Here is a 57,671-nt window from a genome sequence, read left to right as displayed (position 1 = left end):
CGTGCCATTCCATGGGTCTTTGCCTGGACCCAGATTCGCCTGATGTTGCCAGCATGGTTAGGTACCGGTGCCGCCTTGCAAAGTGCGCTTAATCATCAGCAAAAAGATACATTGATGCAGATGCTAGAGGAATGGCCTTATTTCCAAACCCTGATTGATATGTTGGAAATGGTGTTATCCAAAGCCGACCGTGGTATTGCACAATACTATGAAAGCCATTTAACCCAGGACCCTGCCCTGATTGAACTGGGAGAAAACCTGCGACAACGACTCAATAACGCCATCGAAACCCTGTTGCAGCTAAAAACTCAATCGGAATTACTGAGTGAAAATGAAGTGCTGGATCAATCCATGCGGGTACGTAAAACCTATCTACTGCCCTTACATCTGTTACAGGCAGAGCTGATGCGTCGTCGCCGTCAATACATCGAACAGGGCCAAACACAAACACCGGTAGACCATGCCCTGATGGTAACTATTGCCGGGATTGCCGCTGGTTTGCGTAATACCGGTTAAACATACATTCATCAATACCTGCTGTCGGATTAAACGCCATTTCTTGATGAAGTGGCGTTTTTCTTGCTTGGTTGTCTGACAAACACTGCCATTGCGATGCAACAATCGCTATCATAGCCACCATCAACCGAAAGAGAAAATTTTATGTCTGCATGGTTCCCAAAATGGCGACCGTATCAGGGCAATATCGACGTACGCCCCGTTGCCACCAATGAATATTTACCCGCAGGACAAAGTATTGTGCTTGGGATTCAACATGCTTTTGCCATGTTTGGTGCCACTGTGCTTGCCCCTTTACTGATGGGATTTGATCCAAATCTGGCGATTTTACTCTCAGGGATCTGTACCATTTTATTCTTTTTGATGACGGGTGGACGTGTGCCCAGTTATCTGGGTTCAAGTTTTGCCTTTATCGGGGTGGTGGCTGCGGCAACGGGTCATGTCACAGGTTCAGGTGCCAATCCGAATTTATCACTTGCCCTTGGCGGGATTGTCGCCTGTGGGGTACTGTATGCGATTATTGGCATCATTGTGATGGTCGTGGGAACACGCTGGATCGAGAAATTAATGCCACCAGTGGTCACCGGTGCAGTGGTGATGATCATCGGCTTAAACCTTGCACCTGTGACGGTAAAAAGTGTTGCCGGCAATCCGTTTGATATGTGGATGGCACTACTCACCGTGTTGTGTATGGGCAGTATTGCCGTCTTTACCAAAGGTCTGATACAACGCCTGCTATTACTGGTCGGGTTAATCCTATCTTATGTGCTGTATATCATCGTGGCCAATGGTCTGGGATTGGGTAAACCCATCGATTTTTCCGTGATTGCACAGGCCAATTGGTTTGGTTTGCCCACCTTTCATGCACCGACATTTGATTATAAAGCCATGCTGATCATCGCTCCTGTGGCATTGATTCTGGTGGCGGAAAATCTCGGTCATATTAAGGCGGTAGGTGCCATGACTGGTGAAAACCTGACCCCACAAATGGGGAAAGCCTTTTTTGCTGATGGTGTGGCAACCTCTCTATCCGGTGCAGTGGGTGGTCCGGGTATGACCACGTATGGTGAAAATATCGGAGTGATGGCAATTACCCGAGTCTACTCTACCATTATTTTTATTGTCGCTGGTGTATTTGCTATTTTTCTGGGCTTATCGCCTAAATTCGGTGCCATTATCAGTACCATTCCGAGTGCCATTTTAACCGGCGCCTCAATTATCGTATTTGGTTTAATTACCATTGCCGGTGCAAAAATCTGGATTGAAAATCGGGTTGATTTTTCCAAAAATAAAAATCTGGTGGTAGCAGCGGTGACCATTATTCTCGGTGCCGGTAATTTCGAATTACTCATCGGAAGTTTTAATCTGGGCGGTATCGGTACAGCGACTTTTGCGGCGATCTTACTGAACTGGTTGTTTAGTCTAAAAGATCCAAGCGAATCCTAAGCTCACGCCACACCAACGTCGTCTTGCACTGAGTTCAAAGCGACATGTGAAATAATGCCTTGAACCTGTTCAAGACGATTTCTTATTCAGGAAACCTTATGTCTCCATTACAGCTTTATGTGGTTTTACTGGGCGGAAAACATCCACAGGCAAATATTGAAGTGCATGACATTGTGCCTGTCATTACCGATCAACTCTGCAATGCATATACAACGCTCAAATCCAGATGGTTTGGACAACAAAAAGGCCTGCATATTGATGCATGGATGCAGATCCATGGTGTGATGTATCAAGGATTGCCTTATCAGGTGGTGAATCAGGATACCCCGCCAACACATCTGGCGCTAAAACTTTATCTGATCAATCTGGGTGGCTACATTGCCACACAATTTGGTGAAGCCCATGACTATTTTGTTGTGGCAGGCAAAAATGCCGCTGATGCAAAACAACAAGGTAAATTACAATTCAATCAACGCTGGCAAAAGCCACATACCGATGCTGTAGTCGATATTGATGATTGCCTTGAACTACGCCTGATTGATCAGCACTATATCCATTTACAACAGGCAAACTACTCGGCCAATCATTTTAAAAATGACTATCTTATTATCTCCTAAAGAGATTACATGCTATTTTAAATCGTTAATACATATAGGTGCCAAATTATAATGAATATTGAAAATATTCTAGGTTTTTCATTTGTAGCACTCATGATGGTTTTAACGCCAGGTCCTAATATGATCTATTTAATCTCCAGATCTATATGTCAGGGTAAAAAAGCCGGTTTTATTTCGTTAATTGGTGTTGGGCTTGGGTTCTTATTCTATATGTTGCTTGCAGCACTCGGTATTACTGCAATATTATTTAATACACCTCATGTTTATGACTTGATTAGAATTCTCGGTGCTATGTATTTACTTTGGTTAGCCTGGGGCGCTGTGAAACCTAGTGGTAACTCTCCATTTGAAGTCAAAAATTTACCTCATGATTCAAATTTAAAACTTTTTAGTATGGGGTTTCTAACAAATTTATTAAATCCTAAAATAGCCATAATGTACTTATCATTATTGCCACAATTTATTGATACAACAGGAAGTATTTTTTATCAATCCATTATTTTAGGCAGTCTTCAAATTCTGATCAGTGTAATGATTAATGCGCTTATTGTTTTCTTTGCTGGCACCATTTCTATATTTTTAGCGAAAAATCAATTTTTCTCTAAAATTCAACGATATTTGATGGGAACCGTCTTATTCTTATTAGCAGTTAAAATTATTCTCAACATATAAAGTCAATAAATAGCCATAAAAAAATAATGGCTAAAATCCGTAACATATCATTCTCTATCGAGCAAAGGTATTAGACCATCATTCAAAATTGATGGCCTTTACCCTAGCACTAAACCTGCTCTTTTTCGTTGACTTCAGGCTGAACCGTATTGGCGACAATATAGCGTGAACCACCATTATGCTTGGCCAAATACATGGCGGCATCGGCCAGCGCCAGTAATTCTTCCGGTGTTTCCACCCAATATTCCAGTCCGGTAGTCGCAATGCCGATGCTCATGGAAATATCATAATGCTGCTTTTTATCCCATACCAAAATCCGTTTTGCCACCTCAGTTGCTTGCTGACTATCCAGCCCCGGCAATAAAATCACAAACTCATCGCCGCCCATGCGAGCAACAGTATCATAATTGCGGCATAGCCCTGTCAATTCCTGCCCAAAATTACATAGCGCATCATCACCGACCAGATGACCTTGTGAATCATTCAGTTGTTTAAAACCATCAAGATCAATATACAAGACACTTAAATGTAAGGATTGGCGTTTGGAACGAACAATTTCACAAAACAGTTCTTCAATAAAATGCCGACGATTCCAAAGTCCGGTCAATGCATCCTTACGTGCCAGTTCCTCTAGTTTCTGGGTACGATCAGCCACAATGGTTTCCAGTTGTGCTTCATTTTTTTCCGCGCGGTCTCGAGCGACTTCAACTTCCAGCAACATACTGCGGAAATAGGCATCAAATACCAGTTGGGAATCCAGCATTAATAATTTGTCCAAAGATGCTTTAATTTTTTCGCATTGTGCAGCATCAGCAACATTCTGCTCCAATATGGCAAAAATATTTTGTTTTAACGACAGTAAAGCGGAAAGATAATATTTGGGTGATACGCCAATGCGCTTATGAATCAGTCCTATCCGTAAGCGGCTATTGGTATATTCCAGCTCATAACTACCGGAAAAAAGTTCGCGCACATAGCCCTGCATGGTATTTTTTAATCGCCCAAGCGTATCAGCATCGCCAATAATCAAGGCAACTTCATCAATTTCTATTTGTTTGTCATAAAATCTTTCGATAATGGTCGCAATGTCATCTACAATCCATATCAATGACTTTTCCAGTAACTTTTCATCATCAAAATCAAAACCCAGCAATACTTTACGTTGCCGAATTTCTACTTCATTAATATGTAATTGCTCGCCTAATGTCTTATACACAGAGTTGATTTTCATGCTGGCTGATAACGTCGCTATTGATTGAGGAGAGAGGAATTTAAAAATTGTAGTGTCTTCTTCGGGTAAATTACAACCTGAATCATTCATGATTTCTGACATCATTGTAACAGCGATACAGAATATATTTTCATTGTAGTGTTCTTGGCATAACCAATGCTGTATTTAACGCGCTTCTATCTATGTTTTTGGTGGTCATTTTTATATATAGAACAAGAACACAGCACTCAGCAGCATGAGCATTTCAATCAGTTCAACACTGGCGCCGATGGTATCCCCTGTCATGCCACCGATACGCTGGCACATTTTATGTCGCAAATAGCATAAGGCCAGTAGAAATATCAGGATCAGCAAACAGGCGAGGGTTTGTCCAGTCCAGATAAAAAGCAGTAAAGAAACAATAAAAACCGGCAAACACAATTTTTTAGGCAAATACTGCATCATCTGTGTGCCCAAACCGTGCTGACGAACATAAAGCGTGGTCAAAAACAAAAATAGCGGACTTAATCGCCCCAGCATGGGTATAAAAATCAATAGCCAATACTGTTGTTGCTGTAACAATACATACAGACTCGACCATTTCAGCATACAGAGCACAACAATACTGATCACCCCAATTGGACCGCAGGCAGGGTCTTTCATGATCGCCAGTGTTCGCTCCCGATCACCAAAGCCACCTACCCAAGCATCAGCACTATCTGCCAAGCCATCAAGATGCAAACCACCCGTTAACCAGATCCATGCGACCAGTATCAGATTACTCAATAATACCAAGGGCAAGGGCGAAAGATAAAACGCCATCGCATACAGAATCCCCCCGATCATGGTGCCAATCACAGGATAAAATAATATCGACCGCGCATTTTGCTGTGCCGATGGCATGGTCTGTAATCGCACTGGAATCGTGGTTAAAAATTGCAGTGCGATTAGAAATGGCGTAATGAGCATAGAATTTAATGACATGTCAGAACGAACTGTTGTGCTTGAAAATCTAGCCGGAAATGGTGCAATGTAGCCAATGATGCAGGAAGCGTTAAAATATCATCTAAACTGCGTTGTTGTGCAAGACAATAACACAACTTAATCACCCCGCCATGGGTAATCACACAGACCTTTTTATATTTATACTGCTGGGCAAGGCGATAAATGTCTTGTAATGCCGTCTGTATTCGCAAGGCAAAATCCTGAATTTTTTCTGCATTCGGTGGGCTAAACTGTGTTGGGGTTTGCCAAAATCGGGCTAAATCATCGGGAAAATGCTGATATAAATCCGCAGTAGATAGCCCCTCCCAATCACCAAAATTCATCTCTTTTAAATTATCTAGCAGTAACACAGGCAAATCATGTTGCTGTGCTTGCGTTTGTGCAAATCGGGCGCAGCGTTGTAATGGAGATGAAATCAAACTTTGCCATTCTATATTCAAAAAAGCCTGATCAAAAGTCTGCTGCATCTGCTGCCAGCCAGCATCAGTCAGTGCATCATCAAGCTGCCCACGTAATATCGAGGTCTGCCCTTGCGTTAGTTCGGTTTCGCCATGACGCAGCAAATCCAGTTCAATCATGATTTATTGGCAACCGCAGCTTCAGCAAACGTTGCCATATGTTGATGTAATGCACATGCCAGTTGAATAATCCCAATCGCAGCACCGGCACCACTGCCCTCACCCAAACGCAAATTCAGTTGTAACAAAGGCTTGGCCTGTAATTCCTGTAAAATACGCTGATGCCCATATTCGGCGGATTGATGACTAAACAACATCCAGTCATGTGCTTGTGGCAGAATCCGCACAGCACATAATGCCGCCACCGAAGAAATAAAACCATCAATTAACATGGGTAAGCCAAGCTGTGCACAGCGAATATATGCGCCCACCATCGCTGCAATTTCAAAGCCACCGACACAGCATAACGCATGCACGGGTTGATGCTGTACTTGCGTCTGATATAGAGCTATGGCCTCTTGAATCACCTGTTTTTTACGCTGCAAAGTCGCATCATCAATGCCTGTGCCGACACCTGTCAATTTTTCTGCATCTTCCTGTAACAATAAACAGGCCAATGCCGAGGCAGAACAGGTATTACCAATCCCCATTTCTCCTGCAATATAAAGATCTGACTGTTGGGCATGTGCCTGTTCTACGCTGTCCTTACCCAAATCCATCGCCAATTGAGACTGTTCCAATGACATAGCCGGCTGTTTGAGAAAGTTTGCTGTGCCCTGTGCAATGCCACGCTGTTCTACACCATTGACCTGATAGGCTGCACCCGCAGTACCACAATCGATCACCTGTAAATATGCCTGATACTGCCGGGCAATCACGCTGATACATGCGCCACCTGTGGCAAAATTATGCAGCATTTGTCGTGTAACCACTTGTGGATAGGCAGAAATATTTTCCTGCATAATGCCATGATCCCCGGCAAAAATCGTGATCCATGGCCGATCAATCAGCGGACACACCTTGCCTTGCATCGCAGCCAGATCAATCGCCATCTGCTCCAGCTGGCCCAAAGCCCCGGTTGGTTTGGTCAACTGTAACTGGCGTTGCTGTGCCTGATCTTTACTAGTCAGATCAAGCGTTTGTGCAGGGTTTAAATACCAAGCAGACGTCATTGTCTATCCTTTTAATGTCATGGGCAAACCTGCCACACAAAATGTCACCCGATCTGCCAGTTGTGCTAGTTTCTGATGTAATCGACCGGATTCATCAACAAATTTTCGGCTCAGTTCGCCCATCGGCACCACACCCAGACCAGTTTCATTACTTACCAGAATCAGCTGTGCCTCAAGTTTCGCCACCACATCCAGAAAACCATCGATTTGCTGCTGAAATAATGCCTCATTCTGTGTCAATACATTACTCAACCATAATGTCAAACAATCGACCAAAATCAGCCTTTGCGGCTGATCATGCTGTAACAAAACATCAGCCAGATCAATCGGTTCTTCAACCAGTTGCCATGTTGCAGGACGCGTCTGTTGATGGTGCCGAATACGTTGCAGCATTTCAGCATCAAGGGCCTGTGCAGTCGCCACATAGAGTACAGGTAAAGCACTGTCTTTAGCACGTTGCTCGGCAAGTTTACTTTTACCCGAACGTGCCCCGCCTAAAATCAATTCCATGCCCATCTTATTTCACCAAATCAAGCTGATACAGCGTGGATAACCGACCTTGCAATACCTGTGCATCATAAACACCAAAACGTAATTGCTCAACACGTATAGTCTGCTGTTGCCAATCACATTGTTGCAGACGAGCTAAAACATCTTGCCCTGAAAACGCCTGCCGATAAAATCCCAGTGTAATATGCGGACAATACGCTGGCGCCGCAATTTCTTGCTGTGTGCTCGCCAGCAATTTTCTAATCCGTGTAAGGCTATCACTTTTATCTTGGATTGTTAAAAACACACTACTGGAAAAACTGTTTATTGCGCCAATATCCAGTTCAAACGGCTGTAGATTTAATTGCTGTAATTGTTCGATCTGACTAAGCATCTGATTCAGGCTAAAATCGTCATCATCGTGTTTGAAAGGTGTTAAAAACCCATTGATAAACAAACTAATATGGAACTGGCGCTGACTATCTGGCAATAAAAAATCCAGCAATTGCATCCGCATATCCTGACAATAGCCAATCAACTCCGGCGCTTCAATTTCGATATACCACAAGGCAAAATGCTGCCGCCCCCGATGCCATTCCGGATAATCTCTATTTTCTAGTGCCACTACGGGACGATTTACCTGAATAAACACATGCGTCCTCTTAATGTTTTAACTAATCATGTTTTAACTAAAAAATACCAAGCAAAAATTCATGATGACATGTCTATATAGACGATTTTTTACCAAAATGACTCTGAAAATCGCAGAAATTGATGCTATGGTAAATCATAAATGATATTTAAAACTTTAGGGAAATCTATGCGTTATTCTACATTGTTGCTCGCACTGAGCATCTGCATTTCGCAGGCACATGCGGAACTAATTATTAATGGGCAACCCGCCAGTACCAGCACCGCTGTGACCACACCCAATACCAACAATCCGAGTAGCTATTCGCCAAGCAATAATTTTAACCAATGTATTGCCAATCTGCGCTCAAATGCGATTGCAGCCGGCGTATCAGCCAGTACCTATGATCGTTATACACAAAATCTAACGCCTGATTATTCAGTTATCGAGAAACTAAACTATCAACCGGAATTTAAAACCGATCTATGGGACTATTTATCCGGTTTGGTCGATGATGAACGGGTTCAGGAAGGACAGCAAAAAATTGTCCAATATCGTGATGTGCTGAACCGAGCATCGGCGCAATACGGTATTCCAGTAGAAACCATTGTGGCAGTGTGGGGTGTAGAAAGTAATTTTGGCAATATTTCCGGTAAATATCCATTATTGCAGGCTTTGGGCACTTTAAGTTGTGAAGGGCGTCGTCAGTCCTATTTCCGTGGTGAATTTTTTGCCACCATGCGGATCTTGCAACGCGGTGATCTTACTGAAAACCAACTCAAAGGCTCATGGGCAGGCGCCTTTGGTCATACCCAGTTTATGCCATCAACCTATGAGCGCCTTGCAGTTGATTTTGACGGCGATGGACGGCGTGATTTAGTGTCCAGTGTACCCGATGCACTGGCTTCTACCGCCAACTTCCTGAAACGGGGAGGGTGGCAAACCGGTATGCCATGGGGCTTTGAGGTACAAGCACCGAGCAGCGTTATTGCATCTGGTCGTACCAATAAAATTGCTTTGGGGACATGGGCGAGTCGTGGCGTGACCCGTATGGATGGATCGGCTGTCATTCAAGGTAATTTAAGCAGCAACACACCGGCTGCCTTACTTGCACCCGCAGGTGCCAACGGACCAAAATTCCTCGTATTCAAAAACTTTGATGCTATCTATGGTTATAACGCTGCCGAAAGCTATGCCTTGGCAATCGCCTTATTATCCGATCGCTTACAAGGTAAGCCGGGGATTATTGCCAGTTGGCCAACCAATGATCCAGGAACGTCCCGTGCAGAACGCCGTGAATTACAAACATTATTACTACAACGTGGTCATGACATCGGTGATGTTGATGGTTTAATTGGCGATAAAAGCCGTCAGGCCATTCGGGTTGAACAACAACGCCTTGGATTTGCTCAGACAGGACGGGCAGGGCAACAAATTTTACGGGCATTACGCGCCGAACAACTGATGAAATAATTTTTTTTAACCAGAAGGCTTGTTCATTGTTGGGCAAGTCTTTGTAATCATGTTAATTGGGGTTTTATTTTTCCAAAAACGCAATTCCATAGCAGAAAAGCTGCTAGATCTTTTTGATAAGCATTACAAATTTACTTATTTCACATTACCAAGATCTGGAACTATATTAAACGTACAGGAGATTGACAGGTGAGACATAGACATGACATTCAAAAGTATTCGATATAACCGTGGTGATCTGGCATGTATTCCCAGATATTTATCTGGCGCGTATAATAAGAATTCAATGTAAACATATATTTATCGTGAATTAGTTTTTGATCTTCTCTGATTCACGATAATTTTTTTAAATATAAAAATGCTATGCAAAAAATAAACCTTAAGCTTAGATAAGAACACAATAACAGCTTAAAAAATAAATCTAAAAACAACCACTAATAAGAACAACAATGCCCTGACTTTTCAGGGCATTTCAATTTGATAAATAATTAGTGTCTGTTAATATTTCGTCTATGATCTATTTATCAAATGTCAACAGACCCTAAATATTAAACTGAAAATGAAGAACCACAACCACAGGTTGTTGTCGCATTTGGATTTTGTACCACAAAGCGGGAACCTTCCAGTCCTTCGAGATAATCGACAGTTGAACCCACTAAGTATTGATAACTTAATGAATCTACAACCATTTTAACATCGCCATTTTCAAATTCCGCATCATCTTCATTGACACTTTCGGCAAAGTTAAACCCATAGGAAAACCCTGAACAGCCGCCACCAGTAACATAGACACGCAGCATGAGATCAGGATTCCCTTCACTCTCTCTTAATTGACGTACTTTTCTTGCAGCACTGTCTGTCATACTCAAGGCTTGGGCAGTCATCACGTTTCCACCAATAAATAAAAACTATAGTGTTATAGTCTAACATATATGGTCTAAGATGTAATTTACAAGTTTAAATTTACTTTTTTGAGTATTGCTCATCAAGCAAAGTACATTCAAAATTCTGACGGTTTTCTGCACAGCGTGCCCGCCATAATAATTCCATCATTTTTTTATGATAAATACCGTCTTTGGTTAAATGAATCCGTGCTTCCCGCATCATTTTTTGATAACCGAGCTTATCGCCTTCGGGTACATTCATCCAGTATTTGGCAGGGATATCCTGCTTCATTTTATCCAGAATCCCAAAGGCACGAGGCAATTGACCTCTAACCCATGTTCTGGATTTTTGACCAAAGCCCACAGGAAATTTGGCACTATGAATAATTAAGTTACCGGATACTTGCAAAATCGGATAATTTACAATTGCCCCCTTACTCCCCAGCCCCTTATATAATTCCAGCGGGCGAAATACCGCAGCAGGCGCACCAATAATATCTACCTGTCCGTTATTAAATTTTGAGCCAAAATTGGTCACATCGGCAGATACTGCTTGCGCGCCAATCTGTTGAACCAGTTTTTTTTGCGCTGTGTCGTAATCTAAAATGGCTATTTTCTTTCCTGCCGCTTTCGCCACGGTATTAATATTACGATCATTAACAAAGAGATAAGCATCGCCAACCGGGACAATACCTACAATTTCATATGCGCCATTTTTCATGTCTGCGGCAAAACGTGGATCTGCCAATGTTTGCATCACTTTCACAGCCAGCTTTAAATCAGGCAAGGCACCAATGGCATCAATCGAACCAACAAACGAATTAAATTGTCGCCCCCGCATACCTGTGATACTGGCACCATCACATTTACCTGCCTTGAAATCTTCTGTTAAAACCCGTTCATCGGTATAGGCTTTCAGTTCGAGATCTGCGCCCCATTGTTTGGCGGCAAGCTGATAATCTTTCATTAAGGCATAGACATCACCCTGTGTTCCAACCAAATCAAATACACAAAATGTCTGCTTTGCCTGTACTGTGCTGCTCAGTACGGTCAGTGCAAACACTGCACTGATCAATGTATTCATTTTTTTCATTGTACTGCCTCATTATGATTATTGAAGGGCACTTATCCTTTGTGCTCAATCTCTATGTGTCGTGACAGTATAAAAAGAGGGAGATCAATATAAATTGGTCATAATGACGATGTTTATCAAAATATGACCAATCTATACCATCATTTTTAAAAATTTATTTTAATTTTTTCGCAAGCTCTACCAATTGTGCAGCAATCGATACTAAAAGTTTTTGTTCAAATTCATTACCCACAAAATTTTGTGCTTTGGTGCGGGCAAAAATATCACGAATTTCTAGGGCAAGATTATTATCAATTAACCCCAGTTGCACTGTCACCGCACGTAAATGTTCAATCGAACGTGCGCCATTGCTCGATCCATAACTTGCAAAAGCAACAGCTTTGTTTTTCCATTCTGTACCCAGATAATCCAATGCATTTTTAAGGGCAGGTGAGTAACCGTGATTATATTCCGGACTAATCAGAATATAGGCATCTGCCTCCAAAATTTTTTCTGACCATTTCTGCTGTGAAGGATCGGAATAATTTCGGTTTAAGGCCAATGGCGATGCTCCGCTATATATCGGCAAATTCCATTGTTTTAAATCTACCAGTTCGATCTCTGCCTGATTAAAATCGGCCAAAGCCTGTAGCATCCATTCTGCCACCTGAATGGCAACCCGACCTTCACGCACACTACCCACAATAATTTGTATTTTCATCATTGATTTACTCATTAATCGATGTGTAATTTATGTTAATTAAAAAATAGCGTGGAAGTAGCAGATTTTAGTAATTTTTAGTGAAAAAACCCATGTATAAATCAATATACATGGGCATATTCAATCCATTTTACTTGATTATCTTAACTGAATACCTTGCTGACCTTTAGGGGTTACCTTAAAGATTTCCACCGCAAAAGTAATATTTTTGCCTGCCAATGGATGATTAAAATCAATCTCGGTAATGTCATCACCTACCAATCTAACCACACCGAATAAGCTGGATTTGGACTTATCTTCAAACTCAATCATCTGTCCAAGCTGAGGTCGTTGCTCAAATTTTACCGTATCAAACTTTTGTACATTTTCCGGATTCCACGGCCCAAATGCATCTTCGGGTGGTAAATGTACAGTACGACGATCACCTGCGCGCAAACCCATCAAAGCCTTTTCAAAACCGGGCAATAAATTACCATCACCAATCACTAGACTGACCGGCTCATCGCGACTACGGGTATTATCAATTTCGGCGCCATCTTCAATCGCAACAGAAAAATGCAACTCAACTTTTGCGCCTTCTTCAATGCGGGTTTCATCATTGGGATTAATGATATCTAATGTGTTTGTTTCAGTCATGCTTTGGCTCGGCTTTGATTTGGTGACGTTTTTTCTCAAGGAAAAATGTATCGATAAGCAGTAAAATCGTCCCCAGTGTAATGGCACAATCTGCCAGATTAAATACCGGAAAATTCCAGCTCTGGTAATGTACATGCAGGAAGTCAATCACCACACCATGCACAGGTTCACCACGATAATTGATCAGTTGAGTGGTTAAACGATCAATCAAATTGCCCACCGCACCGCCCAGAATCAACGCAATTGCCGCAGGTAATACTTTTAAACTTTTTGGCATACGCATGAGCCAAAATACAAAAATCACCGACACCACACCTGCCAATGCAGTAAAGAAATAGCGTTGCCAACCACCAGCATCGGATAAAAAGCTAAACGCCGCGCCCGGATTATAGGCCAGCGTCCAACTAAATACTGGCAGCACATTAATGCTGTTACCTTCAAATACCAGTTTTGCCAATGCAATCTGTTTGGTAATTTGATCCAGCACAATGGTCAGGATCGCCAGTCCCAACCAGATCAAATTATGTGGATAGAAGCGTAACCAGCCGGAATTTTGCTTAGGCATATTTTCTCACTTCACCTGTACCAGATGGTAAGTTGATGATACAGCGAGAGCATAAACCGGGATGATCAGCATGTGTGTTGACATCTGGTAAGACATGCCAGCAGCGCGCACATTTCTCACCAATCGATGCAGATACTTTGACATTTAGGCCCGCCAGATCTGTGGCTTCACCTTGTGCAGCATCAAATGCATAGACCTGAACCTGTGAGGTGATCAAGACAAAACGTAATTCATCTTCCAGACGATCCAGCAGTTGTTTCAAGGCATCATCTGCCCAGATTTCAACTTTTGCCGACAGATTACTTCCCACCAGTTTGGCATTACGTGCCACTTCGATTTGCTTATTCACTGCCGATTTCACCGCAATCAGGGTTTGCCAGTCTGTTTCACTAAAGGCATTCGCTGTGGTTGCAGTCGGAATATCATACCACTCTGTGGTAAAGACATATTGCTCACTTTGTTCCGGAATCAATGCCCATGCTTCTTGTGCGGTAAAGCTTAAGATCGGACTCATCCAGCGGACAAAAGCTTGTACCAGATGATACAGTGCCGTTTGTGCCGAACGACGAGCCTGTGAATCTGCCTTGGTGGTGTATTGACGATCCTTGATAATATCCAGATAGAAACCGCCCAGATCATTAATACAGAACTGGGTGAGGGCATTCACCACCACATGGAAACTCATGTCACTATAGGCTTGAGTAATGGTTTTTTGTACTTCGGCAGTACGCTGCAAAATATATTGATCCAGTGCAATCAATTCATTTATAGGCAAGCAATCACGGCTCGGTTGAAAGCCATTCAAGTTTGCCAGCAGGAAGCGCAGGGTATTACGAATACGGCGATAGCTGTCCGATACACGGCTAAAGATTTCTTTAGATGCGGCAATTTCATAGCGATAATCGCTAGATGCGACATATAAACGCAAACCATCCGCACCCAGTTGTTTGATGATGTCATCCAGCGGAATATAGTTGCCTAGAGATTTGGATAACTTACGGCCATTTTCATCGACAGTAAAACCATGCGTCAATAAAGCTTTATATGGCGCAGCATCATTAATGGCAACACTTGCCAATAATGAGGTCTGGAACCAGCCACGATGCTGATCTGAACCTTCCAGATAAAGATCAGCAGGGCGTTGCAATTCCGGACGCTGATCCAGCACTGCATAATGTGTTGTCCCAGAGTCAAACCAGACATCTAGCGTATCACGCACACAATTATATTGTGCCGCTTCATCGGCTGGCAGGAAATCCTTAGGCTCACGATTAAACCAGGCATCAATGCCTTCCTGTTCAATCAGGTTGGCAACCTCTTCAATCAACTCCTGCGTACGCGGATGCAATTCATTGCTATCTTTATGCACAAAGAAAGTGATCGGCACGCCCCAGGTACGTTGACGGGAAATACACCAGTCCGGCCGACCTTCGACCATAGACTGCATACGGTTTTTACCCCAGTCCGGGATAAATTCGATGTTGTTTTCAATTTCTTTAAGGGCAGTTTCACGTAAGCCTTTTTGTTCCATGCTGATAAACCATTGTGGTGTCGCACGGAAGATAATCGGAGTTTTATGACGCCAGCAATGCGGATAGCTATGGCTAATCTTTTTATGTGCCCATAAACGACCTGTATCGCCCAGTGTTGCAATGATTTTTGGATTGGCTTTATAAATATGCTCACCGGCAAATACTGGAGAAGTTGGCAAATAAACACCATTTCCACCCACCGGATTATCGACTTTCAAACCATATTGCAAGCCAACTTTATAATCGTCCACACCATGCCCAGGTGCGGTATGCACTGCACCTGTACCACTGGTGGCAATCACATGCTCACCCAAAATAACAGGTACTTGACGTTCGGCAATTAACGGGTGTTGCAGGCTTAATTTTTCCAGTTTATCACCGGTGAAATCTGCCAGAACTTGTGGATTTTCCAACTGATAACGTTCACAAGCCGACGCTACCAGATCTTTGGCTAAAATCAGGTTTTGTGGGCCATGATCGGTATTGACCTGCACCAGTTGATAGTCCAGTTCGGCATTCAATGCAACTGCCTGATTGGCAGGTAATGTCCATGGTGTGGTCGTCCAGATCACAATGTCGGTTGGCTGTGTAACTTCGACACCCACACGTGCTGATAAATCCTTTAAATCCACCACTGCAAAACCGACATCAATCGCGTCCGATTGTTTATCTTCATATTCCACTTCGGCTTCAGCCAGCGCAGAACCACAATCCAGACACCAGTTCACAGGTTTTAATCCCGGCTGAATATGTCCATTTTTCTGGATTAAACCCAGTGCACGAACAATATCGGCTTCCTGTTTAAAGTTCATGGTGAGATAAGGATTGTCCCAGTCACCAAACACGCCAAGACGTTTAAAATCTTTTTTCTGTAATGCAATCTGGGTTAATGCGTATTCACGACACGCTTTACGAAAGGTTGAAGCATCAACTTTTACCCCGACTTTGCCGACTTTTTCTTCGACTTTTAATTCAATCGGTAAACCATGACAATCCCAGCCCGGAACATAGGGTGCATCAAAACCGTCCAGTGTACGACTTTTGACAATAATGTCTTTGAGCACTTTATTGACTGCATGTCCCAAGTGAATTGAACCATTGGCATAGGGAGGGCCATCGTGCAGAATGTATTTTTTCTTGCCAATTCGCGATGCACGAATCTGCTGATAAATGTTGTCGGCATACCAGTCGTCTAACCATTTTGCTTCACGTACAGCCAAATTTGCCTTCATGGCAAAGTCTGTATGGGGAAGGTTAAGCGTGGCTTTGTAATCCACTGCATTTTCAGAAGTTTGCTTATCGCTCATGCACGTTGTCTTCCAGTTAAATCAGCCTGTGCTGACGGTTGCTTTATCACTCAATGTAATCCCCGAATTCGGGGCGTTTCAAACATATCTTTCAACATATGCTTGCCCAATCCATTTTTGAATCGGGCATCAATCTGGTTACAGACTCAAATTTCCAAAAGGAAATTCTGCGGTATCCTGCCGATACTGGCGTAACTGTACCACATCCTCAGCAATACCTTGTTTTAAGGCCTCCAGAGAAGCGTAGTTTTTCTCGCCATGTAAATAATGCAAAAAAGTCACCCGCATTAATAGGCCATACAGATTAGCAGAAACATCAGGAAAATGTACTTCTAATCGCCATTCCGGATCTTCCTGTTTGATGGCAGGTCGTGTACCGACATTGGCAGCACCAAACAAACTATAGGGTGTATACGCTGCAATACCGGTTTGCTGCGGATTCTCTTCAGCCACTTTTCGGGATAATGGTAATTCCATACAACGCACATCTACCGCATAAATGCCCCGTAAACAGGGTTTATGTCGGTGCAATGCCACATTAATGGTCGGAAAATCCAGTGTGCGGCCAATTTTATTACCGTGTAGCACACGTCCGGTAATACTATAAGGTCTACCCAGTAATTTTGCAGCCAGTGCCAGATCACCTTGTTGTAGCACTTCACGAATACGGGTTGAACTGACCCGTTGCTCATGCACATGTATGGTGTCTAAATTAAAAACATCAAAGCCTTGTTGTCGTAAAAAAGCACTGTCTCCACTGCGATTTTTGCCAAAATGGAAATCATCACCCAACACCAGACTTTTGGCATTGAGCTGTTTTTTTAATAATTCGGCAAAATCCATCGCACTCATGCTGCGAAAGGCATCATCAAATTTGGCAATTGCCACATAATCCACACCCATCTCGGTCAGAATTTCTACTTTCTCACGCATAGAAGTAATACGGGGTGGGGCATCATAACCCTTAAAAAACTCTAAAGGCTGTGGTTCAAAAATCATCACTAGACTTTTTAAATTTTCTGCCTGAGCAACATTTTTTAATTGTGCAATCATCGCCTGATGGCCAACATGGATACCATCAAAATTACCTATCGTCACCGCTGTCGGCGGGATCTGATGGTGTGGAGCGTGTGCATGCAGACGTAGCAGCTTCATAGCCTAAAATAAAATCGTAAATCTAAAGTGGGATATTGTGCCATAAAATCACAAATTGTTCTTGTTGTTGTGTTTTTAAACAGCAATTAAAATTTGCTTCCTGCAACGATTTTATTTCTAATAGATTTTATTTTACCCTGTTTTTTCATATGAATCATTCTCTCGCCATTATCATGGCCATTCCCGACGAATCCCATGGTCTGTTTGAACAAGCTGGTATTGAGGTGCATTACAGCGGTATTGGCAAAGTCAATGCTGCCTTTAAAACCTTTGAAGTGATTCAAAAAACAGGCTGTGATACTGTATTAAATCTGGGTTCCGCAGGAAGCAGCGTATTCGATGCCCATACTCTGGTAGAAGTCAGCCAATTTGTACAACGTGATATGGATGTCTCACCCTTGGGCTTTGCCGTCGGCGTGACACCATTAGATAAAGAAATTCCTGCCGAAATTCAACTTGAGCCTTATTTTAAGCATTTACCGCAAGGTATTTGTGGCACGGGTGATAGTTTTGAAACAGGTCAACCCAAGATTGCCTGTGATCTGGTCGATATGGAAGGCTATGCCATGGCAAAGGTCTGTAAAAAATTGGGGGTACGCTTGATTTCGGTAAAATATATTACCGATGGTGCCAATGACACAGCGCATCTGGAGTGGCAGGATAATTTATTATTGGGCGCACAAAAATTATTGGCGCTTTATCAAAGCATGTCTCATCAATAAAAAAGAGGCTGTATCATTACATAATGACACAGCCTCCTGGTTAATCAATTTCAGTGATTTTACCGGTTTCATCATAATGAACCACAGTAATTTTTTGCTGACGACAGTGCTGTAAATGTTGCGTATCTAACGCAAAATGCTGAGCATAATCCTGTGTATTTTTAGCAGCAACACGTTTAAAGGGTTTAAACGGTACAAAGTTATTCCAGAGCAGCAATAACAGGGCACAGACCACCAGCATGATCACACCTTTTTCCAGTGCGGTCAAAAACAACATCAACAGATGGTGCACGATATGATGATTCTGTACCCCAATAATCCCCAGTAAAATCATCATGGGACGCCATAATAATAACCAGCTTGCCCATAAAAGTGCCGTGGTGGTATTCGACATATAACGCCGATGCCAGGGCAACTGGTGCCTGATATCGATGATTAAAGAATGATTTTTCATTTTATGATCTCTTTTTTTGGGTAGATGGTCAGTTTTCAGGATGAATACGCACACCACGATCCGGGCTAACCCAGCGTGCACGTTGACCATTGCCTCGGAGGAGAACCTTAGGAAAAGCAATGATACTGGCGGATACAGTAATGAGCCAGAAGATAAATGGATACCAGATCATCCAGTAATAGTTCCGGCCTAATGCAGGTTCATAACGACTATCCATCCATTTACTGATCACGAACTGGAATAAACAGGTCAGACCTAGAAAAATACCCGTTCCATACGGCAAAAATGGTGAATTTACAGGAGGTAATCCCAAAGCCGGTAAAATCAGATGGATTATCCAAATAATCGCCAAAGTAAGCATCAAATATGACCAGATCAGTGTCAAAATCAATTCCAGCATTAAAGGCCATAAATAATTCAGCTGTGGTTTAATCAAGACATCAATATTTTTGATGAGTACTTGTGCACCGCCCATGGCCCAGCGTAAACGCTGTTTCCATAGTCCGCTTAAACTTTCCGGCATTAAAATCCAGACCAGTGCATTCGGCTCAAAATCAATCTCCCAGCCAGCACGTTGTAATTTCCATGTAATATCAATATCTTCAGTCAACATATTCGGAGACCAGTAGCCGACATCATGTACAGCAGACTTACGAAATGCGGTAATAACACCGGATACGGTAAATATACGTCCAAATGACTTTTGAGCACGTTTAATCATGCCGACAATAGAAGAAAACTCTCCAACCTGTACCCGCCCTAATAAAGTTGAACGGTTACGAATACGTGGATTACCTGTCACCGCTGCCACTGAAGGATTCGCAATAAAATGCCGAATCATCCACATCGCTGCATTTGGATCCAGCAGAGCATCACCATCAATACCGATCAAATACTCAGCATCGGTCAGTAAACTGCCTGCTTGCAGTGCCATAGCTTTGCCCTGATTATGGGCCAAATGTACAACACGCAGTTTTTCATACTGTTGTGACAAACGGTTTAAAACTTCGGCAGTATTGTCAGAGCTCCCATCATTAATCGCAATCACTTCAAAATTGGGATAATTTAAAGCCAAAGCATGACTGATGGTTTCTTCTGCATTGTCCCCTTCATTAAAACATGGCACCAATACCGCAACTTTGGGGTAATCCGGCAGTGGTGCTGGATGTTGATAAGGCGGTTCCTGACGTTCTTTCCAGTAAAAGATCATTGCGCCCATCATCCATAAATAAGACATGAACAGGGGGTAATAGAACAAAAAGTTCAGCGCAGATTGCCAAAAATGATGTAGGGTCGTCATAGTTAATTCCTTTAAGGAACAAGACGGTTAGGCTTAACTGCAAATGCATCACGCATAAGAACCGTATCTGGGTGATCCTTGATTGGATCATCCGGATAATATGCAATATGCATTGCACCTTGCTGGTACAATGATTTAATCGTATTGGAAATTTCTTCCGAAGGGACAGGCTGTTGAGTACGCCAGTTTTGTGCCTGCAACTCAAATACAGTTTTCATGATGCCGTTGGGATAAGACTTTACCCGTTTCAGAATATTATTATAAAACTGATTCGGATCTTTTGCCTGTTCCATATAAGGCATTGCCATAATGGCTGTAAAATCATAACGATTTAAAGATTGTTCCAGTGATTGTGAATACCAGTTTTCTGCATAGGGAGATAAAGCCACCTGTGCATAAAGATTACGCGCAGTCAGTAAAAAAGGCTGATAGTAACGTACCTGTTGTGCCAGCTGCATGGCAAAATCATCAATAGTCCGGGTTTTTAACGCTGTCCATTTTGATAATAATGCATCATTCTGCCGAATTTGCTCCAGATCTGTAGGCAAGCCCGCTTTGGCATATGCATTTAAAGCATCCGGACTAGCATCTTCATAATCGGAAAGCGTCGTATCATCGTGGAATAAAATCCCATCAAATGACGCTGATTTCGCCAGATCATTATAGATTCTTTCTATGGTTTTACGCGCCAAAGGTGAGTATGGACTTAGCCTTTTATAACCCATATTTAAATGATCACTTGCCTTGGGTTGCTGAGTCACCACAAGTGCTTTGGAGGCCGGAGTCTTAGCCGGTAAATCCCATGCCAATAACGGCATCCATGCATAGACACGCTGCACCGTAGTACGGGTCTGAATTTGCCACGACACACGGTTAAATAGATCTGCCCGCATCGGCAAATAATGATTTGGGAAGTACACCATGTCCGCTGAACCATCTGCATCAGGATCAGCAAAAGCCTGTAAATAGACAGTCTTTACCCCCATCGCATTAATACGATCAAGTAAATGGCTTAAATTGCGTTCCTGCTGGGCGGGATCTTTGTCATAGATATAATCCAGATCGACATGCATGACTTTTTGAGGACGATTATTATCCGTCAAATTCATCAAACGATTTTGAATATCCTGAGCCAATGCATTGGTGGACTCATTTCGTTCCACCAAAATACGATTTAAATGCCCCAGAGATTTACTGACATGATCAGGACCATCATCCAAGGTAATGGTAATCGGCATACCTAGCTGCTTGGCAATTTTTACCGTTTCAAGATTATAACGCCCATAGGGCCAGACCATTACACGTGGAGATTTGAGTCCATGTGCCTTTAAGACTTCATTATTCTTTTTTAAATCCTGATAAATACGGGCTGCATATTCCTGATCTGTTTCATATTTTTTGGTTTTAGCATTATAAATTCGAGTAATTGCCGCAGGTTCAGAGTTACCTTGCGGATTACCCATCACACCATGATGTAAATTATAACTATGACTACCGATTTCAACATAGCCACTATTTTGCATTTCCTCAAGTTCTGTCCAAGATAACAATTTACTGCGATCCAGTTGATCATCACCAAACTGCACCATTCCGGACTTTGGCTCCAGCCATGAACCCACGACTGAAAGCACGACAGGGATTTTACGGGCTTTAAAAATCGGATAAGCATACTGATAAAAAGACTGATAGCCATCATCGACTGTCAGTAAAACAGGCTTGGCAGGAAGTTTGATTTTTCCTTCTTTGGCTTTAATGAGCTGATCTACGCTAATAAAATGATAGCCATTGTGTTCCAGCCAATCCAAATGCAGCGTTAAATCCTGAGGCGTAATAGCATAACCAGCAATAATTGCATTTTTATTGGGTATAATTTCGTGATAACCAATAATTGTTAAAGCTGACACATCTATTTTGGGTTGTTCCTCTACATTCTGGACCGAACTTATATCTGGTGTAGAAGTAGCATTATTGACCGTAATCTCTTCAGCAAATCCCTTGTGGGCAGTACTGCTTAAGATTATAGATAAACATACAGATAATACATGTAGCGAACGGGCTGTGTTCATGAATGTTCAATCTCATTCATCCTTACTATCGTCCAATAAAAAAAACACATCATTTCCTCAAAAAGAAATGACATGTTTTCTACTGATAACAACAATAAATCAATATTGTGAATAGGTAATGTGTTTAAAATATCTGCCGCATCACTAATCGCAGAAATTTTGTGAATATTAACCGATTCGTCATCAAAAAATTGCTATTAATTTGCTTAATTTATTTGCTGAAAATGAAGTTTTGATTACAAAAACCTAATTTTGGATACATTTGACTACAATTCCTGATTTTCAGCACGATTCTCTCATGATAATGATTAAAAATTTCACGACATTTTAAAATACCCTGTCGTCTGGCATACACTATTTTTGCCTCTAGCTTGCCAATTGACACACTTACAGCCATGTCCTGATTATCTGGTTGCAAACACCTATAAACAACACTCAAAAATGCCGTAAAATTAACCACGCTATAATTTCAACACTGCAATATAACAATAATGCCCAGTTTTCCCTAATAAACAGCGATCAGCTTTATATGTTTAACAGTGAATTTAAGCGACTGAAGATTTTACTGTTTTACTATGCAAACGGGATTCTGCGGCATTCAAACTTGGAACAGCAGCAGAAGGTAACACATCATCCTGCTCAATCTGTTTATTAATCCCCAGTTGCTGATTGGCTTGCTGGGTTTTTTCCTTCACCAATTGTGCCCGACGACCTTTGGCTGGCGCCCATTCCAGAATCGGTAGTGCACGTGCAACTGCCAGTGTAATGCGATCTTTTAATTGTTCACTCTTGATGGTATATTCCGGCGTAAAGTCTTTGTCTGTGGCATACACGCCAATCGGCAAAGTTTGCGCCTGAAAAAAGCTAAATAATGGACGTAATTGATGCTCCAGCACTAAAGCATGACGATCACTACCACCAGAAGCAGCCAATAACACTGGTACGTCAACCAATGCCGTTTGTTCTACAAAATCAAATAAATGCTTAAACAAACCAGTAAATGATGCGCGATAAACAGGTGTGCCAACAATTAGCGCATCCGCAGCTTCAATGGCAGCCAGATCATCCTGCACTCGTTGTGGTAACTGATTGCGATAAATTGCGCCACCTAGTAATGGCCCTATTTCACTAAGTTTAATAAAGTGCACATTGATTGCCGTAGCCGCCGCTAATTCATCTAAAATATTTTGTACCAGACTTTCTGTTTTTGATGGGGTATTTAATCCGCCTGAAACTGCAACAATATTCAGTGGATGAGTTTGTGTATGAGACATTGTATAAGCCTAAAAATATCAACAATACTCAACATACTAGTTTATACAAAAAAAATGTAAAATCATAAATTAAAGATTACTTATACATTTTGAATATAATCAATTACCGCTAATATTGCATGCTTAAACTGACAGATTAATCATCAGTTTTTTTATACTGAAGATCAATATAACGATCTATCCAGCAATTACCGCCCTGTTGCTTTGCCTGCTGCATTAAATTCTGTAATCTCACCAGAAAAAAATCAATATCAAAATGTGCTCCTGATTGATATTTTTCAATGGCTAGTGATACTGTTAAGCGATTATCTATTCCTGAACTAAAATAGATATTTATATTATGAATTTCAACTTTTAACCGTTCTACAAAGGTGTATAAATTCCAGTCTTGCATATTAAGCAAAATAAAAATAAATTCATCACGGCCTAAATGAAAAAGTAGCTGTTCAACCGAATCACTAAATCGATCCAAACATGCGCTCATTTTTTTTATGGCGGCATCTCCGGATTCAAAACCATTTTCCAGATTAAATCTTTTAAAATTATCAATATTTAATAAAATCATGCTTATACTTTCTTGACTTTTATCCTGATAGATGTCCTGGATTTTACGTTCAAATGCTGTGTAATTATTCAATCCAGTCATACGATCCAATAAACGAATCTGTTGCAATTGTCTGTTATTTTTTTCAAGTACCAGTTCAATCCGTTTGTAAGGAGTTATATCCACCAATGTAACAATGAGAATCAACTGCTGATTTTTATATTTCCCTTGAATTTTATATAGATAATATGCACCATTCGCATACATTTCCTGTGTCTTGACATGCTGCTCAAGCTCAAGTTGGGTTAAAAATTCGGTATAATGATGTGCGGTATAATGGCAAAAATCATGGATTCTTTTTTCATACATGCGCTGTAGAGTTATTTGATAAATCGATGCAATCTTTTCATTAGCATAGATAATTCTACCATTTGGAAAAAACAGACAAACCCCGATATGAGGATTTTCCAGTATCGCTGATGGATTCTCATCATAATATGATTTTAATGCCACTATATTTTTGTCAATATCTGTATTTTCCACCTCGGTCCTCTTTATATTTTTCAATCACTTAAAGTTTCCACTACCTCTTCAAAATATAAGGTACTATGATTACGACCATTTTTTTTATTTCGCCTTAACTGATCGCTTAATTTATGGATCAAGTGATTAATGCATGGTAATTGTGAAATCGGTAAACTATGTAAAATAATAGAAACAGTTAAATGGTGATGAATACCGGCCTCATGTCTTAAATCTAGCTGGTAAACACTATTTCTAAATCTTTCTGCAATGGTTAAAGCGGTAAAATGACTTACGGCAGGAAATAATGCAATAAATCGATCACTATTTAATTTTGCCAGAAAATCTTTTTCTGCTCTTAATTCCTGTTTTAAGGTTTGTGCAATATTATGCAGTGCTACATTAGATTTAATAAATCCATGTTCTTTATTAAATTCAGAAAAGTGATCAATATCAATCAGTAATATTGAAACTTCTGGATAAATCACTTGTTTTTTAAGAATTGAAAAATATTCTTCCAAAGCATAATCATTAGCAATTCCTGTCAATTGGTCAAATTGTAATTGCGCTTTATAGCGTTTATTATTTTGATTAAACATTTGCTGTAATCGTTTGCTTTTAGAGATATTCCACTGTAAGAAAAATAATGCTTCCAGCTGATTATTCTTATTATAAATTGGAAATATTAAAATTTGAAAATAAATACCATAAACATAAATCTCCTGAGAGGAGAGTTGTTCACCATTATTGTATGCAGCAAAGTATTCCTTTACTACTTGTCCCGCACTTTCAGAAAAACTTGATAAATGTCGTCCCTGCATTTGTTCAATGGTACTGCCATGTAGATCGGCAAAGCGTTTATTTACATATAAAATAAGATAACGATGATGAATCATTACAGCAGGAATCGGCAACAAATCTATCATATCTTGTGGGCTTTGATAGAACGTATCTATAAGCTTTTTCGGCATAACTTTTCCCCTGTTGGCAGCATGTATGTCGCTGTTTTTATTTTTATTTGAGAAAAGTTTAGCCTAATTCCTATATACTTGAAATGTTTTTTTAAATTTTCTTTATATCACAATATATTAAAACTCAAGTTGCTAAAACTGCATTAAGTACTTTCTGTTCCAGCTCGGCAAATTGCACGCCTTTTTGTCGTGGTCGGGGTAAATCCACATTAAAACTTTGTGCAATATGGCCACGATCCAGCAAAATAATCCGATCTGCCAGTTGTACCGCTTCTGACACATCATGGGTTACCAAAATTGTAGTAAAACCATGCTCTAGCCATAGTTTTTCAATCAGACTTTGCATATCCAGACGGGTAAGCGCATCCAGTGCACCAAGCGGTTCATCCAGCAATAAAATTCTAGGCTGATGGGACAAGGCGCGTGCCAGTGCCACCCGTTGCCGTTGACCACCGGAAAGTTGGGTCGGCCATTGCTTGGATTTTTCCGATAAACCGACTTTTTCAAGCAATTCTGTCGCTTTTGATTTTTGAACATCCGGCAAACCTAGTTGTGCATTTTGCAATACACTACGCCACGGTAGAAGGCGAGGGTCCTGAAACATCACCCGGACATCATCGGTGGTAACACCTTCACGTACACCACGTTTGGACTGAAACTGGATTACGCCCTGACTGGCTTGCTCAAGCCCGGCAATCAAACGCAGTAATGTCGATTTACCACAACCACTGCGTCCGACAATCGCCAGAAATTCACCGGAACGAATATGCAAATTAAGATGGTCTAGTACCGTGACATCACCATATAATTTGGATAGTTCCTCAATCAGGATTTCTGCACCCTGTTGTTTACGCTCTGTTTCCTGCAAACTATCAAGATTTTCCTTAAAAGTATTTTCGGCATAAACATTTGCATTTAAGTTACTCATTTAATGTCTCCTTATGCCTGATAACCAGCGTGCCAACGTAATAAATAGCGTTCCAGTGCCTGTGCCAGTACATCTGCCAGTTTACCTAACAGGGCATAAAGCAAGATCCCGACCAGTACAATGTCAGTTTGTAGAAACTCACGGGCATTCATGGTCATATAACCGATACCAGACTGTGCGGATATAGTTTCTGCAACGATCAATAATACCCAAACCAGACCCAGCGCAAAACGCAACCCGACCAGAATAGAGGGCATAGCACCCGGCAAAATGATTTCCTTGTATAGTTGCCAACGGGTTAAACCATAACTTTTACCCATTTCAATCAATTGGGGATCAACCGAACGAATACCATGATAGGTATTGATATAAATCGGGAAAAACACACCAATTGCCACCAAAAACAATTTTGCCGACTCATCAATACCGAACCATAAAATCACCAATGGAATCAGAGCGAGGGCAGGGATGTTACGAATCATCTGCAAGGTGGTATCCAGCAATGTCGATGCTGTTCTGGAAGAACCATTCAATAAACCCAGAACCAGTCCTAAACCGCCACCAATCAATAATCCTGATAGCGCACGACCTGCACTGACTTTAACATGCTGCCAAAGTTCGCCACTGATCAACAAATGCCAGAATGCCACCACTACAGCAGAGGGTGCAGGTAAAATTCTGCTTTCTAACCAACCGGTTTGTGAAGCAATTTGCCAAAACGCAATCAGTGCAATTGGCACCAACCACGGCAATAGACTTTTACCCACTTGCCGTGTTCCACGTGAAACATAACTATTCGCCATTAGCTATTCTCCAACGTTTTTGTTTTGTGATTGTCTTGTTCCGGCACTTTGCTTTGTTCTGATATCTTGCTTTGTTCTGGCACATAGTTATTGGCAATGATTTCACCAAATGGACCTGTTAAATTTGGTTGTACCAATTTACTGCGTGTTTCCAACGGTAATAGTGGAAAAACCAGCTCTGCAAAACGAATGGATTCTTCCAGATGTGGGTAACCCGAAAAAATAAAGGTATCGATACCAAGATCAGCATATTCCTGAATCCGCGCAGCAACAGTTTCTGCATCACCCACCAGTGCTGTACCCGCACCACCACGAACCAAACCAATCCCAGCCCATAAGTTAGGCGAAACTTCCAGCTTGTCACGATTGCCACCATGCAGCGCTGCCATACGTTTTTGACCAATAGAATCCATTTGTGCAAACTTTTTCTGTGCTGCTGCAATGGTTGCTTCATCAAGATATTGAATTAGGTCATTGGCCGCTGCCCATGCTTCTTCATTGGTTTCACGCACGATGACATGCAGGCGAATACCATAATTTAATGTTCTACCTTTTGCCGCTGCCTTGGCTTTCATATTGTCAATTTTTTCTTTTACTGCTGCTGGTGGTTCACCCCAAGTCAGGTAAGTATCCACTTGTGCTGCGGCAAGTTCTTGTGCTGCATCCGAAGATCCACCAAACCATAACGGTGGATAAGGCTGTTGAATTGGTGGATAGAGTAATTTTGCATCATCAACACTTAAATGTTGACCATGAAAAGTGAAGGCCTCACCGTTATGAGAACGACTTAAAATTTCACGCCAGATGGTGGTATATTCAGTCGCAGTCTGATAACGAGTTGCATGATCTTCATATAAGCCATCACCTCTTAATTCTTCTTCATCACCACCTGTTACCAGATTTAAAAGCACCCGTCCGTTGGATAAACGGTCAAACGTAGCAGCCATACGTGCTGCAAGCGAAGGTGAGGTTACGCCAGGGCGTAATGCCACTAGAAACTTCAAGTTACGAGTCGCATCAATCAAACTTGCTGCTGTAATCCACGGATCTTCACAAGAACGACCTGTCGGAATCAATACACCTTCATACCCCAGATTATCTACTGCCACTGCAATTTGCTTCATATAGGCATGATCAACTTGGCGGGCGCCTTTGCTTGTGCCTAAATAACGACTGTCACCATGTGTAGGAATAAACCAGAAAATTTTCATCTCAATAACCTATATAAAATATTACTTTTTATTCCAAACTGCCTCAGCAATGCTGATGCGTTTTGGAATAATATTCAGTTGGGAGAAGCGATCTGCGAGCAATTGCTGTTCTTGAATCACTTTTGTATTCAGTGGTGAAGCACCGGAAGGCTTTGGACGACGGTCAACAAAAACTTGGCTCACCTCAGGTTTTAAACCGGTATTTTTGGCAATTAAAGCTGCTGTTTGTTGTGGATTCTTCTGCACCCATTTATCAGCCTGATTAATCTGTCCAATTAAGCCTGTCACTGCCTTGGGATGGTGCTGAACAAATTTTGGTGCGGCCAGATAAAAAGTATAATTAGGACTTAGACCCTTACCCGATGTTAATACTTTGGCCTGATCTTTCAGTTGTGCTGAAGCATAATAAGGATCCCAGATTGCCCATGCATCAACAGCACCTTTTTGAAAGGCTGCCCGTGCATCGGCAGGCGTTAACCAAATTGGTTGAATATCAGACCATTTCAGACCCGCTTTTTGTACTGCTTGCACCAATAAAAAATGTGAACTTGAACCTTTCTGTAATGCGATCCGTTTACCTTTTAGGTCTTTCAATTGCTTTATAGCAGAGTTTTTCGGTATCAAAATTGCCGAAGCCAATGGTTTTGCAGCTTCATAAGCCACATAATATAAAGGCTTGCCTGCGGCCTGCGCATATACAGGCGGCGTATCACCAGTCACCCCCACATCAATTGATCCTACTGCCAATGCTTCCAGAATTTGAGGACCTGCCGGAAATTCATTCCAGGAAATTTTGGCATTCGGAAATTCTTGTTCCAGATATTTATTTTGTTTGGCGACAGCAAAGTTAATTGAACTTTTTTGGTAGCCAATGCGTAACTCCTTCACACTTGTATCTACCGCCCAGACCGAAAATGACAGTGCACAACCAGCAGAAATTGCCAACATTGACCCTAAAGTCGTTTTTAACCACGACTGTGAATTTTTCTTGTCTATCTCTATAATCGTATCGTGCATCATGTTTTCCTTATACCTATCAACACATATGTATCAGGCAAAAGACTTCAAAAAAGTCATGCCTGAAGATATTTAATGTGTATTGTCTAAAATCGCATCTTGAACCTTAATCGGATGAGGAATAAGTTTTTGCTGATAAAATGCATCTGCAACCTGTTGCTGTTCAGTAATCACTTTTTGACTAATTGGCGTCACACCCAAGCCCATACGTTTAATGGATATTTCCAGAATCGGAATACTCAAGCCTGTAGGTTTTTCCAGTAATTTAGCTGCTTCGGTAGGATGTTGAGTGGCCCATTGTGTTGATTTATCCAATTCATTAATAATGGTTTGCAAAACTTTAGGCTGGGTTTGAGCAAATTCACGATCTGCCAGATAGAACTGATAGTTATTGACGGTATCTTCGCCATCAGCAAGCACTTTGGCACCAATTTGCTGTTCTGCCGCAGCAAAGAACGGATCCCAAATTACCCACGCATCCACCGAACCTTTTTCAAACGCAGCGCGGGCATCGGCAGGTGGCAAATAAATAGGCTGAATATCACTGAGTTTTAAATCATTTTTTTCCAGCGCTTTTAATAATAGATAATGCACATTTGAACCTTTATTTAAGGCCACACGTTTACCTTTTAATTCGGCTACGGTTTTAATGGTGGAATCTTTAGGCACAATAATCGCTTCTGCCTTGGGTGCTGCCGGTTGATTCGCTACGTAGACCAGTTTGGCATCGGCTGCCTGTGCAAAAATTGGTGGAGCTTCACCGGTTTCACCAAACACCACACTGCCAACATTTAAGCCTTCCAGCAATTGTGGGCCTGCCGGAAACTCGACCCAACGCACGTTAACCCCTTCACTTTTTAACGCCTGTTCCAGCGTGCCACGTGCTTTAAGCACAGGTAGCGTGCCATATTTCTGAAAACCAATATTTAACGTGGTTGCCGTTTTTGTTGTGCTTTGATCCTGCTGTGCTGTTGTGGCTTGTTCGGATTTTGAACATGCGCTCATTGCCATCACAACACTCAATAAACTGGCCGTTAAAGTGATTTTTTTGGATGAGAAAGTGCTCAGGCTACGCATGTTTGTTTTTCCTTTGATAAGCGGTTTAATCTAAAGGTCATAGCCTAGGCAATTTTTTTTATGAAAAAAAATAACAAATATGCACATCAATTTGAAAAAAAATGCTTAAATTAAAAAATGATAAGTAATTCTTTTTTGATGTAAAGGAATTAAGATCAAAAGTTTTTATATTATTGTTTTTGATAAATTAATTTTAATTATATTTTGTGTAAAAATTACTGTACCACTTTAATAGCAGTATTTGTAAAATCTTTAGCAGAAATTTAGCTAAAATGACCTGATATATATTGCAGATGAGAAAATGCTTTTCATTAAGTTATCAGCAAGATAGAAAAGTGATTTACTTTAATACCTTAAATCATTTTTTGATAAACATGCGAATTACGTTGGAAATTATAAAAAGCCTGACGTGCCGCAGGAAGTTTTTCAATATCGACTTTAACAAAACCCTGCTCCATAAACCAATGCCCTGTATGTGTAGTTAATAGATACAAGACCTTGATATTTTGTCGCTGGGCACGTTGCTGTAAAAAAGCCAATACTTGTGCACCCCGATTAGATTTGCGATAGTCAGGGTGAACAGCAACACAGGCAATTTCGGCAGATTTTAATTCATTATCAGAAGTCGGGATCGGATAGAGTGCTGCACAAGCCAGAATCATGCCATCACGTTCAATCACAGCAAAATGTTCAATTTCATTTTCCAAACGTTCACGGGAACGATATACCAAAATGCCTTGTTCTTCTAAAGGCCGCAGTAAACGCAGCAAACCGCCAACATCATGAATATTGGCCTGACGGACATCTTCAAATCGCAAATCACTGACCAGTGTGCCCGTCCCATCGCGGGTAAATAACTCGCCAAGTAAGGCACCATCAAGATGATAAGAAATTAAATGGCAACGACTAACGCCGTTTTGACACGCCTGAACTGCACCTGACAGATGTAAATAATTTTCACTGCTTTGATCAGCCATATGCTGTAAATATTGCTGTGCATCTTTTACCATCAATTCGCGAATAAAATGCCCTTGATGATCAATAATACCTTTTTGTTCACCCAGAAAAATCAGTTTGTCTGCATGCAAATCACTGGCAACTCGGGTTGCAACTTCTTCGGCACGTAAATTAAAGACTTCACCGGTGGTGGAATATCCGGTTGGGCCTAGTACGATAATATTTTCATTGGCCAAATTGCGCTGCATTGCTTCCACATCAATCGAACGCACTTCACCAGTTAACTGGAAATCCACACCATCCCGAATACCATACGGTTTGGCTGTGACAAAATTCCCTGACACCACATCAATACGCGCACCGAACATCGGTGAATTGGCAACCCCCATAGACAACAATGCTTCAATCTGTAAGCGAATTGAACCTACGGCATTCAGTACCGCTGGTAAGGCCTGCCGTGTGGTAATGCGACGATGCTGTAAAAAAGGCGTTTCAATCTGGAGTTGTTGCAGATTTTCATTAATTTGTGGACGAGCGCCATGTACCAGTACCAGTCGAATCCCGAGCGCATGCAGCAAGGCAATATCATGGATAATATGTTGAAAATTTTCTGTTAATAAGGCTTCACCGCCAAACATCAACACAAAGGTCTTACCACGATGCAGATTAATATAGGGCGCAGCTTGTCGAAACCAACGCACATAATCCGGTGTAGTCTGTGATTGGGAAGAGATCGGGGCATCAAAAGGCTGCTGTGTCACAAAACACCTGAAAAGATTGGTAGATTTGTTCAAGCATAACAAAAACTGTTTAGAATGAAATCACTTCGTTATAGATAATTTGCACATGAATGTTTTAATTTTGGGCTGTGGGCAAACCGGACAAGCATTGGCACAACAATTATACCAGCAAGGACATGCGGTAACTTGTGTTAGTCGACATGATAAACAGCTTGTCCCGATCCAACATATGACACAGGATATCCATTATTTAACACTTGATTCAACGCCATTATTTGACTGGGTGTATGTAATTTTATCGCCCAGTCAACGGAATGTTGAACATTATCAACAGACATTTATCGATACTGCACGACCTGTTTTTTCGGCATTGCAATCGCATCCTATACAACGGGTGATTTTTATTTCTTCGACCCGCGTCTATGGGGAAAATTCCGGGCGATGGATTGATGATGCCACTATGCCCTATACCAATGATCCGATTGGACAATGCTTAATTGCCACAGAACAATTGTGGTCAGCCTATTGGCAAGACAAATTGACTATTATTCGACCCAGTGGTTTATACCAAGCCAATAGTGCTTATCTACGTCGTCTTGCCCATGACAGCCAACAAATCACAGTACGGCACTGGACAAATCGTATTCATCGTCAGGATCTGATTGGCTTTTTAACCTTTTTAAGCACGATAAAACGACTTGAAAGCAGCTATTTACTATCCGATCAACAGCCCATGCTGCAATCTCAAGTCATTAATATGCTGCGCGAACAGGACAATCTGACTCCACTCGTCATTGCAGCAGATTTGCCGGAAACTGGAAAGCGCATCAATGCCGTACGTTTTTCGCAGTCAGGCTACAGCCTAAAATATCCCTGTTTTATGGATACATATAAAAAAGCCTAGAGGGGGGACTCTAGGCTTTTTTGTAAAGGCTTTGTGATTGGTGCGAACTTCCTTTCGCTTTGTGCTTCTCAGCAATCCATTTAGTAGAAACATCCTGTTTCCGATCAAGCTTTATGTTGGTGTGAAATCCTTTCACTCTCATGCTTCTCAGCAAACTTTATTATCAATAAAGCTTATCAACAAGCTTTTTTCATCAGAGACTTCCTATCTCCTGATGTAGCCATCATATGTAAATTTCCAAATTCACAAAATAGGCAATCTACAACAATGGTTGTAAGCTATTTCTTACAGCAAACCACTCAATCCAATATACCAATCCTTTAAAATCATTCTCTGTTAAGACTAAGACTTTGCTTTAAATGAAGATCCTGTATTCATTCAGTCCATCTGTCAACAGGTCAGACTTGTGTATTTCTGCTTGCAAATGTTAAATACCACATGATGATGTTTCATCATGCAGTGATCAGATTTATTTTAAGCTCGCTTGTTGTGCTTTCATATAGTGCTCGACAACATCCAGTACATACTCCTGACAGGCTTCGCCTGTTGCCGGATTATATGCGCCATTATTGGTGATATTGTTTGACACAATGCGAATGCCTAAAAATGGCACTTTATATTGTGCAGCAATTTGTGCAACAGAAGCCGCTTCCATTTCTTCAACAGATGTCCCATAGGTTTGATGGAAAAATTTGATCCGGTCCAGTTCATTGTTCCATACATCCGCCGAACCAATGGTTCCCTCAACAACTTTACCTTTTGTATATTTTGAACTGATTTCCTGTGCAGCTTTCAGCAACGTCTGATCGGCTGTAAATTTACGAATCGCAATAGGTTCCGGATCCTGCTCATCATCAGGAAGAACATCAAATGCTTCTGTCCATGTTAAGGCATTTGAGCCGCCGCCTAATGGTTTTTTCGGCGTACGAAATGCGCCAATATTGGTCGATTCCTTACCTAAAACAATATCAAAAACTTGAAGTTTGGGATCATGACCCCCTGATGTTCCCTGATTAATAATGGCAATCGGTTGGTATTTTTCGATTGCAATTGCAGTTGCAGCTGCTGAATTGCTCATCCCCATACGTGTTTTGGAAATAATGACAGGATAACCTTTATATGTTCCTTTCCAGAATTTCCATCCCCCTACAGTTTCAATTTCAACATTGCTCAGGTATGAAGCCATTTTTTCAGATTCAACCGGTAGTGCACCTTGAATCACAATGGGTTGTAGCTGTGCTTGTGTTAAAGCAACAGGTTGCGCAGTGGTAACGATGCTTTTCTGACTACAAGATGCAGTGAAAAATGCCACACTACAAATACCAAGAACACAAAAAAAGTTTTTAAATAACATTATTCACCCGATAATTTCATGAAAAAATAGATAAAGCAAATAATATACCAATGATTTAAATATCAGAAAATTTATTAAAAATTCGTTATTAAAAGTATTTGAATTTTAACCTTTATAATATTATGGATTAAATTTTATGTGATCATTATATAGACTATATTCAATACTCAATTTTTGCCATTTTTTTAAAATTCTGCATAGTCTGAATATATGCGGCAACAGATTTTTCTTCATTTTGATGTTGATTGTTTCACTGCCTGTTGGCAATGAATCACTTTAAACTAAAAATAATTTTTTGAACGAAAGTAGATAAATGATCAGATGTGCAATAATATATCATTGCACATCTTGATTTAAAATAATACAGCGCATTTATAGCTCTAAATCTTATTAAAAATTACTTTAAAGCTTTTACAAACTGAGTCACAAGTTGTGAAGAGTTTTTTGCAGCAAGTTCCATAAAGATTGTTTCTTCATTTGCACCTTCGCCTCCTCCAGCAAGATCTGATAAAGAACGGAATACAATAAACGGTACATTATTGCTATATGCCACATGACCAACAGATGCAGACTCCATATCTACAACATTTGCCTGAAATGTGCTGTAAACATATTCACGGTATGCGGCATTATCCATAAAAGACTGGCCCGATACGCCATTACCGCCAAAAACAACTTTAGGCGGATGGGATAAACAATGTTCTTCCGCAGTACAGCGATTAAGATTGGGTTTTGCCAAAATTGTTTTTGCTTGCGCCATTAAATTCTCATCAACTTTAAACCAGAATTTTTCTTCAGGCGCTTTATCACCATTGGCAATCTGTACATTCTGTGGAAAAACCATACCGAAATTGGCATATGGTGTTTTATTCAAAAAGGGTGGAATTTCAAAATGATCTTTGCTCACCTCACGCGCCATCACCGTTTCCTGATATTGGCTCCATTGCTCTGGAATGGATACATCACCAATGCTTAGATTGGGGTTAATTCCACCTGCGACGCCTGAGAATACAATTTTCTCTACATTAAAATGGTCTAATGCCATTTGGGTGGTCATGGCAGCATTCACCATCGACATGCCGGATAAAAATAGCACCACATCTTTATTGCCAATTTTTCCAGTAATAAATTGTGTACGGTGAATGGTATGTGTTTTGGCATTTTTTAATGCCGCTTTCAATTCTGGAATCTCTGGCTGAAATGCACAGATAATCGCAATTCGTGAAATCTTATCTATTTTTTCTTGAGCAAAAATAGAACAGCTAAACCACAAGGAGAATAAAACAACTAAAATTTTTTGCATAAAATATAAGCTCTGTACATATATAATCATATACTCACAAGCAAATACTATACCAGAAATTTAAAACCGCTATTTACTGCTTATTATTTCAGCATGGTATTTAATAAAAATAAATTCGTGTAAATAAAAAATACTTTCATCCATATATAAAAAGAAAAATGGCATATTTGTTGCTCTAGTATTTTTAATCTTTTGTAAAAAGATGTAATTGTGTGGATTGCACAACTTTGAGACAAAATACTGGAGTCGATTAGATTATGTTGAACAATATCTCCCTTAAAACTTTCTGTTATAGCATCGTGGCAGCATTAAGCTTTACAAGTATTTCACAAGCAAATGCTGCGATAAATACCAACTTATGGGCTATTTATAGTGATAATACTCGATTTAGTCCCAAAAAATCAGCAAATGGCTATCTTGAATTTGAATATATGGGTGATATTGGCCCTGTCGATTTATATGGTTATTTTGATGCACCAAAATATTTTGGTGGCAGCGCAAATGTTTTAGGTTTTTGGGATAAAGATGGTTCCAAATTATTTATGGAGCATGAACCGAAATTATCATTTAACCGATTAACCGGTAAAGATTTATCCGTTGGCCCATTTAAAGACTGGTTTCTTGCGGCAGACTGGATTGTCGATCTAAGTTCAAGTTCTGGGTCCCGTCAAAACACACTATATTATGGGGTAGGGACCTCCATTGATACTGGGACCAAGTTGGGTGTTAATTTAAATCTATATAAAAAGCAGCAATGGGAAAATTATAATGCGGCAAATGAATATACTGCAAATGATGGTGGCCGGCTACAATTTCAGGCATTTTATCCCTTACATACCTTCAAAGATGGTGCAACGCTTACTTATTTTACCTTTAGTAACTATGACTTTGGTTCCGAGTTACAAGATAAAACGGGTGGAGATACGCGTACCAATGAAGCATTTGTTTCAACACATGTATTCACTTATACCAAACAACATTTAAAACTTTTTACAGCTGCACGTTATTTCCATAATGGTGGACAATTCCGTGATGGCGCAATCACAAACTGGGGCGAGGGTGACTTCGCACAAGACAGTAAAGGCTGGGGCTACTATGTTGCTTTAGGTTATGGTTTTTAATTGTAAATCCGACGCTAACTTAGCGTAAATCAAGCGCTAAATCCCACCAAATAACAGGGTTGTTAAAACCACAAAACCAATAATGATCACAACCCTGTTCCAGGTTCAAAAACCATTTTGAATTTTATCCAAATTAATTCCACATTCCATGACGTAACGTTTTATTATCACTATAGCTCATTCATTTTGGATTCTCACAATGAACCTCGTTGACTTTTCTACCCTTTCACCACAACCGGTCTGGCAACATTTTCATACTTTATGCAATATTCCCCGCCCATCAAAGCATGAACAACAACTGCGCGAACATCTAAAACATTGGGCAGAACAACGTGGTCTGGACACTGATGTTGATGAGATTGGTAATCTGATTATCCGTAAACCAGCCAGTAGAGGCATGGAACATACGACCGGCGTGATTTTGCAGGGTCATCTGGATATGGTGACACAAGCCAATAGTGGTACGGTGCATGATTTTAGCAAAGATCCAATTCAGCCAGTGATTGAAGAAGGCTGGCTGATTGCCAAGGATACGACCTTAGGTGCCGATAACGGTATTGGGGTAGCATTAGCCTTGGCTGTACTTGAATCTAAAGATCTGGCCCATGGTCCGATTGAAGCGTTATTCACCATTGATGAAGAAGCAGGCATGAGTGGCGCACGTCACTTAGAGGCAGGTATTTTACAAGGACAATGGTTATTTAATATTGATACCGAAGAATGGGGTGAACTGTATCTGGGCTGTGCAGGCAGTCTGGACGTCGAGGTTTCAGAGTCCATTGATTATATTGCTGCACCAGAAAATTTATCTGCATTTGAAATTAACTTGTCAGGCTTAAAAGGTGGGCACTCCGGTGTGCAAATCCATCTCGGTCGGGGTAATGCCAATGTCATTCTCGCGCAATTCCTGCAACAACATTTATCGGAACTTGATGGATATTTAGTGGAGTTTCATGGCGGTACCGCACGTAATGCCATCCCGCGTGAAGCCTTTGCGACGATTGCCATTGCAGCGGATCAAATTGAGGCGTTACAGCAACGCCTGAATCTATATTTACAGCACTGTCAAAACCAGCTTAAAGGCATTGATGACGGTTTAAATATCAATATTAAAGCGTCTACTACATCGATCGAACAGGTGATGGAGCGTCGCCAGCAACAGCTCTGGCTTGATGCACTGGCCAGTTGTCCATATGGGGTGGCCAGTATAAGTCAGGTATTGGACAATGTGGTGGAAATTTCCAACAATATCGGGGTGGTACGTATAGGTCCTGAAGGTGGTCAGATCCTGATCATGGTTCGTGCCATGGATAATCATGAAGTTCAGGATTTTTCCCAAAAGATTCAACAACATTTTGCCCAATACGGGTTACAGGCAAAACTTGCCCATCTGGTATCGGGCTGGACACCTGATCCGGAATCGGCAGCCCTAAAATGTCTGCAACAAGCGTATCAACAGGCATTTCAGATTGAACCACAATTGAAAGTGATTCATGCCGGTCTGGAATGCGGCATCATTGCCCAACATTATCCACATTTACAAATGGTGTCTTTTGGACCGGATATTCAGGGCGCACATGCCCCGGGTGAACGGGTGAATATCAAGAGTGTTGAAAATTGCTGGACATTATTAACCGCAGCACTGGCTTTGGTGAAATAAACCTTATCCGACAAATTCAAGATGTAATAATGGGTAAGGTCTGCCTTGCCCATCCTGTTCCGAACGTCCGGCAATCTGGAAACCATGTGCCAGATAAAATCCAACGGCTTGCGGATTCTGTTCATTAACATCAACGGCCGTGATGGCCAATTGTTGTATGGCATAGTCCAGCAATTGTGTACCAAATCCTTGTCCTCGTGCATCGGCATCAATAAATAACATTTCCAGTTTCTGCTGATCCACACCGATAAAACCACAGATTTTGTCATGTAATATAATGCTATAAACCTGTAAATGAGGCAGATACTGTTGCAGAATCAAAGGTCTTAACTGATCAATATCCTGTTCTTGCAAAAAATGATGGGTTGCGCGAACCGAACGTTCCCAAATTTCAATAAGACGAGAAAAATCTGCTGCTTGAGCAATGTGTATTTCGCCAATTTCTTGCATAATTAAAAAACCTTAAATTCTTTGATTGATAAAAATTAGACATCAAATGTTTTACGCAAGCTTTCAAATGTTTGCATATGAGTAAATTGACCCGCTTGTCTTTGGTATGGCGCTATTTGAGGCACCAGTCGCTGAAAATGTTCCGATTGAACATGTGCATCTAAGGCAGCACGATCAATCCATTCTTCTACAAAAATAAAATGACCTGGATCACGCACATCATGATAAAGATCGTAAGCAAGACATCCCGTTTCCAATCGGGTTTTGTCGATCAATTCCTGATACAAAGGTAACACCTGTGCAATTTGGTCAACCTGAATAAAGTCTTCAGCGATGAGTTTTAAGATCATTTTAAGTTCTATTAAATCATGTAAGTGATTAAATCATATCAAAAATAGAAAGATATCACGATTATTTTCAAGTAAATACATATCCACTCTATGATGACATTTATTTTTATAGGGATAAAAATACCCAAAATAAAAAACAGCCTGCTTTGAATGGGCAAAGCAGGCTGTTTAAACTGATCTGGTAAGGTATCGCAATAAATCTATAGTAAATAAATTTAGACCGATAAATCAACGCAGAGATATTTCATTTCCAGATATTCATCAATGCCGAATTTAGAACCTTCACGTCCTAAACCAGATTGTTTGACACCACCGAATGGCGCAACTTCATTGGAAATGGCACCGGTGTTAATGCCGACCATACCGTATTCCAGTGCTTCACCGACACGCCATTGCCGTGCTGTATTCTGGGTAAACAGATAAGCAGCCAAACCAAATTCGGTATCATTTGCCATGGCCACCACCTGATCTTCATCTTCAAAACGGAATAATGGCGCCAGTGGACCAAAGGTTTCTTCTTTGGAGACTTTCATCTCTTGAGTGACGTCAGTTAATATTGTTGGCTCGAAGAATGTTGCGCCAATATCTGCTCGCTTACCACCAATTTTGACTGTGGCACCTTTGCTGATGGCATCTGCAATATGCGATTGCACTTTGGCAACTGCATCTTCATCAATTAGAGGTCCTTGCGTTGATGCTGCATCACGACCATCACCAACCTGTAATTTCGCCACAGCCTCAACCAGTTTTTCAACCAGCGCGTCATAGATCCCGTTTTGTACATAAATACGGTTGGCACAGACACAGGTTTGTCCACTGTTGCGGAATTTACTGGCCATGATGCCTTGTACCGCTTGATCAAGGTTGGCATCATCAAACACGATGACAGGCGCATTACCACCCAGTTCCAGTGATAATTTCTTGATGCTTGGCGCACATTGCTGCATTAAGATACGACCCACCTGCGTTGAACCAGTAAAGCTGAGTTTACGTACAGTATCGCTTTCGCACAGGGTTTTACCGACTTCAATGGCATCACCACTGATATTCAGGTAAAGATCAACTGGTAATCCTGCCTGTAATGCCAGTACTTCAAGTGCATAGGCCGTTAACGGGGTTTGTTCGGCAGGTTTAACCAGCATCGAACAGCCCGCAGCAAGTGCAGGTGCAGCTTTACGAGTAATCATGGCCGCTGGGAAGTTCCATGGGGTAATGGCTGCGGTGACACCAATCGCTTGCTTAATCACCAGCAAGCGTTGATTGGCAAGTGTTGGACTGAGCACTTCACCATCAACACGACGAGCTTGTTCGGCAAACCAGCGTACAAAAGAAGCAGCATAACCAATTTCTCCACGTGCTTCGGCAAGTGGCTTGCCTTGTTCCGCAGTTAAAATCTGAGCCAGATTTTCCTTGTGCTCAATTATTAAATTGAACCATGCCCATAATACATCGGCACGTGTCAAAGCAGTTTGTTTTTTCCATGCTGCCTGTGCAATCGCAGAACGTGCAATTGCAGATTCAACCGCAGCACGGTCATGACTTTTCACCCATGCCAGTACTTCACCAGTTGCCGCATCATTGACCTGAATATAGTCACCTGAAGCAGGCGCTTCAAGTGCAATATCAGCATGCTGTAATAAATATTTCAAATGATCCTGAATCATGCTGATGCTCCAAAATTAAGGTAGTTTGGCAAAACCCTGTTTTAAGATGTCCAGACCTTCACGGAATTGTTCTACCGGAATAGTCAATGGATACAAGAAACGGATCACATTGCCATATTTGCCACAGGTGAGAATCAATAAACCATTTTGCATGGCATAGTTTTGTACTGCTTTGGCTTGTTCAGCAGTTTCAAGCTCAATTGCAACCATTGAACCCAGCGCACGAATATCTGCAACTACATTCACTGTTTTTTGTTGAATATGCTCTAAAACCGCAACCAGTTCGGCACCAAGTGTATTGGCACGATCACACAGTTTTTCACCTTCGATCACATCAATCACTGCATGTGCAGCAGCGACTGCAACCGGATTACCTGCATAAGTCCCGCCCAAACCACCTGGATTTGGCGCATCCATCACTTCGGCACGACCAACCACGCCAGAGATCGGGAAGCCGCCACCCAAGCTTTTTGCCATGGTAATCAGATCGGCTTTTGTTTCATAATAATTCATGGCAAATAATTGACCCGTACGGGCAAAACCGGACTGAACTTCATCGGCAACGATTAAAATACCGTGTTGATCACATAGTTCACGTAGACGTTTTAAAAATTCTGCTGGCACCACATTAAAACCGCCTTCACCCTGAACAGGTTCCAGTACAATCGCTGCTACATCATGTGCCGCCACATCTTCTGCAAAAATATTTTCAATACTTTCAATTGCATCATCAACACTGATGCCTTTTGATGGGACTGGATAACGGGCATGGAACACGCCTGCCGGCATCACACCAAAATCACGTTTGTAAGGTGCTGTTTTACCTGTCATTGCCATGGTCATAAATGAACGACCGTGGAACCCATTACCAAAGGTAATAATACCGTGACGACCTGTATAAGAACGGGCAATTTTTACTGCATTTTCGACAGCTTCTGCACCGGTAGAGAAGAATGTGGTTTTGGCTGGACCTGCAATCGGCGCACGTTCATTAATACGTTCTGCCAATGCAACATAGCTTTCATACGGTACAACCTGATAGGCAGTGTGAGTAAATTTGCTTAATTGCTCAGTCACCGCAGCAATGATTTTCGGGTGGCGATGCCCTGTATTTAATACGGCAATTCCCCCTGTAAAATCGATAAACTTATTGCCTTCAGCATCCCAGATTGTCGCATTTTCAGCTTTCTCTGCATACCATTGGCACATCACGCCAACGCCTTTTGGAGTTGCTTGTTGTTTACGTGCATTAAGCGCAGAGTGTTTACTGTCCATTTTATGTCCTCATTCTTGATTAAAGCCTACAGCTTTGATGGGTGTAATCAGCATGGTTTTTTGACTGCTTACAGGGCTGTTTATGTTTTTTATTTTGCGCTTTTTGCCATTTGTAACGAGAGCCACTTTGAGATAGAAGGAGAGGGCCAATTCATGGCAAATACCAAGCTGAAATTTAATTGTCATAAAAAAGGCATATCCGAAGACATGCCCGTTAAAAGATACAAGATAGTTTTAGAAGTTATATATCAACAGAAGATTGAGTAAACGACTATGGCCATTGCTATCGCCATTCACCAATGAGTTTTCATTGCCACCAATAAATACATCATTTTTACCAACAATATATTCCGCTGCAAATGACAGTTGTTTTACATCCAGTTGTGCGCCCCAGATCTGACGACGTGAGGTGGCAAAACCACTTTTATCCTTATCATAAATAGCATAAGTTACATAAGGCGTCAGATGATAACCATCAATAATATTTTTAAATTGGTAATTTAGATCAGCCACATAAAAATTAGCTTTATTGGCCACATTATATACCGAATCAAAAGAACCCACGGTTGAATAATCAGGTGTAATTAAAGATTTGTTATCAACATTATTCTGTCCAATGCTAAAGGTTGCATTTGCATTCTGATAACCTAACTGTCCAAAAACCGTCCAAGCCTTACGATGTCCAGTTTCACCATTATCTTTATTGTCCAGATCGGAATACCAATACGACCCGCCAACACCCAGTTTTAAATCGGGAACAGCAGTAACTGCAATATCCTGTTTAATACGGGCAAGCCACATATTTTTTTCTTTTAAAGTGGGTGCATCGGTCTCATCCGTGCGGACAAAATTGGCAGAATAACGTGCGCTATCACCGCCACTGCCTGCATAGTGACCACCATCACGAACAAAATAGGCCACATCTATATGGGTATTATCAAATAATTGATGCTGATAATTGATCCCCAGATTATGTACATCTTCCAGACCAGCATTGTCTAGCGAACTACCATACCAACTGCTGCCCCAGCCACGGCCTACACCAAACGGCATATTTTGCAAACCGACCGTCAAACGATCATTTTCATTGATCTTATATCCCAGATTTGCATTGACCAATGTGGATAAATCACACAAGGTATCGGATTGATAACAGCGATATTCAAGTTCACCAAACAGATGTTTTGCATCATATTTGATGGTAATTTTAGCTGCATCAAATTTCAGTTGTCGATCGCTGTCGGAATAATCCTTATCCTGATATTTGGCACGCAACCAGCCAGATAATTCAATCTGTCCAAGATTAGATGCGGCATTGCCAAAACTTAAATCACTGGCAAATACAGCAGGGGAAAATCCCGTACATAGTCCGATTGCCAGACCTACCACCATGTTCCGATACACATATTTCGACATATTCAAACCCCAAAAATAATAAATCCACATTGAAACGCTGCTGTCCAATCAGATTTCCATAAAACCAACCGGACCAAGACCACTCAGATCAAAATTAAGCTGACCACAACTAACCGGGATAGGTCCCACGTTCTTTACGGGCAATCAAAATACGTTCACAGGCCAGAATATAGGCCGCAGTACGTAATGAACAATTGACATGAATCGCTTTGTACCAGACGTCGTAGACCGCCTTTTTCATGATGTTGTCCATACGTTGATTGATTTCCTCTTCCGTCCAGAAATAACTGGCAATATCCTGTACCCATTCAAAATAGCTGACTGTCACACCACCGGCATTACAGATCACATCAGGCACGACAGTAATCTGACGCTGACTTAAAATTTCATCTGCACCACTTAAGGTAGGGCCATTGGCACCTTCCAGAATCAGTCGGGTTTGAATGGTTTGTGCAATATGCTCATCAATTACCCCTTCAAGTGCAGCAGGAATAAAAATATCGGCAGGAATTTTCCAGAATTGATCGAAATCAATTTCATTTTCCGGTGCATACCCCTGAATTTTGTGATGGCGTTTCTGATACTCCATCAGTTGGGCAATATCAATGCCATCGGCCTGAAAAAGCGTGGCAGAATGATCCTGAATACAAATTACTTTGGCACCATGTTGATTGAATAATAATGCTGCTTCACTGCCCACATTACCAAAACCCTGTACACATACCCGTGCCTCCGGAATATTCAATCCGATCTGCCCAGCAACTTCACGTCCAGTGACAAAGACTCCGCGACCTGTGGCTTTAACCCGTCCCAGTGACCCCCCCAGATGAATCGGTTTACCTGTCACCACACCTGTCACTGTTGAGCCTGCATTCATGGAATAGGTATCCATCATCCACGCCATAATCTGTTGGTTGGTGCCAACATCTGGTGCAGGAATATCTTTTTGTGGTCCAATAATCAGATTGATTTCAGAAGTATACCGACGTGTCAGACGTTCCAGTTCGCGTTTTGATAACTGGGTGGGATCAACACGTACACCACCTTTGGCACCGCCAAAAGGTAAATTTAATGCAGCACATTTGATGGTCATCCAAGCAGAGAGTGCCATCACTTCATTTAAATTCACGTCTGGGTGAAAACGTACGCCCCCTTTTCCCGGTCCCCGGGTCAAATTATGCTGGACTCGATACCCTTCAAAGTGCTGAATGCTACCATCATCCATTTCCACTGGAATATCTACAATTAAACTGCGTTTTGGACGACGCAGAATATCCAGTCGGTCTTTTAATTCACCAAGAAAAGGCGCAACTTTATCCAACTGGTTAAGATAGTTACTCCAGGCAGTGGTGTGCTGATCTGCATAGGTCAGGCTTTTAATCATCATATTCATGGCATTGGTCTACATTGATGTTTTGATATGGAAAAAATACGTTCATAAGCGCTAGCCGTGATGCCAATATATGTATGATGATGAGTTTCAACACATGCCGTTATAGATGCGCTGGTCAAGGCTCGCACAGGAATAATGGAAACTTGCTTGTCGTTTGCAAAAATTAAGTGCAGAATATTCTTGCCCAATGTTCTGCATTTAACTGCGATAACGCCCAAACCACACTTGCTATCCTCAAATCAAAATACTTTATAATCACGCTATATCGCCTTAATTTTGCACCTCTCGGCCCATATCTCACGAGAGCCACTTTTATCTTGTAGGAGAGAGCCAATTGCGTAGTTTACTTGGAGATTATTTGTTGCAGCGTTTACAACAAGATATCGAGGGGACACTACATCAACGCCTTTTTCGATGTTTACGTTATGCCATTGTAGAAGGTGTACTGGCACCTAAAACCAGATTACCGGCCTCAAGGGATCTGGCCAAAGAAATTAGCGTTTCCCGCAATACGGTTTTAAGCACCTATGAACAATTACAAGCTGAAGGCTATGTCGAAGCACGTACTGGGCACGGCACATGGGTGGTCGACAAACTGCCCGAATCTTTTTTAAACACATTGCCAGGCCGTGCGAAATATCAAGAGGCGCAAAGCCTGTCCAAAAATTATGTGCTGTCGCAACGTGGTTCAAGCATTGTTGGCTATGCCGCAGCATCACCAAACCAGTGGGGTGCTTTTGTCCCAGGTGCACCTGATGTCACCGAATTTCCGCATCATATTTTTAGTCGTATTCAGGCAAAACTAAGTCGTGAGCCTGATGTTAATCGTCTGATTTATAGCAATGCAGGAGGCTGTGTCGAGTTACGGCATGCATTAGCAGAATATTTAAGGATCGCCCGTTCGGTGCAATGTGATGCAGATCAGATTATTATTACCGAAGGTACCCATCAGGCCATTGATCTGGTGTCCCGTGCCTTAAGTGATATTGGCGATCAGGTTTGGATTGAAGATCCCGCTTATTGGGGTATGCGTAATATTCTGCGTATGAATGGGGTAAATATTCGTGCTTTGCCAATTGATGAAGAAGGTATTATTCCAGAGCTAAGGCCTAGACATCCACCCAAATTAATCTTTGTCACCCCATCCCATCAATATCCTTTGGGCTCGCATTTAAGCCCCGCACGTCGCAAACAATTGCTGCAAATTGCACGGCAATATGGCAGCTGGATCATCGAAGATGATTATGACAGTGAATTCAGATTTTCCGGACAACCCTATCCTTCTCTACAGGGTCTGGAACCTGATGCACCGGTGATCTACATGGGCACCTTTAGTAAAACCATTTATCCGGCCTTACGGATCGGCTATCTGGTCGTACCAAAACAATTATTTTCCCCTCTGCGTATTGTTGCAGCAGAACTGTATCGGGGTGGACATTTACTGGTTCAAAAAGCACTGGCTGAATTTATTCGCGAAGGACATTATGGCGCACATATTCGCCGTATGCGCTTACTGTATGGCAAACGCTACCACTTCCTAATACAACTCACTCAGCGTTATCTGGGGCCAGATTTTATTCATGAATATAACAGTGCAGCTGGTTTGCATATGATTTTAAAATTACCAACCGGTTGTGATGATGTCGCTATCGCTTCCAGTGCCTTACAACGTGGTGTCACGGTCAGAGCACTTTCACAATACTATATGCGTTCACATGCACGTGCACAGCGTGGACTGTTGTTGGGCTTTGCCTGTGTCAATGAAAAAGACATGATGATGGCATTTGGCGTATTATTACAATGTTTAAGAGAGGCAGGAATCAGTACCTTATCCTCCTAATTACCCAAATATTTTTTAACCCCAAAAAAACAAGAACCCCCATAAGGAGGTTCTTGTATTAGCAAGTTAAATCGTGACTTTAAATTGTCGTAACTTAACTTTGCTTTTCCGGTAGGATTTGACTAGCTGTTGTTTTTTTACCCCAGTCAAATTTTTGTGCACAAACCCCTAGAAATACAATGAAGAGTGCCAGAATTGAGGTATAAGTAACTTCTTTAAAATAGGTCCCTTCAATCAACATGGTAATGATCGAACCAATAATCATGATAATCACGGCATAGGTTAACCATGGAAACAACCACATTTTAAAGTCAATTTTTGTGCCTTCGGCTTCTAGTTTCTTACGCATACGCAACTGAGAAAATGCAATTGCAAGATAGACATATAAAGCCACTGTCCCAGTTGCCAACATCAACACATCATAAACATTCATACTTTCGGTGGCTGTCAGATAAACTGCAACTAAAGAGAAGAGAGCAGATACCAGCACCCCAACCCAAGGGCTACTTTTACGATTGATCAATGCAAAACTTTTTGGTGCATCACCACGATTGGATAATGAATACATCATACGTGAGCAGGTATATAACGCCGAGTTAAAGCAGCTACACACCGAAGTTAACACCACAAAATTAACAATATGACGTGCTTCTGGGATACCCAACATGGTTAAAGTAACACTATAAGTTCCCCAAGTTGGATCTTTTAGTAAAGGATTATTATGCGGAATCAAACATACGGTAATAAACATCGAACCCACATAAAACAAGATAATACGCCAGACAATCGAGTTTGATGCCTTACGAATTTCCTTGGCCGGATTTTTGGATTCAGCCGCAGCAACCGTCACAATTTCAGCTCCCATATAGGCAAACATCACCCCAAGCAAAGCCGTTACCACCGACGAAAAGCCATTGGGCATAAAACCTTGTGCAGTCAGATTAGCAACGCCACCCACCACCGCCTGATCACCCCAAGGCCATAAATGCATAATTGCTAAACTACCTACCACCAAAAACAGGACAATCGCAATCACTTTAATTAGGGCAAACCAAAATTCAAATTCACCATAATTTTTCACATCTTGTAGATTTACCCAGACCAGCCCGATAATCACCAGTAGCATATAGCCCCAAACTGGAATAAAGGGAAACCAATCATGTAGAATCTTGCCGGCCACATAGGCTTCCCAACCCATCAACAGTGTCCAAAAACACCAATATAACCATCCAATTGAAAAACCTGCCCAGCGTCCAATCGCACGATCTGCATAAGTGGAGAACGAACCACTATCCGGATTGAGTACCGCCATCTCCCCGAGCATACGCATAATCAGCAAGACCAAAAGTCCACCTAATGCATAAGCCAAAATAGCAGCAGGACCAGTTGCATAAATCACACTACCTGAGCCAACAAACAAAGCCCCACCAATCACCCCAGCAATGGAGATCATGGTCAAATGGCGTGATTGCAGTCCATGTTTTAAACCCTGAGAGGACTCGGACGCATTTTGATGAGCTGCCATATCATTTCCCTTCATCAATCAAGGAGAGAGTTGCCTGGATCATATGACCGGCAGCTCTACATTCCTCTTAAACTTGAACTGACCTGCCCATTGTTTCATCAAACCAGAATCAATGTGGCAAATCGGATATTTCTGTATGCATACTTCTGAATGGACCTAATGTGTCGTTTTGGCAGCAAAGAAACGAGAGCCATTTTTTGAGTTAAAGAAAGAGCCAATTACAGGAACGACACCAAATTATTCTTGTCATATCATCTAAAATGACACAATTGATGGTCAAGGATGTGTTAACTCAAATACTGTATCGCAAGTTCTCCAGCCTATGTTGTATGATGAACAAACAACATTTAAAATCCTAAAACATGCGAGCCAAATATTGAAAACCACCTCAAATAAAATCGCCTTGTCGCTGCTATTTACTTTCTGTGTTTTAACATTGGGGTGCCAAACGTTACCGACCACGTTGGTGGCAAAAATGATGGATAATCAGCAAACGCAGGAAACTGTTGCTTATCTCAAGCAATATGCACAAAACCATATTCAGCAAAAACTCAAGGTAGAGGAAAATCTTGCCTATGGCAGTACGTCACGGCAACATCTGGATATCATCTATCCAGAAAAATTGTCTACCTCCAAATTACCAGTGGTCTTTATCGTCCATGGCGGTGCATGGGTAGCTGGCAATAAAGAAGGCACCTTGCCTTATGCCAAATTAATTGCCGATCATGGTTTTATGGTGGTCAATATAGAATACACACTGGTACCACAGGCAGCCTTTCCTCAACAAATTCTTGAGCTGAATCAAGCTGTGCAGTTTGTTTTACAACAGCAAAAACAATACCCAATTGATCCTGATAAAATATTTTTTAGTGGTGATTCGGCAGGAGCCAATATTGTCAGTAGCTATGTGGCCGCCTTAAATTCAGAACCATTACGACAAAAAATCCGGTTTAACCCTGCGCTACAAGCGAAACAGGTCAGGGGATTAATTCTGCATAGTGGCGTTTATGATATTAAAACCCTGTATCATCGTAGTACTAAGGCTGGCAAAATTGTAGGTTGGGGTGCACAAAGCGTATTGGCCCAATACAGTGGAGAAAAACGGCCCAGCGATGCACGTTTAGATGAAATGTCTGCTTATCCGTGGCTCAATCAAAACTATCCCCCTGTTTATCTGAGTGCAACAGAAGTTGATCTTCTGACCACCAGCCAATCTTTACCCTTTATTGCGAAATTAAAAGCATTACATGTGCCCGTGGTCAGTCAAATCTATGAAAAGAATTATAGTGAACAAATCAATCATGATTTTAATTTTGATATGCGCTTTAATGCCAGTAAAACAGTACTGGATCAGTCCATCGCGTTTTTAAAAACCTACTCAAAATAATACCGATTCTTCCAGTACCTTTAAAATTGTATCGGAAGAAAAATCTATCTTTAAAATCCGTTACGTCATGTTAAACTGCAATGAAATAAACAGATATCAGTCATGGTCACTGTCATTTTTTTAAACAGTATTTCATCATTTTTATTTCTTATTCTTGCAATAGATTTACATCAGAAAGTTGTGTTCTTGATGCTGTAAAGATGGGCGTATCGGTATGCTAAAAGGAATCCTATTTTCTGTCATCGCCTCAGCGACTTTTGGCTTACTGTATTTTTATACCCAGTTTCTTGCAGTATTTGACAGTGAACAAACCTTTGGTTGGCGCATTGTGGCAACGCTGCCTTTTGTCACGCTATTGATGTACCTGCTTGGTGACCTGGCCCAGATTAAACAAATTTATCAGCGAATAGTGCAAAAACCCAGTTTTTTACTGATGTTAATACTGTGTGCGGCCTTATGTGGCTTTCAGCTCTGGCTATTTTTATGGGGGCCTATCCATGGTCGGGGATTACAGGTTTCATTAGGCTATTTTTTATTGCCGTTGATTCTGGTGCTATGTGGCTGGTTAATATATGGTGAAAAATTATCAAAATTTCAAATTGCGGCCATTTTTTTAGCCTTGATCGGTATTAGCCATGAAATTTGGCGAGTTGGGTCGATTGCATGGGAAACATTAAGTGTTGCGATTGGCTATTCAATTTATTTTGTGCTGAGAAGAAAATTACAAACTGATCATTTGGGTGGCTTCTGGTGGGAATTGTTGTTGATGAGTCCTGTCGCCTTGTATTTTATTATCAACAGTGAAATGCTGACAATTATGGCTTTGCAACCGAGTTTATGGCTGGTGGTGGCTGGTTTGGGTGTATTAAGTGCAATTGGTTTGGGTAGCTATTTATTGGCCAGCCGTCTTTTACCCTTGGTATTGTTTGGTTTGTTAAGCTATTTAGAACCTGTACTTTTAGCATTAGCATCTTTACTACTTGGAGAAAGCATTCAACCCGATGAATGGCTCAGTTATGTGCCAATCTGGTGCGCAGTAGCACTCTTGGTGATTGAAGGTGCCGTCTATTTATATCATCAGAAACAAAAACAGCTGTCACTGCAACGTAAAGCTGCGACATTAGAAAATTTAAAACAACAATCCACTCAAAAAGATGCGTAGATTCGCTTTGATGCAGTGATGTATATGACTTACGGAGGATAAAAAAACATCAAAAATACGAGGAAGATGCATCATAGCAATGCAAAAATGTTTATTGTATGTGCAGAAAAAACGATAAGCCCTCAACCAAAAATGTGGTTTACAAAAAAAAACATGAGTGTTTATTTTACTCATGCTGGCAATCCCACATTTTAACGTTTAAAAAATAAGCAAAATTAAATAAAAATTTGAATTATTTTTTAAAAAATCCAGATGTTTTTACAAAACAATATAATTTAATTACAATCTGGTTACATAATATCGATAATTTTATATGTTTAAATCGCAGACTTTCTCGCCCCCCATATAAGCATGTGATGAATATGGTCTGAATATTGCTTAAGTATTATAAGGAATTGCCAATACGATGAATAATCTTAACCCAACCTCAATCACGTTTATCTTGTATATCGTGCTCATGGTCTGTATAGGGATATACGCATACAGAGCAACTAAAAATTTTTCGGATTATATTCTTGGAGGAAGAAGTTTAGGTAGCGTTGTCACCGCCTTATCTGCGGGTGCTTCGGATATGAGTGGCTGGTTACTGATGGGTCTGCCGGGTGCAATCTATTTATCCGGACTATCAGAAGCTTGGATTGCCATCGGCTTAATTATTGGTGCATGGTTGAACTGGTATTATGTTGCCGGTCGTTTACGTGTCCACACTGAAGTTCAGCATAACGCACTGACATTGCCTGATTTCTTTACCAACCGCTTTGATGACCGTAAACGTATTTTACGCGTGACATCGGCATTGATTATTTTAATTTTCTTTTCAATTTATTGTGCCTCAGGCATGGTCGCAGGCGCACGTTTATTTGAAACGATTTTTGCCATGGATTACAGCACAGCGTTATGGATCAGTGCGATTGCCACCATCAGTTATGTCTGTATTGGCGGCTTTCTTGCCATTAGCTGGACCGATACATTCCAAGCAGCAATGATGCTTTTTGCCTTATTACTGACGCCAATATTTACCTATCTTGCACTGGGCGATAGCCAAGCACAATTTACCCAATTGGTTGAAACTGCACGTCCACATGCGTTTGATATGTTTTCCAATTTAAGCATCATTGCAATTTTATCCTCGATGGCATGGGGGTTAGGCTATTTTGGTCAACCACATATTCTGATTCGTTTTATGGCTGCTGATTCGGTTAAATCTATTCCTGCGGCACGTCGTATTGGTATGGCATGGATGATTCTTTGCTTAATTGGTGCAGTATCGGCAGGTTTCTTTGGTATAGCCTATTTTCAGCAATATCCAGAACTTGCTGGTGGCGTCAATCAAAATTCCGAGCTGGTCTTTACCGAACTGACCAATATTCTATTTAATCCATGGATTGCAGGAATTGTCATGGCAGGGATTTTAGCTGCCATCATGAGTACCCTGAGTTGTCAACTTTTGGTCTGTTCAAGTACCTTAACCGAAGATCTATATAAAGCTTTCTTACGTAAATCTGCTTCACAACTGGAATTGGTCTGGGTTGGACGTCTCATGGTTGTGGCCATTTCAATCTTTGCGATTTGGTTGGCCAGCAATCCAGAAAGTAAAGTATTGGGTCTGGTCTCTTATGCTTGGGCAGGTTTCGGTGCAGCGTTTGGACCGTTAATCCTGTTGTCGTTATTCTGGAAACGCATCACCTTAAATGGCGCAGTTCTTGGTATGATTGTGGGTGCCGTAACTGTCATTTTATGGAAAAATTTCCTTGCCTCTACAGGCATATATGAAATTATCCCTGGCTTTATTCTGGCAACAGCGGTCATGATCGTGGTGAGTTTGCTCGGTAAAGCACCCAACGCACAAGTGCTGCAACGCTTTGAAGAAGCTGAACGCATATATCAACAAACCAAATAAATGCTTTTATTGATCAAGGTCTGTTGATATTGCCTACATGGCTGATTAACAGAAACCCAAGAGGCTTCGGCCTCTTTTTTATTTTTTAAAATTTAATTTTAACTGGCTTTGTTCTTTAACCACCTGCATCACAGGATAACTGCGCGTTTCCTTAATCCCTGGCAAATGCCACAACACTTGCCCGGCAATCTTACGGTAATCGTCCATATCCTTACTGCGAATTTTTAGCACAAAATCAAATCCTCCGCTGGTCATATGACACTCGATAATCTCAGGGCAATCCTGTACTGCCTCGATAAAATCTTCCAGACTATGCGGTGTGGTTTTATCCAGCAAAACCTCTACAAACACCAGAAAACGGGCATCTACCATCTCCGGATTAAGATGGGCGTAGTAACCCAGAATATAGTTTTCCCGACTGAGTTTTTGTACCCGTGCCATCACGGCTGTTGGCGATAAATTTACCGCCTCTGCCAGCTTGGCATTGGAGATTCGACCGTTATGTTGCAGGATATTCAGTATTTTTAGGTCAATCCGATCAATCGTTGCTAAATGGTCACTCATACAGAATTTTCCTCTAAAAAATAGCAAAATAATAGTGAGATATTTTATATTTATTCTGCAATGATTGATTATCGAAAGTCAAATCCTATCTTGTGCCAACGCCTATTTTTAGAGATATCTGATCATGAATGAAACATCCCGATCAAGCTCCCAGCCCCTGATTTTTCAGGAGGATATTACGTCTTTTGCCCAGCAAAATGATCAGCAAAAACAAATTAATACGGCATGGCGACGTGCTGAACCAGAAGCAGTGGAAGAGTTACTGCATTTTGCCCAATTGCCGGATGAGTTGGATCAAAAAATTTATGATATTGCCTTTAATCTGGCCAATGGCTTAAGAGAACGCAAAAGTGAAGCGGGTAAGGCAGGGATTGTACAGGGATTATTGCAAGAATTTTCGCTCTCCTCACAAGAAGGGATTGCCCTGATGTGTCTGGCAGAAGCCTTATTGCGTATTCCAGATAAAGCCACACGTGATTTGTTAATTCGCGATAAAATTAATCAGGGTAACTGGAAAGAGCATGTCGGACAAAGCACCCTGATGTTTGTCAATGCTGCGGCATGGGGATTGATGCTGACCGGTAAACTGATGGAAACACCGACACGAACTAGCTTATCCAGTATTTTAACCGGGATTCTGGCGCGTAGTGGACGAGGTATCATTCGTAAAGCAGTTGATGTCGCCATGCGCATGATGGGCGAGCAGTTTGTTACAGGCGAAACCATTCAAGAAGCGTTAGAACATGCCAAAACACTGGAAGCCAAAGGCTTTCGTTATTCTTATGATATGCTTGGCGAAGCGGCGTTTACCGAACATGATGCCGACCGCTATATGCAAGATTATACCCAAGCGATTCATGCGATTGGTCAGGCCACCAAAGATAAAAATGTCTATGATGGTGCCGGTATTTCCATTAAATTATCTGCTTTACACCCACGCTATCAACGTTCCCAAACCGATCGGGTGCATCAAGAACTGTATCAAAAAGTCTTTACCCTAGCATGTTTGGCCAAAGACTATAATATTGGCTTAAACATTGATGCCGAAGAAACCGATCGGCTGGAATTATCGCTGGAATTGCTGGAACGTTTATGCTTTGAACCAGAACTTGATGATTGGCTCGGCATTGGCTTTGTAATTCAAGCCTACCAAAAACGTTGTTTCTTTGTGGTGGACTATGTCATAGATTTGGCAAAACGCAGTAAAAAACGTTTGATGATTCGTCTGGTCAAAGGTGCCTATTGGGACAGCGAAATTAAAAAGGCGCAGGTCGATGGTATGCAGGAATATCCAGTATTTACCCGTAAAGTGCATACTGATTTATCCTATATTGCCTGTGCAAAAAAATTGCTGGCAGCACCTGAAGAAATTTATCCGCAATTTGCAACCCATAATGCACAAACCCTTGCCACCGTTTATCAGTTGGCAAATCCAGAAAAATATTATGCAGGTCAATATGAATTTCAGTGTTTGCATGGTATGGGTGAACCACTTTATGAAAATGTGGTCGGCTCCCGTCAGGATCATAAACTGGGTGTACCGTGTCGTATTTACGCTCCGGTGGGTAATCATGAAACCTTATTGGCCTATTTGGTAAGACGTTTATTAGAGAATGGGGCCAATACCTCTTTTGTCAATCGCATTGCCGATCAGAACATTAAAATTGATGACCTGATTCAGTCACCGATTCAGGAAATTAAGACCATTGCTCAAAAAGAAGGGCAGGTGGGATTAAAACATCCCGGCATACCTTATCCTGTGCATTTGTATGGTCAACAACGTGATAATTCCAAAGGTTTTGACTTAAGCAATGATGCTTGTCTATCTGAACTCAATCAGGTTGCAAAACATACCTCTGGTAAAATCTGGTACAGTCAGCCGATCATTGCTCAACTTGAGGATATTCAGGCAGGACAACAATTGCCGATTCATAACCCAGCCAATCATCAAGATTTGGTCGGATATGTTCATGAAGCAGATGCCAAACATGTCGATCTGGCCTTAAAAAATGCCGTTGCAGCACAACAGGAATGGGCCAATACCTCGCTACAGCAACGTGCTTTTTATCTCAAACGTAGCGCCGATTTACTTGAATCCAGAATGCTGGAACTGCTGATTTTATTATGTCGTGAAAGTGGTAAAACCTATGCCAATGGCATCGCTGAAGTTCGTGAAGCGGTCGATTTTCTACGCTATTATGCCTCACAAGTGGAAAATTTAGCTGCCAATGGTCAGATTCAACCTTTGGGTACTGTGCTGTGTATTAGCCCATGGAATTTCCCACTGGCAATTTTCACTGGTCAGATCGCAGCGGCGTTGGTAGCAGGCAATTGTGTAATTGCAAAACCGGCAGAACAAACGCCATTGATTGCAGCACAAGCCATTCGGCTTATGCATGAAGCAGGTATCCCAAATGCTGTGATTCAATTTTTACCGGGTCGTGGCGAAACTGTGGGTGCATTATTGAGTCAGGATGAACGGATTCAGGGGATTATGTTTACTGGCTCCACTGAAGTGGCAAAAATCCTGCAACATACTGTGGCACAAAGAGTTTCTGTACATGGGCAACCGATTACACTGATTGCTGAAACTGGCGGTCAAAATGCCATGATTGTCGATTCATCTGCATTGACCGAGCAAGTGGTATTTGATGTGGTGAATTCTGCCTTTGACAGTGCCGGTCAGCGTTGTTCTGCTTTGCGTATTCTCTGTGTACAAGAAGACAATGCGGACACAGTGATCACCATGTTAAAAGGTGCAATGCAGCAACTTCGGGTCGGTAATCCATTTGTCCTGAAAAATGATATTGGTCCGGTGATTGATCAGGAAGCACAACATACTATTCAACAGCATATTGAAAAAATGCGAGGCAAAGGCTATCCCGTCCATCAGTTGATGTTTGCTGCTGATACACAACAAGCAGCATTGGCACAAGGTACTTTTGTGGCACCTACCTTGATTGAACTGCCAAATTTAAATGATCTGGAACGTGAAGTATTTGGCCCAGTGTTACACGTGATTCGTTACAAATACGGTGAACTCAAACCGCTACTCAATGCGATTAATGCCAAAGGTTACGGTTTAACCATGGGCTTGCATACCCGTATTGATGAAACCATTGATACGGTCATTCAACATGCAGAAGTCGGTAATTTATATATTAACCGGAATATCGTGGGTGCTGTAGTGGGTGTACAGCCTTTTGGTGGTGAAGGTTTATCTGGTACAGGTCCAAAAGCGGGTGGTCCATTATATTTGTACCGTTTAATGGCGCAATATCAGAACAAACAGCTTAACCCACCATTTGCGATAAAAAGCAAACTGATTTCCGCAGATGCAGCCACCCAAACCAATTTCAATCTGTTCAAAAACTGGGTCAATCAATCTTTTCCAGATTTTGATTTCAAACATATTGCGCCTATTGCAGTTGGTGATGTGTTTGAATTTCAGGGACCAACTGGAGAAAGTAACCAATACGTGATGCTACCTCGTAAACAAGTACTGAGTCTGGCACAGAATGAGCTTGAACAGGTTGCCCAACTGGCTGCCATTTATCAGGTCAATGCAACCCCCGTCATGCTAAAAGGAAATGCTTTTTTACAATTCCACAAAAACAGTTTACCGGCAGACTTGCAACGCAGTATCCATATCATCGAGGGTATTGAACAGGGTGAGTATGATGCGGTACTGCATCACGGTTCTGTGGATGCATTAAAATCATTGCAACTGGCTGTGGCAAAACGTAAAGGTGCCATTATTAGTATCACACATCTAGCAGAGCACGATTTAAATATTCCGATTGAGAGATTGGTCATTGAACGTGCCATCAGTATCAATACCGCAGCAGCAGGCGGTAATGCCAGTTTGATGATGATGACTGATTAAATTTATCAAGGCTGTTTTACGATACATGTATTACAGCCTTTTTCTTACACTACATTTTCATTTTTTGAGTGAATCAAATGATCTAAGCAAAGTAAATGAAACGTGTTATTTACGCTTCATAAAATCATTATAGGGAGAGACAAATGACAAATTTATCGTATATACAACAACATGATAAAGCATGGTTAACTTTTTTGGAGCAAATTGACAGAGTTTCCCCCTTTCTGGAAGATTTAAAAGAGCATATCGATATTTTAAGACGTCCGAAACGGGTGTTGATCGTTGATGTACCTATCGTGATGGACGATGGCAGTATCCGTCATTTTGAGGGTTATCGTGTACAACACAGCTTAACCCGTGGTCCCGGCAA

50 protein-coding genes and 1 pseudogene (1 of these 51 running past the window's edge) are annotated in these 57,671 nt (G+C 41.4%); 15 read left to right on the top strand and 36 right to left on the bottom strand.

The genetic code is table 11. The features are described from left to right. The 4 genes from ppc to CRO21_RS15915 form a co-directional block, all read left to right on the top strand. Window positions 1-516, top strand: the final stretch of a protein-coding gene (ppc, locus tag CRO21_RS15930) for a phosphoenolpyruvate carboxylase (RefSeq protein ID WP_097080298.1). The gene continues 2,175 nt to the left of window position 1, outside the view; only the last 516 of its 2,691 coding nucleotides appear in the window; its start codon lies off the left edge, out of view; it ends in the stop codon at window positions 514-516. 144 nt (window positions 517-660) lie between these two features. Then, complete coding sequence (locus tag CRO21_RS15925; RefSeq protein WP_097080297.1) at window positions 661-1,962, top strand: solute carrier family 23 protein; 1,302 nt, start codon at window positions 661-663, stop codon at window positions 1,960-1,962. Window positions 1,963-2,060: 98 nt separating this feature from the next. After that, on the top strand, window positions 2,061-2,579 hold the full coding sequence (locus tag CRO21_RS15920) for a DUF1543 domain-containing protein (protein ID WP_097080296.1): 519 nt from the start codon (window positions 2,061-2,063) through the stop codon (window positions 2,577-2,579). Between the two features lie 48 nt (window positions 2,580-2,627). Continuing rightward, a complete protein-coding gene (locus CRO21_RS15915; protein ID WP_097080295.1) occupies window positions 2,628-3,251 on the top strand; it encodes a LysE family translocator in 624 nt (207 codons plus the stop codon). Between the two features lie 109 nt (window positions 3,252-3,360). Here CRO21_RS15915 and CRO21_RS15910 read toward each other — a convergent pair whose 3' ends face one another. The 6 genes from CRO21_RS15910 to CRO21_RS15885 form a co-directional block, all read right to left on the bottom strand. Further along, window positions 3,361-4,572: a GGDEF domain-containing protein gene (locus CRO21_RS15910; RefSeq protein ID WP_171294073.1), complete on the bottom strand. Its 1,212-nt coding sequence runs from the start codon at window positions 4,570-4,572 to the stop codon at window positions 3,361-3,363. A 111-nt stretch (window positions 4,573-4,683) separates the two neighbouring features. Further along, a complete protein-coding gene (locus CRO21_RS15905; RefSeq protein WP_097080330.1) occupies window positions 4,684-5,424 on the bottom strand; it encodes an adenosylcobinamide-GDP ribazoletransferase in 741 nt (246 codons plus the stop codon). Between the two features lie 11 nt (window positions 5,425-5,435). Then, window positions 5,436-6,044: a histidine phosphatase family protein gene (locus CRO21_RS15900; protein WP_228150474.1), complete on the bottom strand. Its 609-nt coding sequence runs from the start codon at window positions 6,042-6,044 to the stop codon at window positions 5,436-5,438. Next, window positions 6,041-7,096 carry a nicotinate-nucleotide--dimethylbenzimidazole phosphoribosyltransferase gene (gene cobT, locus CRO21_RS15895; RefSeq protein WP_097080293.1) on the bottom strand — a complete coding sequence of 352 codons (1,056 nt, stop codon included), beginning with the start codon at window positions 7,094-7,096 and terminating at the stop codon, window positions 6,041-6,043. Before cobT ends, CRO21_RS15900 begins: the two co-directional genes overlap by 4 nt. 3 nt (window positions 7,097-7,099) lie before the next feature. Then, window positions 7,100-7,612, bottom strand: coding sequence for a bifunctional adenosylcobinamide kinase/adenosylcobinamide-phosphate guanylyltransferase (gene cobU / locus CRO21_RS15890; RefSeq protein WP_228150473.1), 513 nt, complete (start codon window positions 7,610-7,612; stop codon window positions 7,100-7,102). 1 nt (window position 7,613) lies between these two features. After that, the gene (locus CRO21_RS15885) at window positions 7,614-8,237 is read right to left on the bottom strand and encodes a 2'-5' RNA ligase family protein (RefSeq protein ID WP_228150472.1); all 624 of its coding nucleotides are present in this window, start codon (window positions 8,235-8,237) and stop codon (window positions 7,614-7,616) included. A 168-nt stretch (window positions 8,238-8,405) separates the two neighbouring features. On the opposite strand from CRO21_RS15885, the gene CRO21_RS15880 reads away from it, so the two are divergent. After that, on the top strand, window positions 8,406-9,689 hold the full coding sequence (locus CRO21_RS15880; protein WP_097080292.1) for a lytic murein transglycosylase: 1,284 nt from the start codon (window positions 8,406-8,408) through the stop codon (window positions 9,687-9,689). A 548-nt stretch (window positions 9,690-10,237) separates the two neighbouring features. Here the strand turns inward: CRO21_RS15880 and erpA are convergent. The 7 genes from erpA to ribF form a co-directional block, all read right to left on the bottom strand. Further along, a complete protein-coding gene (gene erpA / locus CRO21_RS15875) occupies window positions 10,238-10,573 on the bottom strand; it encodes an iron-sulfur cluster insertion protein ErpA (protein WP_097080291.1) in 336 nt (111 codons plus the stop codon). Between the two features lie 79 nt (window positions 10,574-10,652). After that, window positions 10,653-11,657, bottom strand: coding sequence for a putative solute-binding protein (locus CRO21_RS15870; protein ID WP_378235043.1), 1,005 nt, complete (start codon window positions 11,655-11,657; stop codon window positions 10,653-10,655). Window positions 11,658-11,820: 163 nt separating this feature from the next. Next, on the bottom strand, window positions 11,821-12,366 hold the full coding sequence (locus tag CRO21_RS15865) for an NADPH-dependent FMN reductase (protein ID WP_097080326.1): 546 nt from the start codon (window positions 12,364-12,366) through the stop codon (window positions 11,821-11,823). A 138-nt stretch (window positions 12,367-12,504) separates the two neighbouring features. Further along, window positions 12,505-13,002 carry an FKBP-type peptidyl-prolyl cis-trans isomerase gene (locus CRO21_RS15860; RefSeq protein ID WP_097080289.1) on the bottom strand — a complete coding sequence of 166 codons (498 nt, stop codon included), beginning with the start codon at window positions 13,000-13,002 and terminating at the stop codon, window positions 12,505-12,507. After that, window positions 12,995-13,567 carry a signal peptidase II gene (gene lspA, locus CRO21_RS15855; RefSeq protein WP_097080288.1) on the bottom strand — a complete coding sequence of 191 codons (573 nt, stop codon included), beginning with the start codon at window positions 13,565-13,567 and terminating at the stop codon, window positions 12,995-12,997. The genes CRO21_RS15860 and lspA overlap by 8 nt, the downstream gene beginning before the upstream one ends. Beyond that, window positions 13,560-16,406: an isoleucine--tRNA ligase gene (ileS, locus tag CRO21_RS15850; RefSeq protein ID WP_097080287.1), complete on the bottom strand. Its 2,847-nt coding sequence runs from the start codon at window positions 16,404-16,406 to the stop codon at window positions 13,560-13,562. The genes lspA and ileS overlap by 8 nt, the downstream gene beginning before the upstream one ends. A gap of 138 nt (window positions 16,407-16,544) precedes the next feature. Further along, complete coding sequence (gene ribF, locus CRO21_RS15845; RefSeq protein ID WP_097080286.1) at window positions 16,545-17,561, bottom strand: bifunctional riboflavin kinase/FAD synthetase; 1,017 nt, start codon at window positions 17,559-17,561, stop codon at window positions 16,545-16,547. Between the two features lie 149 nt (window positions 17,562-17,710). On the opposite strand from ribF, the gene CRO21_RS15840 reads away from it, so the two are divergent. Continuing rightward, window positions 17,711-18,283, top strand: coding sequence for a phosphorylase family protein (locus tag CRO21_RS15840; protein WP_097080285.1), 573 nt, complete (start codon window positions 17,711-17,713; stop codon window positions 18,281-18,283). Window positions 18,284-18,323: 40 nt separating this feature from the next. Here CRO21_RS15840 and pgaD read toward each other — a convergent pair whose 3' ends face one another. The 12 genes from pgaD to argA all read right to left on the bottom strand — a co-directional run bounded on the left by pgaD (window position 18,324) and on the right by argA (window position 32,168). Continuing rightward, window positions 18,324-18,737, bottom strand: a complete 414-nt coding sequence (gene pgaD / locus CRO21_RS15835; RefSeq protein WP_097080284.1) for a poly-beta-1,6-N-acetyl-D-glucosamine biosynthesis protein PgaD — start codon at window positions 18,735-18,737, stop codon at window positions 18,324-18,326. Window positions 18,738-18,765: 28 nt separating this feature from the next. Then, the gene (gene pgaC / locus CRO21_RS15830) at window positions 18,766-20,037 is read right to left on the bottom strand and encodes a poly-beta-1,6-N-acetyl-D-glucosamine synthase (RefSeq protein WP_097080283.1); all 1,272 of its coding nucleotides are present in this window, start codon (window positions 20,035-20,037) and stop codon (window positions 18,766-18,768) included. 11 nt (window positions 20,038-20,048) lie between these two features. After that, entirely contained in the window at window positions 20,049-22,103 is a 2,055-nt protein-coding gene (pgaB, locus tag CRO21_RS15825; RefSeq protein ID WP_097080282.1) for a poly-beta-1,6-N-acetyl-D-glucosamine N-deacetylase PgaB, read from the bottom strand. A 545-nt stretch (window positions 22,104-22,648) separates the two neighbouring features. Beyond that, window positions 22,649-23,377, bottom strand: a complete 729-nt coding sequence (gene msuE / locus CRO21_RS15820) for an FMN reductase (RefSeq protein ID WP_097080281.1) — start codon at window positions 23,375-23,377, stop codon at window positions 22,649-22,651. A 136-nt stretch (window positions 23,378-23,513) separates the two neighbouring features. Beyond that, window positions 23,514-24,464, bottom strand: a complete 951-nt coding sequence (locus tag CRO21_RS15815; protein WP_097080280.1) for a sensor domain-containing diguanylate cyclase — start codon at window positions 24,462-24,464, stop codon at window positions 23,514-23,516. Between the two features lie 20 nt (window positions 24,465-24,484). Further along, entirely contained in the window at window positions 24,485-25,414 is a 930-nt protein-coding gene (locus CRO21_RS15810) for a GGDEF domain-containing protein (RefSeq protein ID WP_097080279.1), read from the bottom strand. A gap of 124 nt (window positions 25,415-25,538) precedes the next feature. Next, a complete protein-coding gene (locus CRO21_RS15805; protein WP_097080278.1) occupies window positions 25,539-26,342 on the bottom strand; it encodes an ATP-binding cassette domain-containing protein in 804 nt (267 codons plus the stop codon). 11 nt (window positions 26,343-26,353) lie between these two features. Then, window positions 26,354-27,145 carry an aliphatic sulfonate ABC transporter permease SsuC gene (gene ssuC / locus CRO21_RS15800; protein WP_097080277.1) on the bottom strand — a complete coding sequence of 264 codons (792 nt, stop codon included), beginning with the start codon at window positions 27,143-27,145 and terminating at the stop codon, window positions 26,354-26,356. Further along, a complete protein-coding gene (gene ssuD / locus CRO21_RS15795) occupies window positions 27,145-28,356 on the bottom strand; it encodes an FMNH2-dependent alkanesulfonate monooxygenase (protein ID WP_097080276.1) in 1,212 nt (403 codons plus the stop codon). The genes ssuC and ssuD overlap by 1 nt, the downstream gene beginning before the upstream one ends. A 21-nt stretch (window positions 28,357-28,377) precedes the next feature. Continuing rightward, window positions 28,378-29,304, bottom strand: a complete 927-nt coding sequence (locus tag CRO21_RS15790; RefSeq protein ID WP_097080275.1) for a sulfonate ABC transporter substrate-binding protein — start codon at window positions 29,302-29,304, stop codon at window positions 28,378-28,380. A gap of 141 nt (window positions 29,305-29,445) precedes the next feature. Beyond that, window positions 29,446-30,450, bottom strand: a complete 1,005-nt coding sequence (locus tag CRO21_RS15785; protein WP_097080274.1) for a sulfonate ABC transporter substrate-binding protein — start codon at window positions 30,448-30,450, stop codon at window positions 29,446-29,448. A 353-nt stretch (window positions 30,451-30,803) separates the two neighbouring features. Then, window positions 30,804-32,168, bottom strand: coding sequence for an amino-acid N-acetyltransferase (argA, locus tag CRO21_RS15780; protein WP_228150471.1), 1,365 nt, complete (start codon window positions 32,166-32,168; stop codon window positions 30,804-30,806). A gap of 85 nt (window positions 32,169-32,253) precedes the next feature. Here argA and CRO21_RS15775 point away from each other — a divergent pair, with 85 nt between their 5' ends. Beyond that, window positions 32,254-33,051 carry an NAD-dependent epimerase/dehydratase family protein gene (locus tag CRO21_RS15775; RefSeq protein WP_097080273.1) on the top strand — a complete coding sequence of 266 codons (798 nt, stop codon included), beginning with the start codon at window positions 32,254-32,256 and terminating at the stop codon, window positions 33,049-33,051. Between the two features lie 469 nt (window positions 33,052-33,520). On the opposite strand, the gene CRO21_RS15770 is transcribed toward CRO21_RS15775, so the two are convergent. Together CRO21_RS15770 and CRO21_RS15765 are read right to left on the bottom strand one after the other, a co-directional pair. Then, window positions 33,521-34,405 carry a 5'-methylthioadenosine/S-adenosylhomocysteine nucleosidase gene (locus CRO21_RS15770; RefSeq protein ID WP_097080272.1) on the bottom strand — a complete coding sequence of 295 codons (885 nt, stop codon included), beginning with the start codon at window positions 34,403-34,405 and terminating at the stop codon, window positions 33,521-33,523. Between the two features lie 397 nt (window positions 34,406-34,802). Beyond that, on the bottom strand, window positions 34,803-35,708 hold the full coding sequence (locus CRO21_RS15765) for a 5'-methylthioadenosine/S-adenosylhomocysteine nucleosidase (RefSeq protein WP_097080271.1): 906 nt from the start codon (window positions 35,706-35,708) through the stop codon (window positions 34,803-34,805). Between the two features lie 257 nt (window positions 35,709-35,965). Here CRO21_RS15765 and tsx point away from each other — a divergent pair, with 257 nt between their 5' ends. After that, window positions 35,966-36,829, top strand: a complete 864-nt coding sequence (gene tsx, locus CRO21_RS15760) for a nucleoside-specific channel-forming protein Tsx (protein ID WP_228150470.1) — start codon at window positions 35,966-35,968, stop codon at window positions 36,827-36,829. A 199-nt stretch (window positions 36,830-37,028) separates the two neighbouring features. Continuing rightward, entirely contained in the window at window positions 37,029-38,489 is a 1,461-nt protein-coding gene (locus CRO21_RS15755; protein WP_097080270.1) for an aminoacyl-histidine dipeptidase, read from the top strand. A 3-nt stretch (window positions 38,490-38,492) separates the two neighbouring features. On the opposite strand, the gene CRO21_RS15750 is transcribed toward CRO21_RS15755, so the two are convergent. The 7 genes from CRO21_RS15750 to CRO21_RS15720 form a co-directional block, all read right to left on the bottom strand. Then, window positions 38,493-38,939, bottom strand: a complete 447-nt coding sequence (locus CRO21_RS15750; protein ID WP_097080269.1) for an acetyltransferase — start codon at window positions 38,937-38,939, stop codon at window positions 38,493-38,495. A 35-nt stretch (window positions 38,940-38,974) separates the two neighbouring features. Next, a complete protein-coding gene (locus CRO21_RS15745) occupies window positions 38,975-39,289 on the bottom strand; it encodes a putative quinol monooxygenase (protein WP_097080268.1) in 315 nt (104 codons plus the stop codon). 215 nt (window positions 39,290-39,504) lie between these two features. Beyond that, complete coding sequence (locus CRO21_RS15740) at window positions 39,505-40,953, bottom strand: NAD-dependent succinate-semialdehyde dehydrogenase (RefSeq protein ID WP_097080267.1); 1,449 nt, start codon at window positions 40,951-40,953, stop codon at window positions 39,505-39,507. 15 nt (window positions 40,954-40,968) lie between these two features. Continuing rightward, window positions 40,969-42,228 carry a 4-aminobutyrate--2-oxoglutarate transaminase gene (gabT, locus tag CRO21_RS15735; protein WP_097080266.1) on the bottom strand — a complete coding sequence of 420 codons (1,260 nt, stop codon included), beginning with the start codon at window positions 42,226-42,228 and terminating at the stop codon, window positions 40,969-40,971. 9 nt (window positions 42,229-42,237) lie between these two features. Beyond that, on the bottom strand, window positions 42,238-42,414 hold the full coding sequence (locus CRO21_RS17590) for a hypothetical protein (RefSeq protein ID WP_171294072.1): 177 nt from the start codon (window positions 42,412-42,414) through the stop codon (window positions 42,238-42,240). Between the two features lie 48 nt (window positions 42,415-42,462). Then, window positions 42,463-43,620: a hypothetical protein gene (locus CRO21_RS15725; RefSeq protein ID WP_378235051.1), complete on the bottom strand. Its 1,158-nt coding sequence runs from the start codon at window positions 43,618-43,620 to the stop codon at window positions 42,463-42,465. Window positions 43,621-43,753: 133 nt separating this feature from the next. Beyond that, window positions 43,754-45,025, bottom strand: coding sequence for a Glu/Leu/Phe/Val family dehydrogenase (locus CRO21_RS15720; protein WP_228150478.1), 1,272 nt, complete (start codon window positions 45,023-45,025; stop codon window positions 43,754-43,756). Window positions 45,026-45,371: 346 nt separating this feature from the next. Here CRO21_RS15720 and pdxR point away from each other — a divergent pair, with 346 nt between their 5' ends. Continuing rightward, entirely contained in the window at window positions 45,372-46,877 is a 1,506-nt protein-coding gene (gene pdxR / locus CRO21_RS15715) for a MocR-like pyridoxine biosynthesis transcription factor PdxR (RefSeq protein WP_097080263.1), read from the top strand. 94 nt (window positions 46,878-46,971) lie between these two features. On the opposite strand, the gene CRO21_RS15710 is transcribed toward pdxR, so the two are convergent. Then, the gene (locus CRO21_RS15710; protein ID WP_097080262.1) at window positions 46,972-48,402 is read right to left on the bottom strand and encodes an amino acid permease; all 1,431 of its coding nucleotides are present in this window, start codon (window positions 48,400-48,402) and stop codon (window positions 46,972-46,974) included. Between the two features lie 478 nt (window positions 48,403-48,880). Between CRO21_RS15710 and CRO21_RS15705 the strand changes: the two genes are divergently transcribed. The 3 genes from CRO21_RS15705 to putP all read left to right on the top strand — a co-directional run bounded on the left by CRO21_RS15705 (window position 48,881) and on the right by putP (window position 52,851). After that, window positions 48,881-49,789, top strand: coding sequence for an alpha/beta hydrolase (locus tag CRO21_RS15705; protein ID WP_228150469.1), 909 nt, complete (start codon window positions 48,881-48,883; stop codon window positions 49,787-49,789). A 214-nt stretch (window positions 49,790-50,003) separates the two neighbouring features. Further along, a complete protein-coding gene (gene rarD / locus CRO21_RS15700; RefSeq protein ID WP_097080260.1) occupies window positions 50,004-50,951 on the top strand; it encodes an EamA family transporter RarD in 948 nt (315 codons plus the stop codon). Between the two features lie 406 nt (window positions 50,952-51,357). Then, window positions 51,358-52,851 carry a sodium/proline symporter PutP gene (putP, locus tag CRO21_RS15695; protein WP_097080259.1) on the top strand — a complete coding sequence of 498 codons (1,494 nt, stop codon included), beginning with the start codon at window positions 51,358-51,360 and terminating at the stop codon, window positions 52,849-52,851. Window positions 52,852-52,929: 78 nt separating this feature from the next. On the opposite strand, the gene CRO21_RS15690 is transcribed toward putP, so the two are convergent. Further along, a complete protein-coding gene (locus CRO21_RS15690) occupies window positions 52,930-53,415 on the bottom strand; it encodes an Lrp/AsnC ligand binding domain-containing protein (RefSeq protein WP_097080258.1) in 486 nt (161 codons plus the stop codon). A 211-nt stretch (window positions 53,416-53,626) separates the two neighbouring features. On the opposite strand from CRO21_RS15690, the pseudogene putA reads away from it, so the two are divergent. Further along, window positions 53,627-57,301: pseudogene (gene putA, locus CRO21_RS15685) on the top strand (trifunctional transcriptional regulator/proline dehydrogenase/L-glutamate gamma-semialdehyde dehydrogenase); the annotation flags it as partial. A 143-nt stretch (window positions 57,302-57,444) separates the two neighbouring features. Next, window positions 57,445-57,671 (top strand): Glu/Leu/Phe/Val dehydrogenase dimerization domain-containing protein (locus CRO21_RS15680; protein ID WP_322853240.1); only part of this gene is annotated, 227 nt, incomplete at its 3' end.

This window comes from Acinetobacter puyangensis, assembly GCF_900096995.1.
In the GTDB taxonomy this organism is placed as follows: domain Bacteria; phylum Pseudomonadota; class Gammaproteobacteria; order Pseudomonadales; family Moraxellaceae; genus Acinetobacter; species Acinetobacter puyangensis.
This window is presented reverse-complemented; position numbering and strand designations above follow the sequence as displayed.

Excerpts from the sequence above, each read along its gene's own strand:
- cobU (WP_228150473.1), bottom strand. The coding sequence starts at position 7,612 with ATGGGCATGGAATTGATTTTAGGCGGGGCACGTTCGGGTAAAAGTAAA.
- CRO21_RS15880 (WP_097080292.1), top strand. The coding sequence starts at position 8,406 with ATGCGTTATTCTACATTGTTGCTCGCACTGAGCATCTGCATTTCGCAG.
- CRO21_RS15865 (WP_097080326.1), bottom strand. The coding sequence starts at position 12,366 with ATGAAAATACAAATTATTGTGGGTAGTGTGCGTGAAGGTCGGGTTGCC.
- CRO21_RS15785 (WP_097080274.1), bottom strand. The coding sequence starts at position 30,450 with ATGCGTAGCCTGAGCACTTTCTCATCCAAAAAAATCACTTTAACGGCC.
- ribF (WP_097080286.1), bottom strand. The coding sequence starts at position 17,561 with ATGAAGCTGCTACGTCTGCATGCACACGCTCCACACCATCAGATCCCG.
- CRO21_RS15775 (WP_097080273.1), top strand. The coding sequence starts at position 32,254 with ATGAATGTTTTAATTTTGGGCTGTGGGCAAACCGGACAAGCATTGGCA.
- CRO21_RS15805 (WP_097080278.1), bottom strand. The coding sequence starts at position 26,342 with ATGAGTAACTTAAATGCAAATGTTTATGCCGAAAATACTTTTAAGGAA.
- CRO21_RS15770 (WP_097080272.1), bottom strand. The coding sequence starts at position 34,405 with ATGTTATTTAAAAACTTTTTTTGTGTTCTTGGTATTTGTAGTGTGGCA.
- CRO21_RS15705 (WP_228150469.1), top strand. The coding sequence starts at position 48,881 with ATGGATAATCAGCAAACGCAGGAAACTGTTGCTTATCTCAAGCAATAT.
- ssuC (WP_097080277.1), bottom strand. The coding sequence starts at position 27,145 with ATGGCGAATAGTTATGTTTCACGTGGAACACGGCAAGTGGGTAAAAGT.
- CRO21_RS15750 (WP_097080269.1), bottom strand. The coding sequence starts at position 38,939 with ATGCAAGAAATTGGCGAAATACACATTGCTCAAGCAGCAGATTTTTCT.
- putP (WP_097080259.1), top strand. The coding sequence starts at position 51,358 with ATGAATAATCTTAACCCAACCTCAATCACGTTTATCTTGTATATCGTG.
- ileS (WP_097080287.1), bottom strand. The coding sequence starts at position 16,406 with ATGAGCGATAAGCAAACTTCTGAAAATGCAGTGGATTACAAAGCCACG.
- CRO21_RS15840 (WP_097080285.1), top strand. The coding sequence starts at position 17,711 with ATGAATCATTCTCTCGCCATTATCATGGCCATTCCCGACGAATCCCAT.
- CRO21_RS15725 (WP_378235051.1), bottom strand. The coding sequence starts at position 43,620 with ATGGTGGTAGGTCTGGCAATCGGACTATGTACGGGATTTTCCCCTGCT.
- msuE (WP_097080281.1), bottom strand. The coding sequence starts at position 23,377 with ATGTCTCATACACAAACTCATCCACTGAATATTGTTGCAGTTTCAGGC.
- tsx (WP_228150470.1), top strand. The coding sequence starts at position 35,966 with ATGTTGAACAATATCTCCCTTAAAACTTTCTGTTATAGCATCGTGGCA.
- CRO21_RS15860 (WP_097080289.1), bottom strand. The coding sequence starts at position 13,002 with ATGACTGAAACAAACACATTAGATATCATTAATCCCAATGATGAAACC.
- erpA (WP_097080291.1), bottom strand. The coding sequence starts at position 10,573 with ATGACTGCCCAAGCCTTGAGTATGACAGACAGTGCTGCAAGAAAAGTA.
- CRO21_RS15690 (WP_097080258.1), bottom strand. The coding sequence starts at position 53,415 with ATGAGTGACCATTTAGCAACGATTGATCGGATTGACCTAAAAATACTG.
- gabT (WP_097080266.1), bottom strand. The coding sequence starts at position 42,228 with ATGGACAGTAAACACTCTGCGCTTAATGCACGTAAACAACAAGCAACT.
- rarD (WP_097080260.1), top strand. The coding sequence starts at position 50,004 with ATGCTAAAAGGAATCCTATTTTCTGTCATCGCCTCAGCGACTTTTGGC.
- CRO21_RS17590 (WP_171294072.1), bottom strand. The coding sequence starts at position 42,414 with ATGACAATTAAATTTCAGCTTGGTATTTGCCATGAATTGGCCCTCTCC.
- CRO21_RS15810 (WP_097080279.1), bottom strand. The coding sequence starts at position 25,414 with ATGCCGAAAAAGCTTATAGATACGTTCTATCAAAGCCCACAAGATATG.
- lspA (WP_097080288.1), bottom strand. The coding sequence starts at position 13,567 with ATGCCTAAGCAAAATTCCGGCTGGTTACGCTTCTATCCACATAATTTG.
- CRO21_RS15790 (WP_097080275.1), bottom strand. The coding sequence starts at position 29,304 with ATGTTGGCAATTTCTGCTGGTTGTGCACTGTCATTTTCGGTCTGGGCG.
- pgaB (WP_097080282.1), bottom strand. The coding sequence starts at position 22,103 with ATGAACACAGCCCGTTCGCTACATGTATTATCTGTATGTTTATCTATA.
- cobT (WP_097080293.1), bottom strand. The coding sequence starts at position 7,096 with ATGACGTCTGCTTGGTATTTAAACCCTGCACAAACGCTTGATCTGACT.
- CRO21_RS15900 (WP_228150474.1), bottom strand. The coding sequence starts at position 6,044 with ATGATTGAACTGGATTTGCTGCGTCATGGCGAAACCGAACTAACGCAA.
- CRO21_RS15910 (WP_171294073.1), bottom strand. The coding sequence starts at position 4,572 with ATGAATGATTCAGGTTGTAATTTACCCGAAGAAGACACTACAATTTTT.
- pgaD (WP_097080284.1), bottom strand. The coding sequence starts at position 18,737 with ATGAAAAATCATTCTTTAATCATCGATATCAGGCACCAGTTGCCCTGG.
- CRO21_RS15740 (WP_097080267.1), bottom strand. The coding sequence starts at position 40,953 with ATGATTCAGGATCATTTGAAATATTTATTACAGCATGCTGATATTGCA.
- CRO21_RS15870 (WP_378235043.1), bottom strand. The coding sequence starts at position 11,657 with ATGAATACATTGATCAGTGCAGTGTTTGCACTGACCGTACTGAGCAGC.
- CRO21_RS15765 (WP_097080271.1), bottom strand. The coding sequence starts at position 35,708 with ATGCAAAAAATTTTAGTTGTTTTATTCTCCTTGTGGTTTAGCTGTTCT.
- pgaC (WP_097080283.1), bottom strand. The coding sequence starts at position 20,037 with ATGACGACCCTACATCATTTTTGGCAATCTGCGCTGAACTTTTTGTTC.
- CRO21_RS15710 (WP_097080262.1), bottom strand. The coding sequence starts at position 48,402 with ATGGCAGCTCATCAAAATGCGTCCGAGTCCTCTCAGGGTTTAAAACAT.
- CRO21_RS15920 (WP_097080296.1), top strand. The coding sequence starts at position 2,061 with ATGTCTCCATTACAGCTTTATGTGGTTTTACTGGGCGGAAAACATCCA.
- ssuD (WP_097080276.1), bottom strand. The coding sequence starts at position 28,356 with ATGAAAATTTTCTGGTTTATTCCTACACATGGTGACAGTCGTTATTTA.
- CRO21_RS15925 (WP_097080297.1), top strand. The coding sequence starts at position 661 with ATGTCTGCATGGTTCCCAAAATGGCGACCGTATCAGGGCAATATCGAC.
- CRO21_RS15745 (WP_097080268.1), bottom strand. The coding sequence starts at position 39,289 with ATGATCTTAAAACTCATCGCTGAAGACTTTATTCAGGTTGACCAAATT.
- CRO21_RS15755 (WP_097080270.1), top strand. The coding sequence starts at position 37,029 with ATGAACCTCGTTGACTTTTCTACCCTTTCACCACAACCGGTCTGGCAA.